Source organism: Brucella anthropi, from assembly GCF_046630315.1.
GTDB classification, from domain to species: domain Bacteria; phylum Pseudomonadota; class Alphaproteobacteria; order Rhizobiales; family Rhizobiaceae; genus Brucella; species Brucella anthropi_A.
The window spans coordinates 230,686-288,356 of record NZ_LQBD01000001.1 but is presented as its reverse complement, the minus strand read 5'-3'; the positions used below and the strand labels follow the sequence as shown (position 1 = coordinate 288,356).

The following is a 57,671-nucleotide window of genomic DNA, read 5'->3' as shown; positions in this document are numbered from 1 at the left end:
TAATAAAAGGGGCATGGAACGGAGGAGCTATGAACAGGTCGGTCGAGAATGAAAAAACGCGGACGGTCGCCATGGACGACGTCCTTGCGGAAATCCGCGCCAGGCGCGACGAGTTCGAGAAGCTCACCTATGTCCCGCGTGACATGGTGGACCGGCTGAAGGCGGTCGGTGCCTATCGCGCCTTCGTCCCGAAGGCGCTGGGCGGAGACGAGTTGGGGCCGGCAGAATTCTGCGCGTTGATCGAGACGCTGTCCGCCGCCGATGCCTCGACGGGTTGGGTCGCCAGTTTCGGCGTTTCCGCCGTCTATCTCGGCGCGTTGCCCCGCGCCACCTACGAGACCATCTTCGGCACGGACCCGGACACAGTCTTCGCCGGCTCCATCTTTCCGCCGCAGGTCGCCAATCAGGTCGAGGGCGGCTTCGAGGTGCAGGGCCGCTGGCCCTATTGCTCGGGCTGCATGGGCGCGCAACTCATCGGCGCGGGCATCCGCGTGGAGGGCGGCTCGACGTCGAGCCTGCCGCGCATGGCCGTCATGCCGCGCGAGAAGATCTCGATCAAGCACACGTGGGACGTGATCGGTCTGACCGGCACCGGCAGCCATGACATCGTGGCCGACTGCGTCGTGGTGCCGGAGGAATGGACTTTCATCCGCGGCGGCGAAGCCCAGCGCGACGAAGCGATCTTCCGCTATCCGTCCATGGCACTGGCCTCGCAGGTTCTGGCCGTGGTGGCGCTCGGCACGGCGCGCGAGGCGCTGGACTGGCTGCACCGCGAGGCGCGCGAGAAGCCAGCCATCACCGGCGCGCCACCCATCGGCGCGCGCCCGCACATCCAGGCCGATCTCGGCAGGGCGGAGGCGCGGCTGCGTAGCGCGCGTTGCTTCTTCTACGACGCCATCCACGAGGCATGGGAGCAGGTAAAGGCCGGCGATCCGGTCGAGCGCGAAGCGCACATCCGCCTGCGGCTCAGCTCCACCGAGGCGGCCCATGCCGGCGCGGAAGTGGCGCGCATGGCCTTCGTCATGACCGGAACGGAAGCGTTGCGGCGCGGCCATCCGGTGTCCCGTTGCATGCTCGACGCTGCGGCCGTGGCACAGCACGCCTTCCTCGGGATCGGCACATGGACCCTTGCCGGGGCCGCGTCGCTGGGCCAGCCTGTCGCCCCCGGATACCCATAAATCATTGTTTCAACGCATTATCCGCGCCAAACCCGCTCCGCAGTTTCGGCTCGGAAATGTTCCAGGGAGAAAATGAAATGAGTGAACAAAAACCCATCCGCGTTCTGTTCTGCATCGCCGTGCTACAGAATTTCTTCGATCTGCCCTTCTCGCAGATCGGCCCGGTCTGGAAAGCCTTCGGCACCATGATGAAGGGCATTTCCGACCTGCCCGGTGTCACCATCCTCGGCATGTTGGACGACGACGAAACAATGGTCGGCACCTCGCCCACCGGCTTCCCGTGGACGGCTTATATCATGGCCGACGTGCCCGACCGCGAAACCGTGCGTCAAGCCTGCAACCTGTTCCGCACCATCCCCGTCGGCGACACCGACGACAGGCTGTGGAAATATTGCCGCGTCGAGGCGCGCATGGGGCGGGCTCTCGAAGTCCCGGCCAATCTATGAACACGGTCATAGTCACCGGCGCCGGCGCGGGCTTCGGCGCTGTAGTCGCCAAGACCTTCCACACCGCTGGCTACAATGTCGTGATCTCCGACGTGGACGACGATGCGGCGGGGCGGCTTGCGGCGGAACTCGACCCGGCGGGCGAGCGGGTGCTGGCGGCGAGGCTCGATATACGCGCCGAAGCGGATTACCGGCGCGTGCTCGACGAGGCGGTGGCGCGCTGGGGTTCGGTCGAGGCGCTGGTCAACAACGCAGCCGTCACCAAGGCGCGTCCGCTGCTCGACATCGAACCGGCGGAATTCAACGAAGTGATGGCCACCAATGCCGGCGGCGTCTTCACCGGCTGCCTTGTCCTTGGGCGCTATTTCAAGGAGCGCGGCTACGGACGCATCGTCAACATGGTCTCGCTCGCCGGACAGAATGGCGGCACGGCGACCGGTGCGCATTACGCTGCCTCGAAAGGCGCCATTATCACGCTCACCAAGGTCTTTGCGCGTGATCTGGCTCCGTTCGGCGTGACGGTCAACGCCGTCGCCCCCGGCCCGATGGACACGCCGCTGGTGCATGCGCTGGTGCCACCGGAAAAGATGCCCGGCATGCTGACCAATATTCCGGTCGGCCAGCTCATCGATCCCGCCTATGTGGCCTCGGTGGTGCTGCTGCTCGCCGCACCCGAGGCAGCCACGGCCACCGGCGCGTGCTGGGACGTGAACGGCGGCCTTTTCATGCGTTAACACGAAACCGGACCGCCATGCGGCGGTTCGCGATCCCCCAGAGAGGAACCGGAAGGCGAGCTTATGGAAGTCAATGCAGAAACATTCCGGCAAGGCATGAGCCGTCTCGGCGCGGCGGTCAATCTCATCACCTCCGACGGGCCCGAAGGCCGCCACGGCATGACGGCTTCCGCCGTGTGCTCGATCACCGACATGCCGCCGACACTGCTCGTCTGTGTGAACCAGAAGAACCGTTCGCACGACGTGTTCAACGGCAACGGCAATCTGTGCGTCAACGTGCTGGCTGGCCGTCATGTCGACCTGTCGAACAGCTTCGCCGGGCGCGGCGGGGCGGAGCGCTTTCAGGCGGGCAACTGGACCAAGCTCGTCACCGGCGCGCCGGTGCTGCAGGACGCGGTGGTCGCCTTCGATTGCCGCATCATCGAGCGGCGCGCCATCGGCAGTCATTCGGTTTTCTATGCGCGCGTGGTCGATATGCTGGCGTCCAGCGAACAGACCGAAACGCTGATCTGGTTCGACCGGCGCTATCATCCGCTCAAGGCCGAAAGCTGAGCCTTACGCGCCGGACAGGTTGCGCATCATCGCTTTCAGCGTGGCGATGCAGATATCGATATCCTTCTTCGGAATATCGGCCACCATGCGCCGGTGATTGCGCACCATGGCCGGCCACAGCCGTTTCAGAAGCGCCTCGCCCTTCCCGGTCAGCATGATGTCACGCCGGCGCAGGTCGCTTTCCGAGATATGGCGTTCGACCAGCCCGGCCGAAACCATGCTGTCGATGGTCCGGCTGGCATTGGACTGCTCGGCCATCGCATAGGCAGCGATCTCGTTGACCGTGAGGCGCTTGAAGATGTAGAGCGCCGAAAGCGCGCGCAGGATCGTGGCATTGATACCGTGCTCGCTCAACTCCCTGTTCTGATCGAGATTCCAGCGATTGGTCAGCCAGTTCAACAGATAGGGAATATAGGCGTGCAGATCGTCCGGCTCGCACAGCAGGGCGACGCCGGCGGCTTCTTCCTCACCCGCCTGCTCGGGACCCGCCTGATCAGGATTTGCCATCGGTCTGCCTCTGCACATGGGTGGCAAGACCGCGCAGCCGCGCCAGCAGGCTTTCCAGATCGCCGAGCGGCAGCCCGGCGAAGCACTCGCCCAGCGTCGCCGCGTGCAACGCATTGGCCTTGTCGAAGGTCTCGCGGCCGAGCGGCGTGAAGCGCACGATGAAGGAGCGCCGGTCCGCCGCCGACATGGTCTTGGTGATCAGCCGGTCGGCCAGAAGGCGGCGCACCAGACCGGAGACATTGCCGCTTGTCACCTTGAGGTTCCGTGAAATCTCGCCCAGCGTCACACCGTCGGGATAGCGGTCCACCTGCGCCAGAAACTCGAATTTCGCGATGGAAAGCCCGGCCTCGGCCAGAAGCACATTGTTCAGCTTCGTGAAGATCACGTTTTCAAGGGTCAGAATCTGAAGCCAGATGCGCGTTTCGGCCTTGCGGCGTCCGTCTTCCGTTTCCGTCTTGCCGTCAGCCATGCTTCGATGCTCCCCATTCCGTCAGCGTGTTTTTCCTTCCATATAAGCAAGCAGCGCCTCACGCAAATCCCGCGGGATGGGGATGGGCCTGTGCCTGTCCAGATCGGTGGTCACGACAGTCATCCGGCCGCGCAACGCCTCCCGCCCGTCCTGAAAGGCGTGCAGCACGAGCACGAAGGACGAGGTGCCGATACGCTCCACCTTTATGGCGACGGAAAGCGTCTTGCCCATCGTACTGGGCACGAAGAAGTCCGCATGCGCGCTGACATAGCCGACGCCGATGCGCCGGTCTCGAATGAAGGCGTAATAATCGAGACCGAGCGCGCCCTCATACCAGCGCTCCACCGCCACGTTGAAGATGTGGAAGAATTGCGGTGTGTAGACGATGCCCGCCGGGTCGCAGTCGCCAAACTGAATCCGTATATCCGTGGACCACAGCTCCGCATCCATCTGCTCGCGAGCAAGCGGCACCGGCCGTTCGGATGTGTTGTTCTGGACAAGCTCGTTCATGCTACAGACTTGAAATCCCCGTTGAAATCCATCCCCGCACGATAAAGCACATCCCCATACACATGCAACAACATAATTTTATATATGAACTAATTTGCCGAGATCCTGTCCAACGGGCCGCGATGCGGCCTGCCCTTTGAAGGGTGATGTCAATGAAGCGAAAGCGTTTTGCCGGAGAAGACCGAACGGCGCGGTTCAGGCGGCGGAGCCGGCGATATCTTCCGCCGTGCGGCGGTAATGCACCTGAAGCAGGCGCACCGCCGTGTCGGCCTGGCGCGCGAGGGCGGCTTCCATGATCTGGCTGTGCTCTGCGGAGAGGTCGCGCCCCGGCGCGGTCGGGCCTTCGCCGCGGAAGATCGGCAGGCGGTAGCGTTGCGTTTCGGCATAGAGCTGCTCGAACAGCGCCAGCAGGCGCGGCGAGCCGCAGGCGGTCAGGAGCGCGCGGTGGAACTCATGATGGCGCGTCTCGAACTGCATCAGCGCCTCGTCGTCGGCCGCGTGCTCCGCTGCCCGGATGCGGCGCGACTGCAGGTCGAGCTTGTGGAAGGCGGCCACCAGCTCCGTCTCCCAGTCGTCGCCGCCCTTTTCGACCGACAGGCGCAGCGCCTCGCTTTCGATGAGGATGCGCACGCCCATCACGTCGTGCATCTCGGCCGGGGAAACCGGCGCGACGGTGAAGCCGCGCGGCGGATCGTTGACCACCAGCCGCTCGGCATGAAGCCGGTTCAGCGCCTCGCGCAGAGGCGAGAAGCTGAGGCCGTATTGCGTCTTGAGGAATTCCAGCCGCAACGGCTGACCGGGAATAAGCCGCCCATGCAAGATGTCGTTACGCAGATTGAAATAGGCGGATTCCGCTCGTGTCATTGCAGCACCGGAACTTGTTCTCATTTTCAGACGGGCGACAGGCTGGGCCGTTCCGTCTTGCCTTCCGTATAGTCTTTCCATGTCGGCCGATCGATCTGGAAATAGTCTCCCGACCGCAGATAACCGCCGCTGCCGTGCATGCGGGCGACCAGCCCCAGCCGCGGCGTGTCGATATAGCAGCGCTCCGCATCCAGCACAAACTCATCACGGATATGAACCATCGCCACCTGCCCGATCACGATGGTCTGTAGCGGGCCCGTCACCACCGAACTCAACATCCGGCATTCCATCGAGACCGGCGCGGAGGCGATACGCGGCGGGGCCACCGTCTCGGATGGCGTGACGGCAAGCCCGGCCAGCGCGATCTCGTCAATCTCGGCGGGTGCGTCGATGCAGGTCATGTTCATCGCCTCGACATGCTCCTCGTCCACCAGATTGATGACGAATTCGCCCGTGGCGAGAATGTTGGCCGCCGTGTCCTTGAGGCCACCTTCCTGCGGCATCAGTCCGATGGCGACCGTCGGCGGCGTGTTGCCCATCATGTTGAAGAAGCTGAACGGCGCGGCATTGCGCACGCCGTCGGCGGAGATGCTGGTGATCCACGCGATGGGGCGCGGCACGATGGACGACGCCATGATCTTGTAGCGTTCCTGTCCGGAAAGCCTGTTCATATCGAAGCGCATGGCGTCACTCTTTCCCGGCGCGCGACAGCGTATTGACCGTGCTCTTGGGCCGGTCGTCCACGGTGAGCTGGAACACGTCCGGCCGTCCGTAATGGCCGCTCACGTCGAAATCGAACTTGCCGCGCTCGACCTCGTCGGGATCGATCTCGGCGTAGAGGATCGTCTCGCCGCTGAAATCCGGCCCGGCCAGCACCTTGCCCAGCGGGTTGATGATGGCGCTGCCGCCGCGCATCATGACCGTGTCCGGCTCGTCGCCAAGCGCCGATTCATGATCGGCCGGATAGGCGCCGCGTGTGATGTGCTGACACGCGGTGAGCACGAAGCAGCGGCCTTCCAGCGCGATATGCTGCATGGAAGGCACCCATGTGTCGCGGTCGTCCGCCGTCGGCGCACAATAGATGCTGATGCCCTGTGCATACATATGCATGCGCAGCATGGGCATATAGTTCTCCCAGCAGATCACCGCGCCCACGCGCCCCAGCGGCGTGTCGAAGACTGGCATGGTCGAGCCATCGCCGAAGCCCCAGATCAGGCGCTCCGCCGCCGTCGGCATCAGCTTGCGGTGCTTGCCGATGAGGCCCCGCGCGCCATCGAAGAACAGCGCCGTGCAATAGAGGGTGCCGCCGTCGCGCTCGATGCAGCCGATGACAACAAAGGTCTCGGTTGCCGCCGTCGCCTCGCAGACGATCTCCACTTCCTCGCCGTCGAGGTCGATGGCCGCCTTGTGATAGTTCAGATAGGCGTCGCGCCCTTCCGGCCTGCGCATGCCAATGGGGCAGCCGAAGGACGCCCCCTTCGGATAGCCGCCGAGAAAGGCTTCCGGGAAGACAATCAGCCGCGCACCCTCGCCCGCCGCCTTGCGGATGGCGTCGGCGGCCTTGCGCGCCGAGGCGACGGAATCGTCGGGGACGGAGGCGATCTGCGCGACGGCGGCTTTCCAAGGCTTGCTCATGGGCTGTTTCCTTCTCGATAGCGCATTTCCGGCAAAAGTGGGTAGCGGTCTTGCTTTCGGAAATACATAAAAACAAAGGGTCAGAGCGCTTTCACGTTTCGGGGAAAAACGGATGCGCTCCAGTGGCTGTAGGCTTCCACGACGGCGCGCACCAGTTTTCCATCCGGTTCGCGCAGCGTCAGCGGCAGGTCGAAATGATTGTGTTCGGGCATGTCGATCACGGTGGCAGCATGACCCGCCTGCCGCCATGCACCAGCATAGGCGGCGGTCTGGCGGCGAAACTCGGCCGTTTCCAGCCCGCCCACCGAGGCGACCAAATGGACGGAGCTTTCCGGCGGGATCAGGAATTGCGGGCTATTGCGCGCCACCATGGCCGTATCAAACTGCATCCACGCATTGACATGCGTGTGCGGCAACGGCGTCAGGTCGTGCAGGCCCGACAGGTCCAGGCCCACGGCGACGATGTCGCGCGGAACGCCGAATGCCTCGTGCCAACCGTCGGCCAGAAGCATGGCGGTAAGATGGCCGCCTGCCGAGGTACCGCCGGCCACGAAGGGGCCGTTGCCGAGCTTCAGGACACCACGATGCGCGTGGAGATAGGATAGTGCCGCGCGCACCTGCCGGACTATCTCGTCCAGCGTCACGGCGGGGGCAAGCGTATAATCGAGCACGGCAACGGAAAAGCCGCGCGCGTGCAGGCCCGGCACGGCGAAGGCGTTGTCAGCCGCATTGCCACCGCGCCAGTAGCCGCCGTGAATCCACACGAAAAGCGGCGCGCCTTCGTCAGCCGGATAGAAATCCAACGTCTCGCCGCTCAGCCGGTCGTAGACGATGCCCGTCCGGTTCGGGATTTGCGCCGTCACCTGTCGGCTGACCTCGACCAGCCGCGCATATTCGTCGTGGAAGGAGGCGACGCTGGCGCGTGCGTTGTATTCGATGTCGAGCGCCGCCGCGTCGTACCCCTGATAGGTGAAACCATCCATGGTCATATCCCCAGATAGCGGTGAGAGAGGTCGTGTTCGGCGGCGAGTTCCGCCGGGCTTCCCGTCCACACCACGCGGCCCTTGTCCACGATGTTGTGGCGGTCGACGAGGCTCGCCATTTCGCCCAGATTCTTGTCGATGACGAGGATGGTCTGGCCAATGGTCTTCAATTCGTGCAGGCAGCGCCAGATTTCGGCGCGGATAATGGGTGCAAGCCCTTCCGTCGCCTCGTCGAGGATGAGCAGCTTCGGATTGGTCAGCAGCGCGCGGCCGATGGCGAGCATCTGCTGCTCCCCGCCCGAAAGCGTGCGCGCGGCCTGGCGCTTGCGCTCCTCCAGCCGCGGGAAGAGCGCCACCACCCGCTGTAGCGTCCACGCGCCGGGCCGGGCCGTGGCGATCAGGTTTTCCTCCACGGTGAGCGAGGGGAACACCCGTCGGCCCTCCGGCACCAGCCCGATGCCGAGCCGCGCGATGGCGTTGGGCGGCATGCGGTTGACGACCGTGTCGCCGAAGCGCACCGTCCCGCCGGTCGGTTTGACCATGCCCATGATCGCCTTGACGGTGGTGGTCTTGCCCATACCGTTCCGGCCGATCAGCGAGACGATCTCGCCCGCCTTCGCCTCCAGCGACATGCCGAACAGCACGCGGGCCTGTCCGTAGCCGGCTTCCAGCCGGTCGAGCGTCAGCATCAGGTTTCCTCCCCCAGATAGGCAGCGCGAACTTCCGGATGCGCGCGGATTTCCGCCGCCGTGCCGGTGAAGATGACCTTGCCGTAGACCAGGACGCTGATCCGGTCGGCCAGCGCGAAGACGGCGTCCATATCGTGCTCGATGAGCAGGATCGGATAATCGCGCTTGAGGCTTTGCAGGAGCGCGGTCAGCGAGGCGGATTCTTCCGGCCCCATACCGGCCATCGGCTCATCGAGCAGGATGAGGCGCGGACTGCGCGCCAGTGCCACCGCGATCTCAAGCTGCCGCCGCTGGCCATGAGCGAGGCTGGAGACGATGCGCGCCTCGTGCTCGCCGAGGCCGACCCGGTCGAGCCATGTCCGGGCGATTTCGCGGTTCCGCGCGTTGCGGCGCGGATTGCGGAAGATGTCCGCCGAGCCGCCGTTCTTCGCCTCCAGCGACAGGAGCACATTTTCCATCGCCGTGAAATCGGGGCAGAGTTGGGTGAGCTGGAAGGAGCGGCCCATGCCCATTCGCGCCCTCTGATAGGCCGGCAGGCGGGTGATGTCCTGTCCGTCGAACAGGACGCGCCCGCTGTCCGGCGCGATCTCGCCGCAAATCTGCGCGATCAGCGTGGACTTGCCGGCGCCGTTGGGACCGATCAGCGCGTGGAGTTCGCCCTGCTTCACGTCGAGGCTGACGCCATTGGTGGCGACCAGCGCGCCGAATTTCTTGTGCAGGTTTTCCAGGACCAGAACGGAAGCGTTGGTGTCAAACATGGCGGTTCCCCAGTACCCGGCCGAGCATGCCCTGCTGGCCGAAAAGCGCGATCAGGGTGAGGATCGGTCCCATCACGATCATCCAGTGCTCGGTCCAGCCGGACAGGATCTGTTCGAGGATGATGAAAACGGCGGCGCCGGCGATCGGGCCGATCAGCGTGCCGAGGCCGCCCAGCACCACGATAGCCATGAACTCTCCGGACTTCGACCAGGCCGCCATGTCGGGCGTGACGAAGAGCGCATAATTGGCCCAGAGGATGCCGGCCAGCCCCGCGCCGAAGGCGGAGATGACGAAGGCCGTCAGACGAAAATTCAACGGGCGCACACCGAGATTGACCGCGCGCCGCTCGCTCTGGCGCAGCGCCTGGAAGATGAGGCCGAAGCGCGAATTGACGATCATCGTGCAGAACGCCGTCCATAGAACGAGGAGGACGAGGCACAGATAATAGAACACAGTGCCGTTGCCGATGTCGATCAGCGGCAATGTGTTGCGCGCGTCGATCAGGAGGCCGTCGTCGCCGCCATAGGTCTGTAGCGAAACGAGGATGAAGAATACCATCTGCGCAAAGGCGAGCGTGATCATGATGAACTGCACGCCGGCCGTCTTGAGCGCCAGCCAGCCGACAACGACGGCGAGCACCACGCAGGCGGCGAGCGCCAGCGGCCAGACGACGAGCGCGGCGTTGGACCCGTCCCAGCCGAACAGCGGCTCGCCCATATTTGTGTGATAGGCGACGATGCCGACCATATAGCCGCCCAGCCCGAAGAACATGGCGTGGCCGAAGCTGACCAGCGCGCCATAGCCGATGATGAGGTCGAGGCTGACGGCGGCAATGGCGTAGATGACGATCCGTGTCGCCAGCCCTTCCAGTGCGCCATTGCCCGTCGCGCCAGCCAGCAGCGGCACGAGCGCGAAGGCGACGAGGCCGATGAGAATGATTGCGGTCCTCGCCATGCTCACGTCCTTGCCGGCAGCAGGCCGAGCGGCCGGAACAGCAGCACCACCGCCATCAGCACGTAGATGCTGGCCGAGACGAGGCCGGCGCTCAGCGTATCGGCGGCGGCGGGGGGCAGCAGCAGCAGCATGATCTGCGGAAGATAGGCGCGGCCCATGCTGTCCACCATGCCAACCAGAAGCGCGCCGACCAGCGCGCCCTTGACCGAGCCCACGCCACCGATGACGATGACGACGAAGGTGGTAATGAGAACGCGCTCGCCCATGCCGATCTCGATTGCGAGCAGGGGAGCGGCCATGACGCCGGCCAGCCCGCACAGCGCGCCGCCGAGCGCGAAGAGGATCGTGTAGAGCCGGCGCACATTGACGCCCAGCGCGTCGACCATTTCACGGTCGTCGGCGCCGGCGCGGATCAGCATGCCGATGCGCGTCCGGTTGACCAGAAGCCACAGGCCCACCGCCACCAGCGCACCGACGGCGATGAAGGCGAGCCGCATGACCGAATAATCCAGGCCCGGAAACACCGTCACCGCGCCCTGCAGGGCGGGCGGAATGTCCACGAAGGGCGGCTGGCGGCCGAAAATCATGCTCACCGCCTCGTTGGTGAAGAGGATAAGGCCCAGCGTCGCCAGCACCTGATAGAGATGGTCGCGCCTGTAGAGCCACTGGATCACCGAAAGCTCCACCGCCATGGCATAGAGGCCCGCGCCCAAAATGGCGGCAACCATGCCGAGCAGAAAGCTGCCGGTGCCGAGGATGGTGAAGGCGGCGCAATAGGCGCCCACCATGTAGAACGCACCGTGGGTCAGGTTGATCACGCCCATGATGCCGAAGATCAAGGTCAGGCCCGACGCCAGCATGAAGAGCATCGCACCATATTGCAGGCCGTTCAGTACCTGTTCGATGAATAGCAGCATCCGCCTTCCTCATCATCCATGTTTCAGGCCCACGGTCCCAAACCGAAACCGGCGGCGGCTTCGAATCCGGGATCGTGGATGGAAGAGCGTGCCGTCGCGCGGTCGCTCCCGCCCGCTTCATTTCCAGTCCTGTTACTTCCCAATCATCATTTCATCGCGCATTTCGATGCATAGGCATCGGCATAGTCGGACGCGACCTTCTTGACGATCTTCTGGACGATCTTGCCGTCCGATCCCTTCTCGAACTTCGTCAGGTAGTAGTCCTGAATGGGATGGTGGTTATGGCCCATCTTGAAGTTACCGCGGATCGCCGTGAAGTCGGCCTTGCGCAGCGCGCTGCGGAAATCGTCTTCCCTGGAAAGATCACCACCGACAGCCTTGAGGCCTGCCCCGATCAGATGCGCCGTGTCGTAGGCCTGCGCCGCATAGATGGTCGGGTCTCGCCCGTAATCCTTGCGGAATGCCTCGACGAAGGCCTTGGAGGCCGGGTTGTCGGTTTCCGTGGTCCACAGCGCGGAGGCATAGAGGCCCTCCGCGGCATTGCCGGTGGCCGAGATCATGCGCGCATCCATGGAGAAGCTCGGAATGATCATCGGGACCGATCCCGCCAGACCGGAATTGGCATATTGCTTGGCGAAATTGATGCCCGCCCCGCCCGGATGGAACTGGTAGATGGCGTCCGGCGCCAGCGACTTGATGCGCGCCAGCTCCACGGAGAAATCCGTCTGGTCGAGCTTGGTGTAGATCTCGCCGACGATCTCGCCCTTGTAGGTGCGCTTGAACCCTTCCAGCGCGTCGCGACCGGCCTGATAGTTTGGCGCGAGGATGACCATCTTCTTGAAGCCCAGCTCGTTGGCGCCGAGGCCCGCCGCTTCATGGAAGGAGTCGTTCTGGTAGGAGGCGACGAAATAATTCGGATTGCACTTCTCGCCGGCGAAGGTCGAAGGCCCCGGATTGTTGCTGACATAGAAGGCCTTGGCGTTGAGGACGCTCGGCAGCGCCGCCGCCAGCACATTGGAGAAATTGATGCCCGTATAGAGTTTGATGCCTTCGCCCAGCATCTTGTCGGCGATCTGCTTGCCGTTGGCGGGCTTCAGCGCATCATCCTCGACCTTCAGCGTCACAGGCACGCCGCCGAGCTTGCCGCCGTCTTCCTTGATCGCCAGATTGAAGGCGTCGCGGATATCCTCGCCGATATAGCCGGCCGGCGTCGACAATGTGGTGATGAGGCCGATCGTGACGGGCTTGGCGTCCTCAGCCATGGCGGGCATGGCGGCCAGCATGGCGCCGGCAGCCAGAGCACCCATCAGGCTGCGTCGCGTCAGTTTCCCCGTCAGATTGAATGTCATGTTCATCGTCACGGCAAGCTTCCCCTTTTTGATTGTGCCGGACGAAAGCCGGCTGTTTTTCCGTCTATTTCAACGACGCCTCAGATGGCCACCACCGGGTGCCGGATCGTTCCGATCCCCTGCACCGTCGCCTCGACCACATCGCCCGGCCACAGCCATTCCTGCGGGGTGCGTCCGGCGCCCACACCTGCGGGCGTTCCGGTGGCGATGATGTCACCCGGCTCCAGCGTGATGCCGGAACTGATGTCCGCAATCAGCGTCGGAACATTGAATAGCATGAAGCGCGTGTTCGAACGCTGTTTTTCGACGCCGTTCACCGTCAGCCACAGATCGAGGCCATGCGGGTCGCCGATTTCGTCGGCGGTGACGATGCACGGGCCGAACGGCGCATAGGTGTCCTGTCCCTTGGAGAATATCCACTGCCCGGCGCGGCGGTTGTCACGCGCGCTGACGTCGATCATCACGCTGTAGCCGAAGACGTGGCCGAGCGCATCTTCTGCGGTCACGCGTTTTGCCGTCGTGCCGATGACGACGGCAAGCTCGACCTCCCAGTCGAGCTGCTGCGTCATGCGGCCATTGTGCTCGATGGCGTCGCCGGGGCCGACCACGGTGGTCGGCGGCTTGGAGAAAATGACCGGCTGCGTCGGCAGATCCTTCGACGTGTCGAGCGACTTGGCCGATTCCTCCACATGCTCCACATAGTTGAGGCCCACGCCGAAGATGTTCTTGCGCGGACGCGGGATCGGCGCAAGCAGCTTCACATTGGTGAGCGGATAGGCCGTGCCCGCCGCGAAGCGGCCGTCGCAATCGCCCAGCATCTCGCGCAGCCGCTCCAGCCCGACGCGGCCCAGATCGATCAGCCCCAGCATCGTGTCGGGCATATCCACACCGACGGATTGTCCCAGCCACTCCACATCCACGACGAGATCTTCATGAACGACGCCGAGCCGAGCCGCGGCTTCGACACCGCTTCGGTAGGTTACAAGACGCATGTTTTACCTTTCCATTCCATAATCGGCCTATTCCGTGATCGACTGGTGGCCGCCATTGTCGCCGAAAGCCTGCTCGCGATAGAGACCGAGCGAATGCATCACCGGCATATCGTTGAAGGAGAACAGGCAGGCATCGTCGCTTTCCGAACCGTTGGCATGTTCGTGCCAGGCCCAGGATGGCACGCAGAAGATGTCGCGTTCCTTCCAGTCGAAGCGTCGACCGTTGATGATCGAATGGCCACGGCCCTTCGCACATTGATAGAGCACGCTGCCAGTATGGCGGTGCGCCGTGGTCTTCTCGCCCGGCCGCAGCATCTGCATCGACGCGCCGATGGTCTGCATGACAGGCCCGCCGGTGATCGGATTGACATAGTTCATGAACACGCCGTCAAAGGGCGAGCCGTCCGTCACCTTGGCATAGCGGCTCAGGGCCTCATAGGTCGGCGCCCATTCATATTTGAACAGCGGCGAATAGGCCTGGCTCCACTTGCCTTCCGCCGGGCGCAGGCCGGGATTGCCCCAGGTCGCCGTCATGTCGTCCACAGGGTGGCCGACCGCCTGCTTCAGGTCTTCATGCACCGCGTAGAAATTGGCTTCGAGCGCATTGACCAGCGGAATGTCGAGGCCGTCCTGCCAGATGCAGGGCGTGCCGTCCTCGGCAATGCCGTGCTCGTGCCAGGTGCCATTCGGTGTCAGCACGAAATCGTTGGCGCCGAGCGTCATCTTGTGGCCGTCGACGATTGTATAGGCGCCCGATCCCTCCATGATGAAGCGCAGCGCCGAAGCGGAGTGCGCATGCGCCGAAGCGGCCTCGCCTGGGTGCATCACCTGAAGGCCTGAATAAAGCCAGCCCACCGCGGCGGCGACATCCTGACGGCCGGGATTGTTGAGATAGATCACGCGGCGGCCGGCCTTTTCCGGCGTCACCAGATCGACCGAGCGCAGCACGTGGCCGCGCAGGTCGTCATAGCGCCAGAGAACGGGGACCGAGGAAGATTTCGGCTCCCACGGCTCGATCTTGTTGGCGACGGTCCACAGCGCGCCTGCCTTGTGCCGGTCCAGATCTTCATAATAGGCCAGTAGTTCCGGCGTATCCTCCACATTGGCGCGGCCGGCCACATCCTCGCGATAGTTTTCGCGGGCATTGCTCATGACACTTTCCTCCAGCTTGCTCCCTTTTTCGATAGTATATATTATTTTATAAAATAAAAGGGTGTTTCGATAGCTTTTCGCTGCGTATCACGCATATGGGCAGACACCCCTGCGGGGTTGACGCGCCGGCGCGAGCAATTATATTTTAAACTTAAAATAGATCGCCGGCCAAACCGGCGAGCCAAAGGGAACCACCCGCAGTCCCGCCGCCCGCATCGCGTCTGACCGCGCGAGCCGGGTCACATCGGGGTTTGCGAAAAACAGCAAGGCCGGGTGAACCGTCACCCTGCACCGGGAGTCATCCATGTCCGTCACTGCCCATGCCGATACGTTCGTCATCGACAATTTGCCGCCGGCCGAGGCCCTGCCAATGCTCGTCAATCTGGAGCGGCTCGGCTATCCGGAACGGCTCAATGCCGCGCATGAACTTCTCGATGCCCATGTCGAGGCCGGGCGCGGCGACCGCGTCGCGCTGCGCGCGCCGGGCGTGCAATGGACCTATCGCGAACTGTCGTGGATCGTGAACCGGATCGCCGGCATGCTGGTCACGAAGCTCGGCATGGAGACGGGCAACCGTGTGTTGCTGCGCTCGGCCAACACGCCGACGCAGATCGCGCTTTATCTAGCCGTCATCAAGGCGGGCGGCATCGTCGTCGCCACCATGCCGCTGCTGCGCGCGAAGGAACTGGTCAAGGTCATAGACAAGGCGAAAGTGCGCTTCGCCTTCTGCGACGCCCCGCTGATGGACGAGATGGCGGAGGCCGTGCACCAGACCTCCAGCGTGGAGCGTGTCGTCTCGTGGCAGGGCCATGCGGAGGGCGAGCTGGGCGACCTTATGACCGACATGCCCGAGAGTTTCGCCGCCGTCGACACCCGCGCCGACGATCCCTGCCTGCTGGGCTTCACTTCCGGCACTACCGGCATGCCCAAGGCGACAATCCATTTCCACCGCGATCTTCTCGTCGTGTGCGACTGCTACGCGAAGCACATCCTCGAAGCCAACGAGGACGATGTCTTCATCGGCTCGCCGCCGCTCGCCTTCACCTTCGGACTCGGCGGGCTTGTGCTGTTTCCCTTCCGTATCGGCGCGTCAACGGCGCTCCCCGCCAAAACCGCGCCGGACGATCTCGCCCGCGCCATCGGCGAATATCGTGCCACCATCTGCTTCACCGCACCAACCTCCTACCGCGCCATGCTCGGCCGGATCGGCGAATACGACCTGTCTTCCCTGCGCAAATGCGTCTCGGCCGGCGAGGCTCTGCCCCTGCCGACCTTTGAGGCGTGGAAGGAAGCCACCGGCCTCACTCTGCTTGACGGCATCGGCGCCACCGAAATGCTGCACATCTTCATCGCGGCCAAGGAGGCGGACGTCCGCCCCGGCGCTACCGGCAAGCCGGTCCCAGGCTACGAGGCCTGCGTCCTCGACTGCAACGACGATCCCTGCCCTCCCGGCGTGCCGGGCCGTCTGGCAGTGCGCGGCCCGCTGGGCTGCAAATATCTCGCCGATGAACGTCAGGCCGATTACGTCCAGAGCGGCTGGAATATGACCGGCGACACCTATGTCGTCGATGCGGACGGCTATTTCCGCTATCAGGCCCGCAGCGATGACATGATCATCTCGGCCGGCTACAACATCGCCGGGCCGGAAGTTGAAACCAGCCTTCTGGAACATCCCGCCGTCCGCGAATGCGGCGTGGTCGGCGCGCCCGACAGCGAACGCGGTTTCATCGTCAAGGCCTTCGTGGTCCTGGCCGATGGCATCGCAGGTGACGCAGCGCTGAAGAAGGAACTACAGGACCACGTCAAGCGCAACCTCGCGCCATACAAATATCCGCGCGAAATCGAATGGATCGCCGTCCTGCCGAAAACCGAATCCGGCAAGCTGAAGCGCTCCGCGCTGCGGGAGAGATGCAATTAAGGCAAGCGCCCCCGGAAGCACCTTTTCGCACTGGAAACCCCGTTTTCGGCATAGAAACGCACCAAAACATCATCGACTTTGTGACGAGCGACCGACTATTTGATGGCGGAAATACGGCGAAAGCCCATTTGCGCCGACAAGGACACAATTGCGCGCCGTTTCGGCAATGCCAGGCGGCAAACGAAGGGCAAGACGCAACAGGCGCTTATGCATATTATTGATTTGATCAAATGATCTTTTACTACTAAGAAAAGACGGCAACCGTTTTCGAATCGAAGGCAGGTCACGCGCTTCCTTGTGGGCTATTTTGCAGATGCCCGTGCGGGTGACTGGCGTGGTCATCTGCCGGTCTGCGTAGATGGTGTGGGTTCGTCCGTGCGAGGGGAGGAAAGTTCCGTTCCATCCCGGCCCGCTTGCCTGCTCAGTCAGGCCTTCATACCCGCGTCGCTTGCGCGGCGGAGGCTCGTTTCCGCGACTGGCGTTTGCGCCGATCGCATCCGCAAATAGTAAAGAAAGAGACAGCCATGGTCGCCCTTGCCAGACGTATCACCGAAAGCTCGAAAAAGTCCTTTGGCATGTATGCCAAGGCGGCCGCGCTCGGCGCTGGCGCTGGCGACCTGATCCATATGGAGCTGGGAAGCCCCCATGCTGACACGCCGCTACACATCAAGCAGGCGACCGTTGATGCGATGATGGCGGGCGACGTGCATTATTCGCATTTCCAGGGCCTGCCGAAACTGCGCGAGGCGCTGGCTGCGCGCCTTCGCGACAGGAACGCGATGGACGTCTCCGCCACCGACATCGTCGTCACCAACGGCCTGACCCATGCTTCCTTCGCCGCCTTCATGGCGCTGCTTGATCCGGGCGACGAGGCGATTCTGCTGGAGCCTTACTACCCACAGCATATCGGCAAGATCGAACTGGCCGGCGCGAAACCGGTCTTCGCGCCGCTCGACGCCAGCGACCGCTTTTCCATCAAGGCGGAACTGATCGAGCCCAAGATCACCGCGAAGACCAGAATGATCGTGCTGATCAACCCATGCAACCCGACCGGCCGCGTCTACAGCCGCGACGAACTGGAAGTGCTGGCCGACATCGCCCGCCGCCACGATCTGGTAGTGGTGTCCGACGAAGTCTATGAGGATATTCTGTTCGATGGCGCGCGGCATGTATCCATCGCCGCGCTGCCCGGCATGAAGGAGCGGACGATTTCCATGTTCGCCTTCACCAAGAGCTTCGCCATGGACGGCTGGCGGCTCGGCTACCTGACCGCTCCGGCGCATCTGATCGAGGGCATCCTCAAGATCACCACCAACGACGTGACCCATGTGAACACCTTTATCCAGTCGGGCGCACTGGCCGCCGTAACCGGCCCCAGCGACGCGCTCGCGGAACTGGTGGCCGACGACAAGGCCAAGCGCGACATCGTGGTAACGCGGCTCAACCAGATGTCGGGCGTGACCTGCGACTGGCCGGAAGGTACGATCTACGCCTTTCCGAACATTAAAGCGCTCGGCCACAAGTCGCAGGACATGGCCGAACGCATTATGAAGCAAGCGGGCGTGGTACTGGAGGCTGGCAGCTTCTATGGCCCGGCCGGCGAAGGGTATCTGCGTGTCTGCTTCGGCTCGCAGTCGCTTGACAGCGTCAACGAAGCGATGGACCGGCTACAGCGCTTCTTCGGCTCGCTCTGAGACCAGCCGGGCGGTTCCCAGATGGAAGGTCGTGCCGGCATCAAGCTCATCAGCAACGCGATCCTGCAATGGACAGATCGGACCAAGGTGGCATGGCACTACATTGCGCCGGGCAAGCCGATCCAGAACGCCTTCATCGAAAGCTTCAATGGGCGGCTACGAGACGAGTTCTTGAATGAAACGCTCTTCTCATCACTGACCCCATGCCCGATCAGCGCTTTTAAACTGGCACAGCGATTACAACGATCATCGGCCGCACTCTGAACAACGGCTGGATGACACCTGCCGAGTTCGCTCAGACAATCAACCCGCGACGTGATGCGGTGTGAGTAGCCGGAATGGCTTTGCATCGCAACCCGCCGCTACCGCCCGGAATACAGCAACCCAGAACCGCTGGAGCGAACTCAAAACTGGATAAAAACTTACGGGCAACGTCAGCATTGATGCTGGCTGGAAGAAGGCCAGCATCCAATGACCACACCGATAGCAAAGAATATTCGCGCGCGCGATGTTGCCGCCATGCTGAGCGGCGAACCCACACGGGTAGCGCGGCTGGACGTGCGAATTTGCATTTGCAGCGACTTACAAGTCGCAGCGGTTGTAAAATCCTGCGCTAAAACCGTGACTTGCCTCAAACGGAAACATTACAAAAAATTCAGATATCACTCTTGAACTCGGCCAATGCATACACATTTGAAGAAGTGCAGCGCCGGGCCCCTCTGGTCATGGCTACCGCTATGGCGATGTCGGGGCTGCTCCACTTGTTCAAATGGAGATGGTCCGGCGATGGATTCGCTTATTTTAGCCCTTTCGGGCGATTTTCTCGGCACACCTGTATATTTCTGGGCGGCATTTATCATTGTCGTCGTCGGCTTGCTGGTTTTCGACCTTGGCATCCTGCATCGTGACGAGCACGAGATTGAAGCAAAGGAAAGTCTTCTCCTCTACGGCTTCTATGTCTTGATCGCGTTGGCTTTTGGTGGCTGGGTGTGGTGGCAGCGCGGCGCTGAGGCCGGGCTTGAGTTTTACACCGGCTATCTGATTGAGCAAAGCCTTGCGATGGACAACATGTTTGTTATCGCAACGATTTTCGGCTTCCTTCGCATTCCCCGGCTTTACCAGCATCGCGTATTGTTCTGGGGTATCTTGGGCGTCATAGCTTTTCGCGCAATCCTGATCGGACTCGGCGCCGCGCTCGTGCACGAGTTTAACTGGATATTGTTTCTCTTCGGCGCGTTCCTTGTCTTTACCGGCTTCAAGATGTTCGGCCACCAGGATGAAGCGCCTGACATCGAACACAATGTCATATTCAAGTTTCTGCGTCGGCGGTTCAATATTACCCGCGAATTGCATGGCCGCAATTTCACGGTCAGGCAACCGCACCCAAAGACCGGCAAGATGGTCGTCTGGCTGACCCCGCTGGCTGTCGCTCTTATCATGGTGGAAACTGTGGACCTGATCTTCGCAGTCGATTCTGTTCCTGCGGTTTTCGCCGTCACGCAGGATACCTTCATCGTCTATACATCGAATATCTTTGCAGTTCTGGGTTTGCGCGCGCTTTATTTTGCGCTTGCTGCCGCAATGAACCGGTTTCGTTATCTGCAGATTTCGCTTGCGATCATTCTGGTGTTGATTGGCATCAAGATTTTCCTGGTGCCGCTGGGTGTTCACATCAACACGCTGCTATCTCTTGTCGTAACTCTCGCCATTCTCGCAAGCGGCGTATTTTATTCACTCTATAAAACCCGCAACGAACCGGATATGAGTGTTGAAGACCTGGCCAGGCAGAAATCGATCGAAAACTGATAACAAGGTTTGAGATACGGAAAGGCCGCCCGATGGGGCGGCCTTTCACAAGCACTTTCAACGATCACTGCCTTGGCTTGAGGCGAAGAACATAAATGCTCGCACAGACACCGGTGTGATCTTCACGATTTCCGATAGAGCGAGCCCGTATGCCGGGCTATCCTACTACTGCGCACCTGGACGAAATCCTTACCCTACAACGCCACGAAATGACGGGGTGATACCTCGCGATATTCACGGGAGGGCGCAACGAAATCCGCCGCACGTATGGGACTCCTGAGTTCGCTCGTTTCACTCGAAAGCCGGACCCGTCGCCGATCAGGATCGGGCACCGGAACAGCGGCCATCAGTTTGCGGGTATAATCGTGCTGTGGGTTCTCAAACACTGCTGACCTCGGCCCGATTTCTACAATCTCGCCCAGATACATGACTGCAACGCGATGGCTGACACGCTCGACAACGGCCATATCATGTGAAATGAACAGGAACGCCAGATCAAGGCTCTGTTGAAGATCGAGCATGAGATTGATGACCTGTGCCTTGATCGAAACATCGAGCGCAGAGACGCTTTCATCCGCAATGATAACTTTCGGCTTCAGAGCAAGAGCGCGCGCGATACAGATACGCTGCCTTTGCCCTCCTGAGAATTCATGCGGATAGCGCTTCGCCATATCCGGCGTCAGCCCAACCTTCCCGAGCATATCAGCAACGACATCTTTCGCCTCCCGCGCGCTGCCCAACCGATGTTCGATATAGGGTTCCGCGATAGCAGCCCCCACTGTCATGCGCGGATTCAACGATGCATAAGGGTCCTGAAAGATCATCTGAATCGATCGCCGCATCCCGCGCATAGCCTGTTTGTCCAAGGCCAGAATGTTTCTACCTTCGACAAGAACTTCACCGGAATCCGGTTCGGTAAGTCGCATGATGGCACGCCCGGTCGTCGACTTGCCGCAACCACTTTCACCGACCAGTGAAAGAGTTTCCCCCTTTTGAAGATCAAAGGATACATTTTCAACCGCGTGGACACGCCCCCTCAAGCGAGCCATGAAGCCTGAATAAATCTCGAAGCGCTTGGTGAGGCTTTTGACTTCCAGAACAGGCCCGCCAGCCTTGTCGACTGTATCCGCCGCTTCGACCGGCTTCTCAGAGAGCCCCGTCGCAGTGTCTACGATCGGAAACCGCAAAGGACGTTGATAGCCTTGCATGGAGCCAAGCACGGGAACAGCCGATAGAAGTGCACGTGTATAAGGGTGTTTGCTCTGCCGAAAGATATCGGCAGTCCGTCCGGTTTCGACTTGCTTGCCGTGAAACATGACGACTGTTCGGTCCGATATTTCGGCCACCACGCCCATATCATGCGTGATGAACAAAACCGACGTGCCCTCATCTTCCTGCAATGTCTTGATAAGGTCGAGAATCTCGCCCTGAATGGTCACATCCAGAGCGGTCGTCGGCTCATCGGCAATCAGCAGTTTCGGCCGGGATGCCAAAGCCATTGCAATCATGACACGCTGACGCATACCGCCCGAAAAGCGATGAGGATATTCATCGAAGCGAGACCCTGCGGATGGAATGCGCACTTTTTCCAGCAGACGGATCGTTTCAGCGCGTGCATCTGCTTTCGACATTTGCGAATGACACAGCAACGCTTCCGATATCTGATCTCCGATTGTGAAGAGCGGATTGAGGCTGGTCATCGGCTCCTGAAATATCATGGCGATTTCGTTGCCGCGTATCCTACGCATCTCCTCTTCGGGAAGTGTCAGAAGCTCGCGGCCACCCAACCTGATACTACCCGTGATACGGCTTGTATCCTTCTGTAACAGCCGCATGATAGATAGCGACGTGACGCTTTTCCCTGAACCGGATTCTCCCACGATTGCCACGGTTTCTCCGGATCCAACATCGAAAGAAATACCATCGACAACCGGTTTCCACGCACCATCAACCAGAAAGGACGTCGTCAGTCCCTGAACGGATAAGACAGGAGCACCGTCTCCCATTGTCGTGATGTTTTCTGATGCCATGATGTTCCTCCGCTTTATCCGGGCACCGTCAGTCAATCCGGCCAGCGCAGCAAGCCATCGAAGCGATGTCTGCTCCGATCCTCAAAGGGTGTGGCGATGATCTCGTTGGACGTCCGGGCTTTGTCGAGTTCCTCACCCAGACGTCGAGCAACAACGATTTCCTGACCGGGGTGAAGATTGCAGGGATCAAGATAGAAATAGTTGTGCTCCACCTCATGGTCCCGGGTAATGATTGGCGGGTTTCCCTTCGCAAGAGCCGTTACGAGGTCCCATGCGGTGATGTGGGCATCCGCCGGCGATACGATCACCCGCAGGCGGTCGAGCGGATTGTTTGTCGGATCTGGCTCGATCAGAGCAGTGATGCCTGGGCGGTCGTCCAGCGTCTTCTTCCACAGTTGAAGATAGCTGGTTTCTTTTTCGCGGATTCCGGCATGGTCACGCTTTTCCCAAGCTTCCAGCGCTGCCATAACGCCGTAAATGCTCTCCTTGCCAACTTTCATGCCGCGACCAATGCCGAGATTTTGCAGGAAAGCATTGCGGACAAATTCCTTCCTACCCGCAACTATACCGGATGTCGGGCCACCCAGAAACTTGTGCCCCGAATAGATGACAATGTCGGCACCCTTTTCCAGAAAAAGCTTCAAATCGTATTCAGATGCAGCATCCACAATCACCGGGACGCCCTTCGCATGCGCAATCTCGACAAATTCGCTGAGATGCAAAAGACCATAATCCACCACGTGATGCGACACGACATAGACAGCCGCAGCCGTCCTTTCGGTAATCGCATTTTCCATGTGATAACGGTGGGTCGATGTCGCCTGTCCGATCAGGACCACCTTCCCTCCCGCAAGGCGAATTGCCTGATCGACTGGAGCACCATAGCTGACCACATGCCCGGTCTGCACAAGAATTTCATTCTTTTCCGGTGTCACATCCGGCAGTCTCTCAATTGCGAGCAGGTTATTGCCCGTCATGGCACCGGCCACGGCAAGCGTGATGCCTGACGAGCACGACGCCGTGACAAAACCAGCCTCACCGCCCGTCAATCGTGCAATCACTTCACTCGCCTTGCGCTGCAGATCATTGATCTCGACAAATTGCGGCAGGATCGCCGCCATCGCCTCGATTGCCTCCGGCACGACGATGGACGCGCCAAGCGATGTCATCGTCCCGGAAACATTAATGACCGGTCGAAGCCCGATCCTGGTGCGGATATCATCGGTCATGTCATTTCTCCCACTTCTTTCGCCGGTTCGGCCATCGACAGATATGCCATAATAATGTAACAACTTCTCGAATTTCATATGGAGCACTTGCGTGAGCGCATCATCATCCGCTGTCCCCGCCGAAACCTCCCCCGTGGACGACATCGAAACCAAATCGACACGCCGTTCGCGCGTGAGCGGTATCGATCGCGCATTGCAGGTGATTGACTATCTTTATGAAACCGGTGCTCCGGCTGGCCCTTATGCAATTGCCAAAGCAATCAAGGCGCCCTTGTCGACCGTCTATGTGACCATTGACGATCTGGTTGAAAAGAACATGCTCGCCCGCAACGCGGATGGCGCTATCTGGCTTGGTGCCCGGCTCTATCACTACGGTCTTGCTTATGCGCGCTCGCTTGATTTCATGAGCGTTGCCACACACGAAATGCATAATCTGTGCCGTGAAGCGAACGAAGCTGTTCAGCTGTGCGGTCGGGATGGTGACCACATGCTCGTTCTGGCCATGGCCGACGGACCGAGCCCGTTTCAGGTTGCCTCGCGTGTCGGCACAAGAGTACCTTTGAACTGGACCGCGTCCGGCCGCCTTCTTGTTGGCCATTTGCCCGCGAACGAGCGGGTCGAGCTGTTTAAACGCTGCGCCCGGACGTCTCCGACTGGCCGGGCCGAAATAGACGCCACAAGCCTTTCGGAGGCTGCTGCGAAGGCATTTGACGAGCGGCTCTCGATCCAGATTGCAGAATCCGATTATGCGGTTGCCTGTATTGCTTCCCCCATCTGCGACCGCGATGGACAATGCGTTGCGACGATCTCCATCGTGCTCCCGGAACAGAAAGTGCTTTCCGACGAAGGCCGCTACACCAGTCAGGTGCGCGCTTCGGCAGCGAAGATCGAAAAGCTGATGGGTTGGCGCAATCATTGACGCTGTCCTAGTCGTTCAGGGCGACGATCGCTTCGATTTCAACCGTGATATTGCCCGGCAAGGAACCGAAGCCCACGGCTGAACGCGCGTGCTGTCCGGCAGCACCGAACACTTCGATAAAAAGATCGGAACAGCCGTTGATGACATTGGGATGCAGTTCGAACTCCGGCACGGCATTGACCATGCCCAAGAGCTTTACCACACGCTTCACGCGGGAAAGGTCGCCAAGCGCCTCATGCATGACGGCCAGCAGATTGATGCCAGTCAGACGAGCATCCTGATAGGCCTGATCCACGCCGACATCGCCACCGACTTTACCCGCACGCAAATGTCCACTCTCTTCCCGCGGCCCCTGCCCGGAAAGATAAAGAATATTGCCTTCCCGAACATGCGTGACAAAATTTGCGATCGGCGGAGGCGGCGGCGGCAAAGTTATGCCGAGCGAGGCTAGTCGGGTATAGGGGGACTGCTGTAGTTCGGTCGTTTGGGGAGAATGAGACACGAATTTTCCTCATCATTTCGTCACGGGACATTCCCGCAAATTCAATGCTGCGCCGACAGTGTCAGCGCCACGAATAGCCATGGCTATGACGAACAAGTTTGCGCGCACGCGGTACATAGCGGCTGGCCGCAATGGCCTCGGCACCGATGACTGCGTAGCGGGGTTCAAAAAGCCTGTTCAGGCGAGACACATCGCCATTGGAATCCGTCGCTTCCAGGTCGGCGTCGACCAGATCAAAGATCGTGAAATCTGCGCGCTGGCCTATCGAAAGCCGGTTTTCCATCGAGAGCTTGATCACCGACGCCGGATTGTGCGTGACAGCTTCGATGACATTTTCGAACGGCATGTTGACCGACAGCAGCTTGGACATGGTTGTCGCCAGATCCCAGACAGGGAAGTTCATCGAATGGCCATGCAGGTCCGTCGAGATTGAGAACGGAAGCAGGCCACGTTCAATTGCCGCTTCAGCAACCTTGAACGAGAAGGAGGCCCCGCCATGGCCGATATCAAGCCGGATACCTTCGCCGGCGCAGCGTTCCGCGAGGTTGAACAGGTCTTCGTCTTCCATGATGCTGGAGCCGGACTTGCCGTTGAAGCAATGCGTGACCACATCGCCAGGGCCGAGAATTTCAAGAACCTCGTCATAGAGCGCGGGCGGCTCGCCTACATGCACCATCATAGGCACTTTGAGTATCTTGGCGATCTTCTTGCCAAGCTTGACCGGCGTAACGCCCCATGACCCGGTTATGACATGGCTGGCCCGGACCTTGATCCCGACAATATGCTCACTGTTGGCTGCGTAACATTCAAGAATGCGGTCGAGATCGATATCCTTGATATCGCGTAGTTCCGGGACCCGATTACAGGCGACAAGGCCAATGGAGCCAAGATTGAGGAACGCCTTGATCCGCTCCTTTGCCGGTTCGATGATAAACTCCCGGAAGCCGTGGAAATTGGCCTCACCCGCCGAACCGGCATCAACAAGCGTCGTCACACCTCGTTCAGCGCCGCACTCGGAAGGGCGTATCGAAATGTCCGTACCGCCATGCCAGATATGGACATGCAGATCAACCCAACCAGGCGAGATCCATGCTCCTTGGCCGTCGATGCGCTCAGCATCAACCGGCGCATTCAACGACTTGCCGATGGCGCTGATTTTGCCGTCTTTCCCCACCAGGATATCGGTCGTCGTATCGGAATGCTCTGCACCGAAAGCCACCGGCTTGACATTGGTGACGAGAAGCGGCTTCGCCTGTTCACCGGAAATCATATTACAAATCCCTTCGCAGTCTTGGATCGAGCATGTCACGTAGTCTGTCCCCCACCATCTGGAGAGAGAGGACGGAAAGAATGATGGCGAAGCCTGGGAAATAGGTCATCCAGTCGGCCTGACCGATATATTGACGCCCAGCGGCGATCATCGTTCCCCAGGTTGGAATTTCCGGGCTTACGCCGAGACCGAGAAAGGAAAGCCCTGCTTCGGCTAGCATTGCGCTCGCAAACAGGAAGGTACATTGCACGATGATGGGCGAGACCAGATTCCTCAGCACGTGCCGCGTCATGATGTGGAATGTTGAAATTCCAAGCGATTGAGCCGCCTCGACATAAGGCAATTCGCGGATCACCAGCGTTGAGGCGCGCACGATGCGCGCCAGCCTCGGTGAATAAACAACAGACAACGCAACAATAACCGTCGCCAGCGATGGGCCGAGTGCGGCAACCAGCGCAATGGCCAGCAGAATGTCTGGGAATGCCATCATCGCGTCGATAAGGCGAGCGATGGGCGTGTCCAGACGCTGAAAGAAGCCTGCAAGCAATCCGAGAGTCACCCCTATCATCGCAGACAGGACGACGACCGCCGCTCCCACCATGAGCGACAGCCTCCCGGCATAGATCGTGCGCGAAAACACATCACGTCCGAATTCATCTGTACCAAACCAGAACATCTCGCTCGGCGGCTTGAGGCGGTTGACGATGGATAGCTTCGAAGGTGAGTAAGGTGCGATCCAAGGCGCCAGTAACGCAAGAATAGCAAAGGCCGCAAGCACAATAATACCAGCCGCCACTGTCTTGCGTTTAAACAGCCGACAGATGAACAATGCACTCTCCGAAGTGGTTTTTTGTGTGGTCGTAACAAGATCGGCCATCAGTAACGAACCCTGGGATCTACGAACAGATAAAGCATGTCGATGATGAAATTGATCAGGACATAGAGCCCTGCTATGACTAATAGGGCACCCTGAATAACCGGATAATCTCGCCGCAAGACAGCAGATACGACAAGATTCCCAACCCCTGGCAATCCGAACACCGTTTCCGTCACCACTGCTCCGGAAATCAGAACAGCTGCGGTCAGGCCGATGACCGTCAGGATCGGGATGAGAGCATTTTTCAAGGCGTGTTTCATAATCACACGGCGCTCGATCAATCCTTTTGCCCGTGCCGTGCGGATGTAATCATCGCCCAGAACATCAAGCATCGAAGCTCGGGTAAAACGCAGGATCAGAGCGGATGAAACCAGCCCCAGCGCAAAGGCCGGCAGGATCAGATGATACATCCGATCGATAAAGCTCGAACCCGGACCGCCATAGCCGGACACCGGAAACAGATTCAGCCGAACCGCGAAAAACTGTATCAGGATGAGACCCAGCCAGAAGCTCGGAATACTTGCCGCAAGCATAGCGACCATTGTTGCCGCCTGATCGACAAAGGAACCGCGCCGGTAGGCCGCATAAATGCCGACCGGCAGCGCGATAACGCAGGCGATAAGAAGAGAAAGAACCGTCAGAAAGAATGTCGGTTCGGCCCGGTCGAACAACGCTGTGCCAACCGGCATGTTGAGAAAGATCGACTGTCCGAGATCGCCTTTCAGCAGCTGGCCAATGTAGTAAAAGTATTGAATGACCAGCGACTGATCGAGACCGAGCCGGGCGCGCAGATCGGCTATATCCTGTGCAGATGCGTCCGGCCCAAGCATGACGGCGGCAGGATCACCGGGCGTGACCCGGACGATAACGAACACGATCGTCACAACCAGAAACATGACGACAGCCATGCCGACAAACCGCTGAAGGATATAGCGCAACATGCGATCGGATTCTCCAGATTGAACCATTCAGCGAATGCCGTCCCTCCGGCCGGCATTCGCATTGCCGGGAATTACTTCTTCAGCGAAGCATTCCAGAAATAGGGCCACGGTGCTGGCTCGACGCCCTCCAGCTTGGTCGAAATGGCCGCAACAGCGTTGAAATCACCGATCTTGATGAGGGGCAGTTCGTCGTAGATCGTTTTCTGAACATCTGCCCATAGCGCAACGCGCTTCTCCAGATTGGATTCGGATGTGAAGGCATCGACCACCGCTTTACGCGCAGGTGTCTCCCACCAGCCTGGCGAACTGGTTGACAACGAGCCGATCAATGCAGGCTCCGGCAGGAAGGGGCTGTGCGTTATGTAGATGTCCCAGAGCTTGGGATCAGCACGGCGCTGTGTCAGTGTCGCCCAATCGACGACCTGCAAGTCCACATTGAAACCGGCAAGCTTCAAATATTCGGCGGCAACCTGCGCCATCTTGTAATGGAACTCATATTGGCGACTGGTCAGGATACGCAGCGGTTCACCATTATAACCGGCAGCCTTCAATGCTTCCGCCGCGGCTTCCGGCTGAGCGACATTGTAATTCCCTTCGACCCCCGCTTCCGTATTCCAGACAAAATTGGACGGGTAGAAAGCGCCGTCCAATGCGTAGAATTCCGTGCTGCCAAATGCGGCTGCAAGCATGTCTTCCATACTCAATGCCTGTGTTACAGCCTTCCGGACGGGCAGTTTCGATGCCACGCCTTCCTTGGTGTTGAACACGAAGACAGGATAGCCGAAGGGCTTCAGAAGCAATGGCTGAGAAGCCGTCGAAGCCTTGATCTTGTCAAACGATTCAACCGGAATGGAGTCGACATAATCATATTGTCCGGAAACCGCCGCCTCGACACGGGTGTTGGCGTCCGGGACCGATACGAAGCGGATTTCATCAAGATATTGATGACGCGCACCGCCGTAACCGTCACTCTCGCCGTCGCGCGGCTTATAACCATCGAAACGCACGAGCTGAATATACTGATCCGCCTTGCGCTCCTTAAGCATATAGGGGCCGGTGCCGATAAATTCATTCATCGGCTCTGCCTGCTTTTCGGATGGGATGATAATCGCCGCAGAGTTGTTGAAAGCGAGCAGGGAGGTCAATGGCGCATAAGGCTGCTTGAGCGTTATGGTCACTGTTGCGGGATCGGTCGCGGCAATGTCTTCGATGAAGACCGAGGCCTGCTTCCCACGTGATGCCAGTTTTGTCCAGCGCTGCAATGATGCAACCACATCTTCCGACGTCATGTCGCTGCCATCATGGAACTTGATGCCGGAGCGCAGCTTGATGGTGTATGTTTTTCCGTCTGGGCTGATTTCAGGCAGGCTTTCGGCCAGCAATGGCGTCGGCTTCCATTCCTTATCGAACGTATAGAGCGTTTCGAAAATATGCTGCGTGACGATACCCACAAGATCGGCAGTGGATACCATCGGATCGAGCGTCGGCGGCTCGCCGATGGTGGCGACATTGATGATGCCGCCCTTGTCCTGTGCCAGCGAAACGCCGGGGCTAAAGATCATGGCAGAAGCCAGAAGGAATGCTAGTTTGATCCGCAAGGCAAAACCCCCATTTTCAACTTGTTCCACAATTATGTTATATAGACTTTTATAAAAGAATAGCTGAGAACGTAAAGGTGTCAATCCATCGGGATGGCGTGGACTTAAAAATAACGGGTCGGGGCAACCAGAAAAACAAAAGGCGCAACGAAAATCGCTGCGCCTTTCTGTTGGTTAAGAGCCTGTGGCGGATTATTTTCGCGGCGGCAAAACCGGAAGCGGTTCGGCGCGGCCAACAATGAAGGCGTAGGAAAACGCACCGACCAGCGCCATACACGCAGCCATCATGAATGAAGGCGTGTAGCTGCCATTGAACATATCGAGCAAAAAGCCGAACAGGAACGGGCTGATGATGCCCGCAATGTTGGAGGCAAAGTTCTGGATGCCGCCAATGGAGGCCACATGACGCGAACTTGGTGCAACGTCAGCCGGCAGTGACCAGATCGCAGTCGCTGCGATGGCGAGGCTGCTATAGGAGATCGCAAGGAAGAACAGCGCCAGATAAAGCGATTCCACCATTGCGGCAGGCAAAATTGCAGCGCCGCCAAGCATGCCGCCCACCATGATAACCTTACGAACGGTGGTTACATTTGCACCGTTGCGGATTGCACGATCTGCGGCCGCACCTGCTATCCATGCCGTAACGACAGCCGACAGTCCCGGCAACATTCCATAGAGACCGAGCTCGGCGAGATTCAGGCCGCGTGCAGTCTTGAGATAGGTCGGGAACCAGGTCAGGAAGAAGTAGATCACGAAGTTGAGGCAGAAAAAGCCGATCATCATCCCCCAAACCGTGCGGTAGCGGAATAGATCGATCCAACGAATTTTTACGGCTTCCGGGTCGTCGGTTGCTGCGGTACGGCCGCCATTTTCGATGATGTATTGACGCTCAAGTTCATTGGCGCGGGGATGCTCGGCCGGGTCACGGTAATTAACGTACCAGAAGAATGCCCACAGGATACCGACAGCACCCAGAATCACGAATGAATAATGCCAGGTAGCGAAGGCAATAATGGCCGTGACGATTGGCAGCGCCAGTACGGTGCCGACGCGAGAGCCGGAATCGATCACAGCCGTTGCCAAGGCACGCTCGCTCTTGGGAAACCAGCGCGACGCGGCCTTGGTTGCCGCAGGATAGGCCGGTGCCTCACCTGCACCGAGCGCGAAGCGAACGGCAAAGAAGCTCCAGAAACTGTTTGCCAGCGGGGTCAATGCGGTAAATGCCGACCACCAGATCGCAGCAAGCGAGAAAGTCTTGCGTGCACCCATCTTGTCGGTGATCCAGCCCGCGAACAGCATCATGCCGTCATAGGCCCAGAAAAAGGCACCGAGGATCAAGCCCTTTTCGGTATTCGTAAGGTTCAGATTCAATTCGGAATCGATGAATGGCAGCGCCACACTCATGTTCGCACGGTCGAGGTAATTGATCGTAATACCCACGAAACACATGAACAGGATGAAATAGCGTACCTTGGTCGCGCCAACCGGAGCGCTCTTAGGACCTTCCATTTATACAAACCTCCCAAGGTTGTTTGTCGTCAAACCCGGTAATCGGGCGCACTCCTGACAGTTGATCCTTCCGACGGCATCGGTCGCGGAAGACGATCCACAAACGGCGGACGAGCCGCTCAATCTTTCAAGAACCCAAGGAACTTCGCCGTATCGCGATCAATGGGGATGCCCTCACCCTCGCGGCGGCTTCGCTCCGCCCATTCGCGGTCGCCGGGCGCCATGACCTTTCCGCCCCCTTCGCGCGAAGGGGCGCTGCGTAATGCGGCGAGATATGTCTTGATGCCGGAAGCGAAGATTTCCGCCCCGGCAAATTTTGCCGGATCGATGACGAGCACGAAATGCCCCATATTGCGCGGTGTCGATATATCGTCACTGCCATACATCGGGATGAAATCGGTATCGAGCGTCGAGCCGGTCAGGACCGCCGAAAGCAGCGTAGCGAGGCCCGCAAGCGCCGCCCCCTTGAAACCGAAATCCGTCCCGCCAAGCGGAAGCAGCATCTCCGCCTCGTTCGGATCGATCGTCGGGCGACCGCTATTATCGGCCGCGACGCCATCGGGCAAAGTCTTGTTCAGCGAACGATAAAGCATAACGCGGTTCATCGGGATCGATGACGTTGCCATATCGAGAAGCCACGGGTCTTCGCCGGGTACAGGAGCACCGATGGCAAACGGGTTCGTGCCGTGAAACCGGGTCGAGCCGTCGAACAGCGAAACGATCGAATCCGTATTGGTCGTCGCAAGCGTGATGAAACCGCGTTGCGCCCCCTCCAGCGCATAGGCGCCGGCGGCCCCGATATGCGAGGAATGCGTGATCCCCACGCCGGCCACCCCCGCCTGGCTTGCCAGATCGGCCCCAATTTCAACCGCACGATACATGGCATAATGACCGAGCCCATCTCCACCATGGATGAGAGCACTTGCAGCCCCCTTTTGCTCGACGACGAGTTGCGGGTCCTTGGCAAGACGTCCGCCTGCCAGCACCCGACAATAATGTTCGACAAGGCGCACGCCGTGGCTGTCCACCCCAACGAGCGACGCATGCATCATGGCGCGGGTCGCCGCCTCCGCCGACGGCGCGCTGGCTCCTGCATCGAGAAGCGCGCGCAATACACGTATTTCCAGTTCCGAACTATCGACTGCGATTGAACCGTCGTTCTGCATCTATCCTCCGTATACCCAACCTCTCTCGGGTCATGACACTCGGCAGGCTTGCCTGCGAGACTCCCTCCATTCACATATCAAGAGTTTAAGCATTAGCGAATATACGCCAGATTGGATAAATGTCAGCCTTTGTTTTGTCGGACAATCTTTTGGGTTTCGATCCCGCTGGTGCTCACGTAGATAGAAAATAGAAATGGAAAGAGCATGTAAGTCAAATAATGTTAAAGCGCTTTCCGTCAGTTTATTTCACCTCGCGGTTTATGATCTTTATGCCTTTTCATTCGGGGACCTGAACGTTTAATGAAAGGTTTTTATCATGAAAAATGCAGGAATATGCACCTTTATGCTGGCTGTTTTGACTAGCAGCGGCGCAATGGCCCAAGCTGCACAGCAAATGTCACCAGAAGATCTATATAAAGCCGCAACAAACCAGCTTGGTATTGTCGAATACTGCAAGGACAAAGGCTTCGCCACTCAGGAAGACATAGATGGCCAGAAGTCGATCATGAAACTGATGCAGGCACCGGCCGACAAAGCAGGGCCCGATGCGGCCCTCGAAGCAGGAAAGAAAGGTGTCGTCCAGTCGATGGGACAAGAAACCGATGTCGAGGAATTTGCCAAGACATCAGGCAAAAGCATCGAGCCGTTCTGCCGGCAGATCACCACTGCAATCAAGCAATCAGCTACACAGATTCAAAAATAGCGTGCGGACGCAATCTTTGCATGCCCGACACCCAAAACCCCGGCCCAGCCAGGCCGGGGTTTGGAGACGACCCGCCTTCTTTCGACCGGCCCCCACGCATTGATCTTCGCGGCGTCCACTCCCTTGACAAATAAAACATGATAAATTAAGTCATATTTTGACCTACCGGTCGCGTAGACCTCCAGCCGGCGCTTGACCTGTCGAGAGCGCCGGTCTTTTTATGTCTGGCACCCAACACAAATACGGTCGAGTGGATAGTCATGACGCAACCGATCACATCGAATATCAGTCACATGAATACTGATTGCGCGATAGCGGGCGGTGGACCGGCAGGATTGATGCTGGGACTTCTGCTCGCACGTGCGGGCGTGAACGTCACCATTGTCGAAAAGCATGCTGATTTTTTGCGTGATTTTCGTGGCGATACCATTCACCCGTCCACGCTTCAAATCATGCATGAGCTTGGCTTGCTGGAGAACCTTCTTGCCCTCCCCCATACGAAGGCGCACCGGTTACATGCGGAAATCGGCGGCAAGGACATTACGATAGCTGATTTTTCAAAAATCCCCGCCCGGTGTCGGTTTATCGCCTTCATGCCGCAATGGGAGTTTCTCGATTACATAGCGCGCGAAGCTGCAAAATATCCAAACTTCCGCCTCATCATGTCGGCCCGTATGATCGATTTGACCGAACAGGACGGAACAGTCACCGGGTTCTCCGCGACAACAGCAAATGAAACCATCCGCATCAATGCCAGGCTCGTCATCGGTGCCGACGGCAGAAACTCGGTGGTGCGGACGAAAGCCGGTCTCGAGGTCGAAAATTTTGGATCACCAAGCGAAATCCTCTGGATGAAACTGTCGCACGCGCCCAATGATCCGCCCTACACAATGGGCCATGGCGGCCCCCGGCAAGGTTTTGTCATGATCGATCGCGGCGACTACTGGCAATGCGGTTATGTATTGCGCAAGCAGACTTTCGCCGATGTCCGGCAAAGCGGCCTCAATGCCTTTCGGCAGGCGGTTGCAAACATATCGCCATTACCTGCTGACCGGATGGATGAAATACGCACATGGGATGATGTCCATCTGCTGAGCGTGCGCATCGACCGACTGAAGACATGGTGGAAACCGGGGCTTCTTTGCATCGGCGACGCAGCTCACGCCATGTCGCCCATTGGTGGTTTCGGGGTCAATCTTGCTATCCAGGATGCCGTTGCGGCAGCAAATATTCTGACGGTACCGCTCAAGGAAAACAAAGACCTATCCCCCTATCTCGCGGCTGTAGAGGCCCGGCGTCGTTTTCCGACCAGAGCAACCCAGAAGTTGCAGCTGATGATGCGGAGCGATCGCCGCAAGCGGGAAACGAATGATATCAAACGCGAGGGACCGCCCGCCTTCATGCGCCATCTTGCGCGCTGGCCTCTTCTTGCGCATCTGGCGGGCAGATTGATCGGCGTAGGCTTTCGCCCGGAGCATGTCCGCAATCTCTGAAAACCCCGTTTGAACGGGATAATCCAGTCGCCGCGCCGACCGAAACGCTTTCGCCAGATCTGCCGGTCAAACTGGTTACATGCCGATCACGAGTTTCAGCGCAATCGACCACATCGTTATCGCAATGATGCCTTCAAGAACACGCCACGAAGACGGGCGGGCAAAGATCGGCCGCAACCAACGCGCGCCGAAGCCAAGCGAAAAGAAAAACACGAAAGATGCGGTGATGGCGCCCGCAGCGAAGGATGCCTGAAAACCGGAAAACTGGGTGGAGATTGTCCCGAGCAAGACCACCGTGTCCAGATAAACATGGGGATTGAGCCAGGTCAGCGCCAGACAGGTTGCGATCGTCGTTGTGAGGCTCACGGATGCCCCATTCGCGGTCGCAAGGACGGCAGACGAAGTGAACGCTGAATAGAGGCTGCGCGCTCCATACCAGATCAGAAAGGCTGCGCCGCCATAGCGCATGATCGGATCAAGCGTCGGCATGACGGCGGCGATTTTCTGGAAGCTGGTCACGCCCACAAGAATAAGAATGGCGTCCGATATGGCGCAAACGAGACTGACCGCAAAAACATGCTCGCCACGCAAACCCTGCCGTAAAACAAAAGCGTTCTGCGCGCCAATGGCGACAATGAGGCTGAGGCCCATGGTAAGGCCGGTTACGTAAACGGAAGGGTTCATATGCAGTCACCGCCAGGGAGTAGGTCGACGCTTGGATATCGGAAGCCGGCGGATTAGAATAGTTAAATCTGGTAATTCTGGTTTAGGAAAACTAATGATCGACTATTCCGCCCTGAAAGCCGTGGCGATGGTGGTCCAGACAGGCAGTTTTGAGAAGGCCGCGCGGGCACTGAATGTAACCCCATCGGCCGTTTCCCAACGCGTCAAGCATCTGGAGGAGAGGCTGGGCGCTGTTCTGATCGAACGCGGCTCGCCCTGCACGGCGACCGAAAAAGGCGACTGGTTATGCCGGCATATCGAGCAGGTCGGCATGCTGGAACGCGAACTTCTGGCAGAATTGCCCGGCCTGTCGAGCCGCGAAAACACCGCACAGCGCGTCACACTTCATATAGCAACCAATGCCGACAGTCTGGGCACATGGTTCCTGAAAGCGATCTCACAATTCGGTGCTGCATCCGACTATCTTTTCAACATAGCCGTCGACGATCAGGATCATACGGCTGAATGGTTGCGCCGGGGGCGGGTTATAGCCGCCGTCACCTCCTTGTCCAAACCCGTTCAGGGCTGCCGTCTCACCCCGCTCGGCGTCCTCCAGTACCGTGCCACAGCTTCACCGGAGTTCATCGCGCGCTACCTTGCCGACGGTGCGACATACGACGCCATCGCCCGCGCGCCGGCGCTGACCTTCAACCAGAAGGACAGATTGCAGGATCAATGGGTACGCACTGTCCTCGGCACCGACATAGCGTGCCCGACCCATTGGCTGCCGTCGACACAGGCTTTTGTCGATGCAAGCCTGTCGGGCATGGGATGGGGGATGAACCCGATACAACTGGTTGGCCAATATTTGAAATCCGGGCAACTGGTCGAACTGATCCCGGACACGCCCCTGGATATTCCCCTGTTCTGGCAGGTCAATCGTCTGGCAGCCGACAGGCTTGCGGGCCTCACGCAAACCGTTTTGACGATAGCGCGATCAGAATTGGGGCCTCTTCCATAAGAAAGAAAAAAGATAATCAACGAGAAAATCTATGAAAACAAGGAGGTAGGACAAGATTGCCCTTGTGCTCACGGTCAATCACCATGTGTTTTCTTGAATGTGAACGGTAATTGAGCGATCCATGAACAATGAAGCTCCTGTTCCTCATCGCAGCACTTATCGCCCTTGTCGTCCTCGGCTGCTATTTGCAGATGTTTTTTGCCGTGCCGTGAAGGCGAGACTGTTTTATCCATGTCTTGCCAGCCTGCCGGGCTTGCAGGCGGAAAAATGCTGGAAGGTCGGGGCATTCCAGAAAAAAGGCAGGATCAATGATCCTGCCCAGTTTGTGCAACACCTGCCGCCTCCTCACAGACCCTGACATGCTCTGCCAGTGCCTCAAGCTGCAAGAAAGCGCTTATGGTACAGATATCCCGCTTCTGAAACTTTGGAAGCTCCTGAAGCTCCTTCAATCTGGTGAGAAGTGCACCGCGGTTCATGGTTTTTCCCTCCATCTTTCTGGCTATCCGCAAGATTGGTGTTAATCAGGCTGCCCGCACCTTCGCTTTCGTCTTCAACGGAAGTTCGATATCGACTTCGAGCGTCGACATCTGATCGCCCCGATCCATTTTCACGCTGACCTTGTCGCGATCGATCTGGATATGTTTGGCAATAACGGCGAGGATTTCCTCCCGCAGCACCGCAACAAGATCGGAATGCTCGTGTGACGCCCTTTCATGGGCAAGCAGCACCTGCAACCGTTCGCGCGCTTGTGGCGCGGAAGCAGGTTTGCTGAAGAAACGAAACAGGCTCATGCCGCTCTCCTTCCGAAAAGTTTACCCAGAAGGCCGCGCTTTTCGGATGGAACAGTCATCGGCACTTCTTCGCCGGCAAGGCGGCGGGCTGCGTCGAGATAAGCCAATGCAGGCGCACTGCGCTGATCGGCAAGCGTTACGGGCGAACCGATATTGGATGCCCGCAGAACGTCCTGGCTTTCCGGGATGATGCCGAGAAGCGGAATGGACAGGATTTCAAGAACGTCATCCACCTTGAGCATGTCGCCACGCTCCGCCCGAACCGGATCATAACGGGTCAACAGAAGATGCTTTTCCACGCGTTCGCCGCGTTCGGCCTTGAGCGTCTTGGCATCCAGCAGGCCGATAATGCGGTCGGAATCTCGAACGGACGAAACCTCCGGATTTGTCACGACCACCGCCATATCGGCATGGCGCATGGCAAGCGTGGCACCGCGCTCGATCCCGGCAGGACTATCGCAAATGATCCAGTCGAACTCTTTCTTGAGGTCTTCCATGACGCGGTCGACGCCATCGGTGGTCAGATTGTCCTTGTCGCGCGTTTGGGAGGCCGGCAGCAGATACAGCGTTTCAAGGCGCTTGTCGCGGATCAAAGCCTGCGGAAGCTTTGCATCGCCCTGGATGACATTGACCAGGTCGAACACCACGCGCCGCTCTGCGCCCATAACGAGATCGAGGTTACGAAGGCCGACATCGAAATCGATAACGACAGTCTTTTCGCCGCGCTGCGCCAAGGCAGCGCCGATTGCAGCGGTCGATGTCGTCTTGCCAACGCCACCCTTGCCGGAAGTTACAACAATCACTTTTGCCATATTTGTCTCCTGTATCTCCCGCGCGCCTCCAGAGCATCCGTTACCCGGGATATGAAATGCCCTGTTTTTCCCATGCAGCACTCAAAAGTGCTCCAAATCCGGTTGAGTATCTGTTTTCCCAAAGCGATCCATGGCTCTGGGCTGCATGCTAGAGCGGCTCCTGTTTTAACGGAATCGCGGAAACCGCTCCGACTATTTGTTTTGTCGCATTTGCCTCACGCAAAACCGTTTCAGACCTTTGGCTCGAAAATGCTCTAATTCAGCGTTTCGGCCATCATGTAGTCGCCGTCGAGCCAAAGCTGGACTGCCTGACCGCGAAGCCTGCCTTCCATGTCTTCGGCCGTCTTGTAGAGGCCATCGATGGCGACAAGTTCAGCTTCCATCTTGCGACAGAATATGCGGGCATCGGCATTTCCGGCTGTTCCAGCCATTGCGCGACCGCGCAGCGCGCCATAAACGTGGATCGAGCCGCCAGCCACGACTTCGGCGCCGGATGCGACCGAACCGACGATCGTTACATCGCCGTCGGGAAAATAGATCGACTGCCCCGACCGGACCGGCTCGGTGACAACCATGGAAGGAACCGCCTTGACGAGTTGCACCGCTGCGGGCGCGGCCGGTGCGCGCTCCTTCGGTTTTGGTTCTGCTATCTCCGGGTCGAAATCTGCCGCCGGCTGCCCACCCCGCATTGCGGGCGGCATACCTGGCCCCAGAAGAGAAGGCCGCGCATTTTCGAAACCCGTAATCCAGACACCACGGCTAACCAGATCCTCAAGCAGTTGGACCAGTTGCGGGCGCTCGATCGAAACATTCTCCAGATCGAGAACGATCGGACGATTGAGAAAGAATCCCACTGAACGTGCTGCAAGATCATCCAGCTTGTCGAGCCAGCCATCGAGCGGCAATTCAGGCGAGAGCACCAGCGCAAGAAAGGACCTCCCTTTCAAGCGGATTGGACGAGACTGTGTTAGCACTTGATTCATCTTGGTTAAAAAACGGTTTATCCGGTCTATATGCGCAATGGTTAACAGATGGTTAATTTCTGGAGCCTGAATGTTCCGACAGTGGGCGCTGTCGGTCTTTTTGACGGCCAGAGCATAACAATCAAGCCTGTGAACAGCCTTCGGGCGCAGAACGCAAACTGCACCCGCACAAATTACTGAAGGCATTTCCGCGTTGGAAACGACTCAACTCGCTTTTGATTATAAACGGATATTTTGACCGACAATCATCGTTTCTTCGCCCTTCCACAGAAGACGCCACAGAAAATATAAATTTAAATTACGATCAAATATGACGCTACGTAATGTATTATAAATTTATAATACATTTTTATTTCACTGAAAGGCAGATTGCTTTGATTGCCATCAAGAAAAACGAGAATCATCCGATTCTTTTTAGAGCATAATTTCTGTATTTCCTGAATTCTGCTGCGTTTTTGACGCGCACAATCGGTCATATCGCAGCCTGGACAAAAAGCTTATCGACCAAGCGCAGCACAGCAAGGCCGTCAAACAAACATCGCCCGTGCAGATGATGGATATATCCCGATAGAACAATCGTTCTTTTCTGATTGCTTTCTTGCTTCATCAAGCACAGCCAAACCCACTCCGAAAGGTCTGGGCCAAACACGGAAGAAGGAAATCTTTTGGGAGGTTCCGCTTAAAGGAACCGCCTCGCGTTTGGGCGGGGGGCTTAGGGGCGCGAGGCGGGCGAGCTCTCAGGAGTGCACGCACAAGGAAAATGGAACGTTAGCGCCGATTCTGGAACTAACAATGCGTTCCAGCCTGAAAGATTACGTGACCATGATATAGAAAAGCCCGCAATGCTCGGGAGGAGGAGAGCATTGCGGGCTTAATCTGTAAGCGCGATTGGGAGGAGGAGTATCGCGCTTGAGGTCCGGTTCTTTGGGAGGAGGAGTGAACCGAACGCATTTTTAATAACCAGTTCGCCCCGCGCGCTCAATCAACAAGGTTGCATTGCTGATATGCAGTTTCGACAAGGCAAATAAAAACCGCCCCGCAGCGTGTGAACGCGCTGAGGCGGTGAATCTCCCTCGAAAGCCCCCAATCGAAGAAGACGGCGGAGCTTACTCACAGCGCAGGCCAAAAATAAACAGGCAATCATGATGAACGACCAAAGATTCAGGGAGCAATATCGCCGTATGGTTGTGAAGCCCTTGTTTCGGAAAACTTTTCCGCGGCCTTAGTCTTTCGTATAAGATCTTATAAGGATCGGCCCCATATCCAGCTTGCAATGTCATCCCGAACATCTTGCGGGAGACGGAAATCGACCGGGCATCGCATCATAGCCGTACATTAATTTCAGTATTTTCTGAAATTTATAGAGTTTTAACAGGGGGTTGCTTTCTGCAAGGGCGCGGTTATTGTTCCTCCACTTGGAGGAGGGAGCACCGCCCCAGCGCGCTAGATCGCTGCGGGGCGGTTTCTTTTTCAGCTACCCGAAAATGCATATCTGCCTTGCAGCATTGCCCCTTGTAAGTGGCGAGCCGTATTCCTATCTTCGCGTTGTCCGGTTTACTCCTCCTCCCAAAAACCGGACCCAAAGCGCGATACTCCTCCTCCCAATCGCGCTTTACAGATCAGCCCACTGCACACTCCTCCTCCCAGTGCAGTGGGCGTTCTCTTTTCTGGAACGCTTCATCGTCTTCGTGAAAGCCCGAGCCGACAAACCCCTCCTGATTATTCTGGTAGTTTTAAGCTTTGCGGCGTAGTTTCGGCGCATGGCGCAACAGGGGGCGGGGTTCCATGTTCTTCAGCACGATGTTCAAACCGGCCAGGCCGTCGCCGGCCGGTGCGCCCTTGTTCTGGCTGATCAGCACTCTGGCCCTGCTGGCCCTCCTTTTGTCCGTCAGGCTCAACGCGCCCATCGGGCCGATGTATTGGGACAGCTACATCTATTTCGACGCAGCCCAGCGCATAAAAATGGGCCAGATTCCCGATGTGGACTTCTCCGCCCCGGTCGGGCCGCTTGGCTATTACCTGTTCGCCTGGGGACATTCCCTGTTTCCCAAAGCACAACCGCTATTCCTCGTTCAATGGTCGATATTGGCTGTTGCAGCCCCCCTGATGGCTTGGGTGCTGACATCACTTCAGCCCCGCAATCGAACGACCGGTTTTCTCATCCTCGTTCCATTTCTGGTCTTCGCGATCTTTCCGGCCAATACACAGAGCTTTTACCCCTATCCAGGACTGGACGGATTCGGAATTTATAACCGCCATACCGCGCTTTTGCTCTATGTGCTGACATGCGGCCTGATGTTCATGCGAAACGGTGCAAGGCTCGCGCTCTTTTGCGCGGCAACCATGCTTGCACTCTTCCTCATGAAGATTACGGGCTTTCTTGCGGGCGGATTGCTCGGTCTTGCGGCCCTTCTAGCGGGGCGAATCTCATTTCGCAACGTGGTGCTGGCTGCGATCCTCACCATCGCGTTTCTATGCGTCCTCGAATTGCAGAACGGGATTATCGGCGCATATATTCGCGATATAACGACATTGATCGGGTTGAATGAAGAGGCGCTGCTGCCGCGCTTCCTCACCGTCTTGTCGCTGAAACTTGACGTCATTCTTCCGGCAGCGATCCTTGTTCCGGCTCTTTTCTGGAATGAACGGCGCCAATCCGCTGTAAAAGACCGCTTCTTCGATCGGAGTTCCGTCTGGCTTGCCACCGGGCTTCTGGGCGGCATATTCCTCGAAACGCAGAATACCGGCAGCCAGGAATTCATATTCCTTTGGCCCATCCTGCTCATGATCTTTCAACGTGTGAAAACAGGCGACGAGACGTTCAAGGTCGTCTTTGTCGTGCTTGCCGCCTTCTGTGTCATCCCGACATTCACCAAGGTTGCGCATAAAACCTTGCGCGCCCTTGCCGTCGCGCCGACCTATGTTCAACCATCTTTGCCGGCATTGCAGAATTTGGGACAGGTGCTGACCCGGCCCGATTTCTTAAAACGGGCCCAGCTTTTCCAATCCCATTATCCTGAGAACAATAAGGCCTATGACGCATTGGCCGCGAAGGGACAGCTTCCAAGCTGGCAACTTTATTCGGAAATCGATTTCCAGGTGTACTGGCTCGTCTCCGCGGAACAGATGGTGAAGGATTTGCGGATGTATGAAACACGACACAACATCCGCCTGCAAAGCATCATGTCGCTCGACTTCGTCAATCCGTTTGCATGGGTGCTGGATCGTGATGCCACGCGCCACATCCAGATCGGCGCCGATCCCTTCCGCACCGTTCCGGCGCTATCCGAGGAAACGAAAGCCGCCGTGGAAGCAACCGACGGCATATTGCGTCCGAAATGTCCGACAACCACGAACCGTCTTGCCTTGCAGGCAATATATGCCGGGGCGCTGCAAGGTCGTGCCGTCGTCGCCCTGAACCCCTGCTGGGATTTGCTGCTTCGCCCCGGCTTGGTTCGGTAGCCGGAAACGGTTCATTTGAGTTGGGCTTTGACGAAATCCCGCACAATCCGCACGATGCCGCGGGAAAGCACCTCATCCAGCGCCTTTATGAACGCATCCACATGCTCGCGGCCGCAAATCAGCGGCGGCTCAAGGCGAATGACATTGCGATTATATTCGGTAAAGGCAACCAGAACCCCATGGTCGCGCAGCAGGTGACTGCCGATGAAGCCGGGAAGCGAGCCTTTCAGCTTTTCATCGAGCATCGCCAGGACAGGTCGGAGTACCACCGGCATGGTCTGCGAAAAATCATGGAACTCCAGCCCGACCATCATCCCCTTCCCGCGCACCTCTTTGACAAGCGCGGGATAGCGGCGGTGCAGTTCATGCAGCCGATCGAGAAGATAATCGCCCACCTCGGCGGCATTATCGATCAGATGCTCGTCGTAAAGCACATTCAGCGCTTCGATTGCTGTGATGCAGGCCTCGCCGATCCCGCCAAAAGTCGCCATGGCATGGATCATCGCCGTCTTGGGCGTACCATAGGCCTTCATGTAGATATCACGGCGCGCGATCATCGCGGCCATTGCGGTCTTTCCGCCGCCAAGCGACTTCGCCAGGGCGGTAACATCCGGAATGACACCATAATGTTCGAATGCATAGAACTTCCCGGTTCGCCCCAGCCCGCACTGCACTTCATCGGCAACCCAGATCACGCCGTGCCGGTCGCAGAGGCTCCGCAGCTTTTGCCAGAACAGCGCATCAGCCTGAATGATGCCGCCGCCGCCCTGCACCGTTTCAAGCACGATCACCCCAATTTCAGGGTCCGCGCGAAACGCATTTTCAATGGCTGCGATATCGCCGAAAGGCACACGCACAGTATTGTCGACGAGCTTGAACTCCCCACGATATAGCCCGCCATCCGTGATCGACAGCACGCCCTTGGTCTTGCCGTGAAACGAGTTTTCCGCATAGACAATCTTCGGCTTTTTCGGACCGGCGGCGCGTTCGGCGAGCTTGATCGCGGCTTCCATCGCTTCCGAGCCGGAAGACCCGAGGAACACCATGTCGAGATCGCCCGGCGAACAGGCCGCAATGTCATAAGCGAGAGCGGTTGCATATTGGGACATGAAGGCGATTGCGATCTCGTGGCGCATCTCTTCCTGAAATTGGCGCCGTGCTTCCAGAATACGCGGGTGATTGTGACCGAAAGCCAATGAGCCGAACCCGCCGAAGAAATCGAGAATCGGGCGTCCGTTCTGGTCGTAATAATACATGCCTTCCGCACGCTCTATCTTCACCTTGTGAAAACCGAGCAGCTTCATGAAGTGAAGCTGGCCGGGATTGAGATGAGCCGTGAACAGCTCCGTCATCTGCGGCAGATCGAGCGCTTTCGCCTCAGCGACAGTCAGCAGTTTCGGCTTTGGCGTTGTGTTGGGCTGGTTCATGTCTGTCCCTATACCGCTTCGGGTGTCCGCGCATCCGGCGATGCGGCTTCGAGCTTTTTGCGATACTCGCTATAGGCTGCAATCAGCATGTCCTCATCGCGATATTGCGGCACCCAGCCAAGCTCGCGCTCGCCTTTCGAAACATCGAGAACACACATTTCATCGGCAATCAGATATTGCTCCGGGTCCATGAGGGGCATGTTCATCCGATCAAGCAGATCAAGCGTGCGTTTCACAGCCCAGGCGGGCGTCGGCAACAAAACGGATTTTGATCCTGCATGGCTGATGAGATCGCCGAGCAGCTTGCGAACCGGGGGCGGATTGAGCGAACCGAGATTATAGACCTCGTTGGGAAGGCCAGCCTTGAACGCAGCCCGTGCCGCCTCTGCACAGTCGAACACCGAAATAAACTGGTAGGGATTTTTGCCCGAGCCGATCATCGGCACCGGCAGATTGCAGTCAATCAGTTTGAACAGCTTTTCCAGAATACCGAGACGGCCGGGACCAATGATAAGACGCGGACGAAACAGGGAAATATTCATCCCCCGCCCACGCCATTCAATGGCGAGTTCTTCCGTCTTCAGCTTGGAAAGACCGTATTCTCCAAGCGGCTTGCAGGGATGGTCTTCCTTCTGCGGCCAGACATAGGTGTGCCCATACACCATGTCCGTGGTAAAATGAACAAGCTTGTGCGCACCCGCCGCATCCATTGCCTTGATGATGTTTTCCGTCCCGTAATAGTTGACGGGAAAAAAGAAATCATGCCGCTTTGCCCGAACCTGAATGGGCGACAGCATCTTGGCGGACAGGTTGTAGACCACATCGTCCGCGCGGATACCGAGCCTGTGGATCGCTCCCGGATCGGTTACATCGGTCGCAACAAAGGCGGCATCGGCATAATGCGGCAGATCGCTTTTCACAATATCCGCGACAATGACCTCATGGCCATCGCCAAGGAGTTTGGGAGCGAGATATCGCCCCACAAAACCATCGCCGCCGAAGATGATATGTCTCATCGCATGCCCTCACTCACCCCAGCGTCCGCTGGTTTACAGTCGTCTCCGCCTGCGGTTCGGCTGACTTGCCGCTTTGAGCGATCAAGACCGTTCCGATGCAGATGAATGCGATGCCTGCGACCTTGTAGGCGCCCAGCTCCTCCCTGAACAAAAGCCATGCGAACAGAGCCACAGCCACATAGGCAAGACTGAGAAACGGATAGGCAAAGGAAAGATCGACCTTCGACAACACATAAAGATGCGACGCCATAGAGATCACGAAGGTCAGCAATCCGGCAAAGACCCAGGGATTGAAAACAATCTGGAACATGCGCTGGATCAGGGTTTCGGCTGAAAAGCTGATCGGTCCGAGCGTCAGCATGCCATATTTCAGCATCAACTGCGCGGCAGCGTTTGTCATGACCGTGAACAGGATGAACGGAATATATTTCATCGCATTTCCTAACCCGCCGTACTGAGCGTCAACGCCGTGCGGCGCCAGAAATTGGAGTTGAAAGCCGTGTCGCGAAAAGGTTCGAAATCGCGCCAGCGCGGATAGCTTGCGGCGAAAGTTCGGGCGCTCATCCTTTGATCCTTATAGGGGTTGACCCGGCCACCGGCCTCCACGGTCATCCGGTCCAGACGGTCCAGCAATGCCAGCGTCTTGTGGCCGCGATTGGGGAAATCCATGGTCAGCGTATATCCCGGCACCGGAAATGACATGAGGCCCGGAGACTGTATTGCGCCGAAACGCTTGAGCACGGTCAGACACGATGCCTGCCCCGCCTCCCGGCTTGCCGCAAGCATTGCCGGAATGACGGTCCTGGCAGCGCCAAACGGGATCACGCTTTGGTGCTGGTATAGCCCCGCCGGGCCATAAAGCCGGTTCCAGTTTCGAATAGTATCGAGAGGGTAAAAGAAGTTCTGATACGGCACCCTGTGCGCCGCCGTCATCCGTCTCTTGCGGTGAAAATAGGCCGTATTGAAAAGCGACAGGCTTGCTTTGTTCAACACGGGAAACGGCAGGTCGAAAGGCACGCCAAGGCGCGCAGATGCCGCAACAGGCGCGCCGCCGGGCGCGGCGACATGATTGCCGACCATCAGCAGGCCCCGGCCATTGGAAAGCTGATCGATCCATGCCACGGCATATTCATTCTCACTGTCGGCAATCTCGGCCATATCGAAATATGCATCCAGATTGGCGAAGGGCAGAATCTTCTCGTCAACGTCGAGACCGCCCACCCGCATAAGCCGGACGGTGGCGCCAAGGATCACCCCCGTCAGTCCCATTCCACCGATTGTTGCGCGGAACAGATCGATGTTTTCCTTATCGGAACATCTGTAATGAACACCGTCCGAGCGGAGCAGGTCCAGCGCGTCGACATGGCGGCCGAAAGTTCCTCGCCGATGATGGTTCTTACCGTGCACATCGTTGGCAATGGCGCCTCCGAGCGTCACAAATTGCGTGCCCGGCGTGACGGGAAGGAAATAGCCGTGCGGCGCCACATGGGCGATGATTTCGCTCAGGAGAACGCCGCTTTCAGCCGTCAGCACCCCATTGTCGGGATCGAAATGCACTCTTCTTTTTCGCGCCTGCATGGGCACGAGAAAACCCGCATCATTATGACAGCTATCGCCATAGGAGCGACCATTCCCGAACGGCAACAGGCTGGCATCTTCGGGCAGGGCATGCGTGAAATCGGTCTCCAGCCTCTCCAGCGGAAGATATCGCCGTTTTCGCCGGTCAATACGCCCGAAACTGTCGAACACCTGTTCCATCAGCGCATTCCAGCCACAAGCAGCAGCACCGCGCCAAGCGCGATGACGACCTGGCTGCGCCAGTCCCTGGCGATGAAGAGGACCGGATCGTCATCCATGTCGCCCCGATGCGCCAATATCCAAACACGAACGTTGATATAGAGCACGATCGGACCGAGCGGCCATATCGCCCAAGGATATGTGTAGAGCGTCTTGACGGCATCGCTATTGATATAGAGCGCCAGAACCAGCGCGGCTGTAAAGGCTGCCGCGACCCCGCATTGCCCGACGATGTCGCGATCTTCCGGCCGGTAGCCGCGACCGGCTATGCGGTCTTTTTCCGTTACCGTCGCGCCCTGCAATTCGACGTAGCGCTTCACCAGCGCCAGCGACAGAAAGAAGAACATGGCGAAGGCCATCAGCCAGAAGGACGGCGGAATATAGGAAGCTGCCGAGCCTCCCAACAGGCGCAGGCTGTACAGTCCTGCGAGGCAAATCACATCCCCCAGCAACATGCGCTTCAAGGCAAATGTATAGGCGGTTGTGACAACCAGGTAAGTGATGATCGCCAGCGTGAAGGCGGGCGGAAGAAAGAGGCAGATCAGCCCGGTCAGCACCAGCAGCAGCGCCACGACGACAAGACCGAAGGGGATGGCTATCTGGCCGCTTGCAAAGGGACGCTGATTTTTTCGCGCATGTCTTCGGTCGACCGGAAGGTCGACAATGTCATTGACGATATAGATCGCCGATGCCGTTGCACAAAAGGCCACAAAGGCGAGGACGGTCGCAATGAATACATCCGGCTTCAAAATATCATGCGCCAGGATGGCCGGAACGAAGACGAGCAGGTTCTTCAGCCACTGATGAACGCGCAGCATCCGGACATAGGTTCGAATGGTGGGCTTGTCCGCACTGAAAACTTCGCAGCCCGTCCGCTTCTGGAACTGTGCCGCCGCCCGATCCGGGGCGACCACGATCGCCTGTCGGGCTGCATCGAAAACCGGAAGATCGTCACGATCGTTTCCGGCATAGTCGAACCCCTGTGGCCCATAACGCCCGACAAGCAGGTCAGCCTTGCGTTTTGCCGAAAGATTGGTCGCGCCGGATGTCGCATGGACGGCGCTGAAAATACCAAGCTCGGACGCGACGGCCATCGCCATCGGTTCGGCGGCGGCTGTTGCCAGCACCAAGGTTCGTCCCGACAGATGTTCGCTGCGCAGAAACGCCAGAAACTCCGTCCGATAAGGAAGCCGCGCCGTATCCAGCGTCACGCGATCTGCCACTTGTTGCTTCAAATGGGCTTTGCCGGACAGAAGCCACACCGGCAGCATGAAGATGAACAGGATATTCTTTTTCAGAAGAAGAAAAATGCCTTCCCACAGCAGATCGGTCGAAACCAGTGTTCCGTCCAGATCGACTGCCAGCGGCACATTCTTGCTGTCCTGCCCCCGCATATCCATTTTGCCCTTTTCCGCCCGAGCCCCTCTCGTACAGGGATAGATGCAGAAACCAAATGAAAAATGAATTTTCCTGTTACAATCAATAATTGATTTACTGAATAGAATTTCCGCTTAAAATTTCCTCAACAGCTAAAATACAGCATATTGCTTGCCGTTTGCATAGTTTCATGCGCGCCGAAGACAGCCTCCGGCGAACATGAATTATTTTAGATTAATCTAAACTACTATTATCTTGAGCCCGGAAACAGCAGATCGACAAATCTGGCGGCAGTCGGTTGGGGCTCGTGATTGGCAAGCCCCGGACGCTCATTGGCTTCAACGAATATATAATCCGGCTTTTCAGGTTGCTTGACCATAAAGTCAATGCCGACGACCGGGATATTGATTGCGCGTGCGGCCTCGCATGCCGCGGCAACCAGATCCGGGTGAACGGTGCCCGTCACATCGTGGATCGTACCGCCGGCATGAAGATTGGCCGCCTTGCGCACCGTGATCTCGCGGCGATCGTCCAGAACGCTATCCAGCGAAAGCCCCTGCTCTTCAAGGCATCTCTTCGTTTCCGCATCGACGGGTATGCGGCTTTCCCCGCCGGTCGCGGCAGCGCGTCGGCGCGATTGTATCTCGATAAGTTTGCGGATCGTTGCCTTGCCATCCCCGATCACCCGCGGCGGACGGCGCACAGCGGCAGCCACAAGCTCGAAATCAATGATAACCAGCCGCAGGTCCTCACCTTCGAAACATGCCTCCAGCAACACACGGTCGCACACGGTGCGCGCCTGTTTGATTGCGGTGCGCAAGTCCTTCATAGTCGAAATGCCGACGGAAATTCCCCTTCCCTGTTCGCCCCGAGCCGGTTTCACCACCAGCTTGCCGTGGCGTTTCAGAAAGGCTTCAAGCGCATCGTCATCCGCTTCCGCCGCGATCTGTTCCGGCACTGCCAGCCCGGCCTTCTCGACGATGCGCCGCGTCACGGCCTTGTCGTCGCAGATCGACATTGCAACGCCCGAGGTCATTTCAGACAGGCTTTCGCGGCAATGGACGGAACGCCCACCATAGGAAAGGCGGAAAAATCCACCTTCCGCATCGGTTACATCAACCTGAATACCACGACGCACCGCTTCATCCACGATGATGCGGGCATAGGGGTTGAGCGCATCGAAGGTCTCCAGATGGGATGCGAAAAACTTCTCGTTGATTGCATTCTTGCGCTTGATCGCGAAGAGCGGAACGCGGCGAAACTTCAGCTTTTCATAGAGCCTTATGGCATTCTCATTGTCGTGCAGAACCGAGAGATCGATATGGCTCAAGCCGCGCACCTGAAAATGTTCTGCCAGTTTACGCACCAGTTTTTCGCCGATGCCGGGCTGCCGCGCCTGCGGGTGGACCGCGAGACACCAGAGCGAAGCACCACGATCAGGATCATCGAAAAGACGCTGATGATCGATGCCGGTTACGGTGCCAACAATTTCGCCGCTGGCATCGTCCTGGGCCACGAAATAGGTCACGGCCCGATTGTCCCGCTCGGAGGAGAAAAAGTCGGGACGCAGTTGAACCATTCCGCAAGCCGCATAAACAGCGTTGATGCCTTCCGCGTCCACTTCGGAAACCGCGCGACGGATGGTTATGCCGCGTGTCCGTCGCCCGCCCGGGCGATAGGTTGCAAGCTCGATCCGGTATGTATGCGACGGATCGAGAAATATCTCATGGGGCGCAAGCGACAGCAGCACATGAGGATCGCTCACATAAAAGACAATGTCGCGGCTCGCAGGCGCTTCCGCCCGCAAGGCTTCCACAATGGCTTCGTTGGTTTCAAAGGTCTGCGCGAAGAGCAATCGCCCCCAGCCGCAGTCCACGACCACATCCTGCTTGCGGTCCTCGCCTCCCGCCCTGTCATGGCCATGCGCATGTTCCTGATAAAAGCCAGCGCTTTCAGGGGTGCGCAAGCGCGTCAGACGGTGCGAAAAGGCCTTGCGGCCCCTCGCTTTCTGCCGGGTCATATCCACCTCACCAGTTTTCCGCATTTCATGCCTCCTGGGCCTGAAGCCACATTTCAAGGAGGCCGGCCTGCCATAGTTCCGAACCGCGCAAGGGCGTGATGTGTCCGGACGGATTTGCAAACAGGCGTTCGAGATAATCGCGCTGGAAAAGCCCGCGCTCCCTTGCCTTCCGCGAAGAAAGAGCGTCGCGCAGCATGTCGAGATAGGGCCCGGCGATATATTTGAGCTGCGGCACCGGAAAATATCCCTTCTTGCGGTCGATGACTTCGCTCGGGACGACTTTCCTCGCTACGTCCTTGAGGATGCCCTTGCCGCCGTCCCGCAGTTTTTCCTCCGGCGGAATGCGGGCGGCAAGCTCGACCAGTTCATGATCCAGAAACGGCACCCGCGCCTCAAGTCCCCAGGCCATCGTCATGTTGTCCACGCGCTTGACCGGGTCATCCACAAGCATCACATTCGTGTCGAGCCGCAAGGCGCGGTCGACAGGTGTGTCCGCCCCCTCCTGCAACAGACATTCCTCCAGAAATTCATGACTGTGATCACGCTCCGGCATCCATTCCGGCGATAGCTGCGTCGCCAGCACGTCATGCGCGCGATCCCGAAACCCTTTTGCATAATCGCCGACGACATCGTTGGAATCGACCAGTGGCGGATACCAGTGATAACCGCCGAAAACTTCGTCCGCGCCCTGTCCCGACTGGACGACCTTGATATGTTTCGAAACTTCCTTGGAAAGAAGATAGAAGCCGACATTGTCGTAGGACACCATCGGCTCGGACATTGCCGCGATCGTTCCCGGCAAGGCATCCATGAGATCAGCGGAGGGCACGAATATCTTGTGATGTTCGGTGCCGAAATGTTTTGCGATCAGGTCGGAATAGACAAATTCGTCGCCTTTCTCCCCGTTCGCTTCCTCAAAACCGACTGAAAAGCTCATGAGGCCCGATTGACCGGCTTCAGCAAGCAGTCCGACGATCAGGCTCGAATCCACCCCACCGGACAAAAGCACACCGACCGGCACATCGGAAATCATCCGGCGTTTGACAGCGACACGCATCCTATCGAACAATTGTTCCTGCCATTCCTCCCGGCTCAAGGCCCCGTCACCGGGCAGTCGACGGTAGGGCGCCTGCCAATATATGCGGTCGGCAAAATGTCCGTTCGGTTCGTAGATGCGGATTGTCGCGGGGGGAAGCTTTCGTACACCATTATAAATCGTGCGCGGTGGCGGCACGACAGCATGAAAGCTCATGTAATTGTGCAGGGCTGCCCGGTCGATCGACGTATCGATGCCACCAGCCTTGACCAGGGCAGGCAGCGAAGAGGCAAAGCGTAAGGCGCCATCCACCTCGGCAAGATAGAGCGGCTTGATGCCAAAACGGTCACGCGCGAGGATGACCCTGCCCGTATCCCGCTCATGAATGGCAAAGGCAAACATGCCGAGAAAGCGCGTTACACAGCTTTCACCCCATGCATGCCAAGCCTTAAGAATGACTTCCGTATCGCCATCGGAAAAGAACTTGTAGCCCTTCTGTTCCAATTCTGCGCGCAATTCGCGGAAATTGTAGATGCAGCCATTGAACACCAGCGTCAGGCCAAGATCGGCGTCGATCATCGGCTGCTGCGATTTTTCGGAGAGATCGAGAATTCTCAGTCTTCGATGCCCGAAACCGATATTGCCCCGGACTACAATTCCGGATGAATCCGGTCCGCGAGGACTGAGCACATCCGCCATTTTCGAGACTGCCGAAACCGACGGCGAACCGCCGTCAAACCTGACTTCTCCGCAAATACCACACATAAAAAGGGTCGAAACCTCCATTGTCATTCATAAACAAATGAGGCCGTCGCATCTGTTATGACGGCGGCCTGCACAATTGCAAATGCGGGAGCGTCGGGATTGTTCCCAACTTTTTGGTTTTCGCTACGCGGTCTTCCCGATCGTTTCCGCCTTGGAAAGCATATAGTTTTCAGCCGAAACCATATGTTCATGCGCAATGCGGCGCGCATCTTCGCTGCGATTTTCGACAAGCGCCGCCAGCAGACGATGCTGAAAGATGAGCCCCTCTTCCCGCGAGGCCGGCGTCGGATCGGCATAGATCGCGCGCGCAATCGGCAGATTTCGCAACAGATTATGGGTCAGCCCGCAGATGAAGCCCAGCAAACGGTTCGGACAAAGCTGCGCCAGCAGGGAGTGGAAATCCAGTTCAGCGACACGCTGGCGATACTGATCACCAAGATCGACCGGCGGGCGGTCATAGACGCGCATTGTATTTTCCAGCCGGGCAATATCGTCGCCGGTCAATCGTCCAGACAGAATGGCCGCGATCTCCGGTTCGAGGAGCCTGCGGATGGCATAGATTTCGGCGAGGCTTGGCTGGTCGAAGAAGAAATAGCTTCCGAGCATTTCCATTGCATGCCGGGCGGAAGGTTCGGCCACGAAAGCCCCGCCGCCGGGGCCGCTGCGCGTAAATATCAGCCCCTGCGTCTCCAGCGCCTTCATCGCTTCGCGAATGGTGCCCTTGGCGGCCTTGAACTGGTCGATGAGCTCCTTTTCCTGCGGCAATCGATCGCCGGGTTTCAATGCGTCCGAGCGGATAAAATCCTTGATACGGTCGGCGATCTCCTCCGGCCGCCGGCGGGCCTTTGCCGCCTGCGCGCGCGGCTGCGGTTCGTGATCGAAATTCCGGCCCGTTCTGACCATATCCTGCTACTTTCTCCTGATGCGCGGCGCGCTTTCCACGAGCTGTCGTGTATAGGCATGTTCCGGCCTGGCAAAAAGATCGCTTGCGGTCGCTTCCTCAACGATTTCCCCGAAATACATCACCGCGACCCTGTCGGAGATGGCTTCCACTACAGCAAGGTCGTGACTGATAAAAAGATAGGAGAGGCCGAACTCTTTCTTCAGCTGATCCAGAAGCAAAAGAACCTGCGCCTGAACGGAGACATCCAGCGCACTGACCGGTTCGTCGAGCACCACGATTTCCGCTTCGGCCGCCAGCGTGCGAGCAATAGCGATACGTTGCGCCTGCCCGCCGGAAAATTCGTGCGGATAGCGTTCCAGCGTATCCTTGGGCATCTGAACGGCATCGAGCAATTGCATCATGCGTTGCTGGCGCTGAGCTGAATTCAGCCCGCCCAGTAGACTAAGCGGCGTTTCCAATGTCTGCCGGATCGTCTTTCTCGGATTGAGCGAAGCAACAGGGTCCTGAAACACATATTGTATAACCTTGCCGAATGCCCGCGCGCCGGATTTTCGCAGTTCGCTTGCATCCCGGCCAGCAATCGTCATCGTTCCGCCTGTCGGCGTGGTCAACCCGACAAGCATCCGGGCGAGCGTGCTTTTGCCCGACCCGCTCTCGCCGACAATTGCCAGCGTTTCACCGCGCCCAAGATCCAGCGAAACGTTTTTCACTGCCTCGATTTTGTGGCATACTCTCCCCAGAAGCGTTCGTCCGCCACCGAATGTTTTGGTGAGATCGCGCACGCTGATCGCATTTTCACTCATCCTGCCGCCTTTCCGTGTTCACGCTTGAAGAGCCCCGCCACACGGTCCAGAAAGCTGCCGCCCTGCCCCAGTTCAGGCACGCAGGCTATCAAGCGCTTCGTATAGTTGTGCTGCGGATTGGAAAGAACTTCCGACGTCGTGCCTGTTTCGACAATCTCGCCATCTTTCATCACGGCCACGCGATCGCAAATTTCCGAAACCACACCGAAATCGTGAGTGATGAACAGGAGTGCCATGCCGCGCTCGTGCTGGAGATCGTGCAGCAATTCGAGAATCCGCGCCTGTACGGTGACATCGAGCGCCGTGGTCGGCTCATCCGCAATGATGATATCGGGATCATTGGCCAGCGCCATGGCAATGCCGACACGCTGGCGCTGACCGCCCGACAACTGGTGCGGATAGTGATCGGCCCGCTCCGCTGCATCCGGTATGCCAACCTTTTCAAGAAGAGCAATCGCCTGCCCGCGCCGCTCGCTCATCCCGACCCGCCGATGCGCCGATATCGCTTCCTCCACCTGCCGTCCGACCGGATACATCGGATGCAAGGTCGTCAGCGGGTCCTGAAACACATAGGCAACCCTTGCGCCCCGTGCCGCGGTCAACTCGGTTTCAGACATTGAAAGAACGTCCCGATCGCCCAGATAGATCGCCCCGTTGCGGATAAGGCCGGGTGGAGATGCCACCAGCCCCATGACCGACAAGGCAGTCACGCTTTTGCCCGATCCGCTCTCCCCGATCAGGCCGAGACATTCGCCGCGTTTCAGTTCCAGTGAAACATTGCGGACAGCGGGGGCGAAATACCCGCCATTGACAAAGCCCGTTTCGAGACCTGCAATCGAAAGGGCTTTCTCCCTGTCATTGATGACAGGCGACGACCGATCCTTGGCGATATCTGTTACCGCACCCGGTCGCGCCAGCGCGCCGGACCGCAATCGCGGATCAAGAACATCGCGCACGCCATCTCCCAACACGTTGAGGCTGATGACCAGCAGGAAGATCATCAAGCCGGGCACGATAGAGACGTGCGGGGCATTGAACAATTGCGCCCTTCCCTCACCGAGCATGGAGCCGAGATCGGCCTGCGGCGGCTGTGCGCCAAGGCCGAGAAAGCTCAAGCCTGCCGTTTCAAGGATCATCCAGCCCGCCGTCGTCGACATGGTAATGACGATAACCGGCAGCACATTGGGTAACACTTCGCTCAACAGGATCGAGATCGGGCTTTTTCCTGAAAGCCGGGCAGCATCGATGAACTCTCGATGTGCAAGACCCAGCGTCACCCCGCGAACGTTGCGGGCGAAGAAGGGAATATTGACCACTGCAATCGCATAGAGCGCGTTCATCAGGCCTGGCCCCAGCACTGCCACGATAGCCAGCGCCAGCAGGATATAGGGAAACGCCATCAGCATATCGATGCCGCGCATCATCAGACTGTCGGTTCGCCCGCCCGCATAGCCAGCCACGAGACCGATGGCCGATCCGACGATTGCCGCGATCAGCGTCGCCGCAAAGCCGACGGCAACAGACACCCGCGTGCCCCATATGACGCGGCTCAATATATCGCGGCCGAGCTGATCGGTTCCCAGAAGATGCCCTTCGCTGAAGGCCGGCTGCAATCGCATTGCGGGAGACGTGGCATCGGGGTCGGTAAGCGGCAGAACCGGCGCCAGCAGAATGACGAGGCAGATCAGGACCAGCAGAAAAAAGCCGAAAGCCGCCAGGCGATTGCTCATAAGGAGACGCCAGGAGGACAGGCGGCTAGCCACCGGCGCGACAGAAATTTCCGGAAGCGCGCTCATGAGCGTATCCTTGGATCGAGCATGGTCTGGATGACATCAGCCAGCAGATTGAAGAGGACATAGCTCGCGGCGACCACAAGCACGCCGCCCTGCACCAGCAGGATATCGCGGGTGGAAATGGCTTTCACCAGCATGGCGCCGATACCGGGCCACTGGAACACGGTCTCGATGTAGACAGCGCCGCCCAGAACGAACCCAGCCTGAATACCGATGACGGGAATGACGCTGACAAGTGCGGCGCGAAATGCATGGGCGTAAATCACGCGGCGCTCATTGAGGCCCTTGGCCCGGGCAGTCCGGATATAATCCTGGCGAAGCACTTCCAGCATCGCACTGCGGGTCAGGCGTGCGATGACGCCCGCCGCCACCACGGCCAGCGTCGCGGCGGGCAGGATCAGATGCCAAAGCAGATCCTTCCAATCACCGCCGCCATAGACGGCATACATGCCGGAGGCCGGCAGGATGCGCCAATGGACCGCGAACAGATAGATCAGGAGCAGCCCGAGCCAGAATGAGGGAATGGAAATTCCCGCCAGCACGATGAACGTAATCGTCCTGTCCACCCAGTCGAACTGACGTACCGCCGAAACAATGCCTGCAAGCAGCCCGAAGATGGAACAAAGCACCAGCGCGACACCAGCAAGGACAAGCGTGGCCTGAAAACGTTCGAGAACCTCGTCCAGCACCGGGCGATTGAGCACGAAGGAGCGCCCGAAATCGCCGTGCAGGAGATTGCCGATCCAGATGAAATATTGTTGCACCAACGGCTTATCGAGGCCGAGATCGCGATTGATCCGCTCAACATTTTCCGGTGTTGCATATGATCCGAGCAACGCGGTTGCCGTATCGCCCGGGATCATCGCCATGACCAGAAAAACGATGATCGAGAGCCCGAGCAAAACGGGAATAACCGCGACAAGCCGCTTGAGGATATAGGCTGGCATGAACGCCCTCCCCGTTTATTCCTTGGTGACGTCTTTCAAATGCAGCAGAAAGGACGGTTGCAGCTTGAAACCCTTGACGGCTACCGTCGTGACTGCGTTCTGTTTCCAGTTCGCCACGAAAAGCCATGGCGCATCGTCGTGAACGATGGTCTGCACTTCACCATAAAGCTTGCCGCGTTCAGCCTGATCGGTCGATGAACGTGCCTTTTCCAGAAGCGCGTCCACTTGCGGATTGGAATAGTATCCCGAATTGAAGCCGCCCTTGTCCGGCAGCGCGTCGCTACGCAGCGTCAGATAGGGTACCGTGTCTGGATCATTGGTCATCCACGCCATCTCGGCCATATCGGCCTTGCCCTCCAGCCCCGTATTGACCCTGCCGAGGAACGTGTTCCACTCATAGGTTTCGATCTTGACCTTGAAACCCACGGCCTGAAGATCTGCCTGGATGGCAGCACCCATGGTGATCGGATCAAGCATGCCCGAACCGCCTTCCGTCACATAGAAGGTGATTTCCGGATTGCCGGCTCCAGCTTCGGCAAGAAGCGCCTTGGCCTTTTCCGGATCATAAGGATAGGGCTCGGTCTTATTCTCGACCCAGTTGAAGGCAGGCGGGATAGGCCCTGGCGCAACGGTTGCGGAACCCTGCAAAACATTGTCGACAAGCCCCTGCTTATTGACCGCATAGTTTGCTGCCTGACGCACCTTCTTATCCGCGAACGGACCGCTTTTCGTGTTCAGGATGGTGAACCAGACATGAGGCCCTGCCTGTTCGGCAACCGCAAAATTCGCGTCCTGCCTGAAGGTGGCCAGATTATCCGGCGGCACTTCCACCATGACATCCAGCCCGCCAGCCATCATCTCCGCGACGCGGGTGTTGGCATCGGTGATCGGGCGGAACACGATTGCCTCCAATGTCGGCGCCTTATCCCAATAAGCGGGATTGCGCTCAACCACCACACGCTGGCCCGATTGCCATTCGGCGAACTTGAACGGGCCTGTCCCCGATGGATGGCGGCCAAATTCCTTGCCGTATTTCTTGACAGCCTCCGGTGAAACAATCAGGCCGGTCGGATAGGCCAGATTGGAGAGGAACGGAGCAAAGGGCTCCTTCAGCTTGAACTCGACAGTGTGCTCATCGAGCACATTGACTGCGTCGATGGACGAGAAATTGAACGAGAGCGGAAATGGCCCGGTATTGTAGAAGGGATGGTCTTCCTTCAGCATTCTGTCAAAGTTGAACTTGACCGCTTCGGCATTGAAATCCGACCCGTCATGAAACTTCACGCCCTGACGCAGCTTGAACCTATAGGTCTTGCCGTCGTCCGAAATCGTCCAGCTTTCAGCCAGTGCGGGTTCCACTTCCAGCGTTCCGTCCCTGTAGCGCACAAGGCCATCGTAAATGTTGACGAGAATGCGGAAATCATTGGTGGCCGTGACTGTATGCGGGTCGAGCGATTGCGGCTCTGCGATCTGCCCGACAATCAGCACATTGGGCGGTGTCTGCGCCAATGCGACTGCGCCCGCCCCGGCAACCGTAAATACCATGGCAGTCAGGATGGCACGGAATAACCTTCTCATGGGGTTCCCCTTCGCTTGTCAAATCCGTCTCACCCTAATTTATAGGCATAAATCAACAATCATCAATGAATTATCATAATTAATTTTCAAGAGATGAAAAAAGCGGACCCTTGGGTCAGGACCTATTTATT

52 protein-coding genes and 1 pseudogene are annotated in these 57,671 nt (G+C 58.3%); 13 read left to right on the top strand and 40 right to left on the bottom strand.

Annotated features, from left to right (window positions below):
- The first annotated feature begins 29 nt into the window (after window positions 1-29).
- From AVM02_RS01280 to AVM02_RS01265, 4 genes are all read left to right on the top strand, one after another.
- Window positions 30-1,178 (top strand): acyl-CoA dehydrogenase family protein, encoded by a 1,149-nt coding sequence (locus AVM02_RS01280; protein ID WP_411505206.1) that lies wholly within the window; start codon window positions 30-32, stop codon window positions 1,176-1,178.
- Window positions 1,179-1,255: 77 nt separating this feature from the next.
- Window positions 1,256-1,624: a hypothetical protein gene (locus AVM02_RS01275; protein ID WP_411505205.1), complete on the top strand. Its 369-nt coding sequence runs from the start codon at window positions 1,256-1,258 to the stop codon at window positions 1,622-1,624.
- The gene (locus AVM02_RS01270) at window positions 1,621-2,358 is read left to right on the top strand and encodes an SDR family NAD(P)-dependent oxidoreductase (RefSeq protein WP_411505204.1); all 738 of its coding nucleotides are present in this window, start codon (window positions 1,621-1,623) and stop codon (window positions 2,356-2,358) included. Before AVM02_RS01275 ends, AVM02_RS01270 begins: the two co-directional genes overlap by 4 nt.
- A gap of 63 nt (window positions 2,359-2,421) precedes the next feature.
- The gene (locus AVM02_RS01265; protein ID WP_411505203.1) at window positions 2,422-2,910 is read left to right on the top strand and encodes a flavin reductase; all 489 of its coding nucleotides are present in this window, start codon (window positions 2,422-2,424) and stop codon (window positions 2,908-2,910) included.
- 3 nt (window positions 2,911-2,913) lie between these two features.
- Here AVM02_RS01265 and AVM02_RS01260 read toward each other — a convergent pair whose 3' ends face one another.
- From AVM02_RS01260 to AVM02_RS01195, 14 genes are all read right to left on the bottom strand, one after another.
- A complete protein-coding gene (locus AVM02_RS01260) occupies window positions 2,914-3,417 on the bottom strand; it encodes a MarR family winged helix-turn-helix transcriptional regulator (protein WP_411505202.1) in 504 nt (167 codons plus the stop codon).
- Entirely contained in the window at window positions 3,404-3,886 is a 483-nt protein-coding gene (locus tag AVM02_RS01255; protein WP_411505201.1) for a MarR family winged helix-turn-helix transcriptional regulator, read from the bottom strand. Before AVM02_RS01255 ends, AVM02_RS01260 begins: the two co-directional genes overlap by 14 nt.
- A gap of 21 nt (window positions 3,887-3,907) precedes the next feature.
- On the bottom strand, window positions 3,908-4,396 hold the full coding sequence (locus AVM02_RS01250) for an acyl-CoA thioesterase (RefSeq protein ID WP_411505200.1): 489 nt from the start codon (window positions 4,394-4,396) through the stop codon (window positions 3,908-3,910).
- 195 nt (window positions 4,397-4,591) lie between these two features.
- Window positions 4,592-5,284: a GntR family transcriptional regulator gene (locus tag AVM02_RS01245; RefSeq protein WP_411505199.1), complete on the bottom strand. Its 693-nt coding sequence runs from the start codon at window positions 5,282-5,284 to the stop codon at window positions 4,592-4,594.
- A gap of 2 nt (window positions 5,285-5,286) precedes the next feature.
- Window positions 5,287-5,943, bottom strand: a complete 657-nt coding sequence (locus tag AVM02_RS01240; protein WP_411505198.1) for a flavin reductase family protein — start codon at window positions 5,941-5,943, stop codon at window positions 5,287-5,289.
- Window positions 5,944-5,947: 4 nt separating this feature from the next.
- Window positions 5,948-6,895, bottom strand: coding sequence for a carbon-nitrogen hydrolase family protein (locus AVM02_RS01235; RefSeq protein WP_411505197.1), 948 nt, complete (start codon window positions 6,893-6,895; stop codon window positions 5,948-5,950).
- An 80-nt stretch (window positions 6,896-6,975) separates the two neighbouring features.
- Window positions 6,976-7,878, bottom strand: coding sequence for an alpha/beta hydrolase (locus AVM02_RS01230; protein ID WP_411505196.1), 903 nt, complete (start codon window positions 7,876-7,878; stop codon window positions 6,976-6,978).
- 2 nt (window positions 7,879-7,880) lie between these two features.
- Window positions 7,881-8,567: an ABC transporter ATP-binding protein gene (locus tag AVM02_RS01225; RefSeq protein WP_411505195.1), complete on the bottom strand. Its 687-nt coding sequence runs from the start codon at window positions 8,565-8,567 to the stop codon at window positions 7,881-7,883.
- Complete coding sequence (locus AVM02_RS01220) at window positions 8,567-9,325, bottom strand: ABC transporter ATP-binding protein (RefSeq protein ID WP_411505194.1); 759 nt, start codon at window positions 9,323-9,325, stop codon at window positions 8,567-8,569. The genes AVM02_RS01225 and AVM02_RS01220 overlap by 1 nt, the downstream gene beginning before the upstream one ends.
- Entirely contained in the window at window positions 9,318-10,280 is a 963-nt protein-coding gene (locus tag AVM02_RS01215) for a branched-chain amino acid ABC transporter permease (protein ID WP_411505193.1), read from the bottom strand. Before AVM02_RS01215 ends, AVM02_RS01220 begins: the two co-directional genes overlap by 8 nt.
- Window positions 10,281-10,282: 2 nt before the next feature.
- Entirely contained in the window at window positions 10,283-11,197 is a 915-nt protein-coding gene (locus AVM02_RS01210; protein WP_411505192.1) for a branched-chain amino acid ABC transporter permease, read from the bottom strand.
- 146 nt (window positions 11,198-11,343) lie between these two features.
- A complete protein-coding gene (locus AVM02_RS01205) occupies window positions 11,344-12,552 on the bottom strand; it encodes an ABC transporter substrate-binding protein (protein ID WP_411505298.1) in 1,209 nt (402 codons plus the stop codon).
- Between the two features lie 74 nt (window positions 12,553-12,626).
- Window positions 12,627-13,538 carry a fumarylacetoacetate hydrolase family protein gene (locus AVM02_RS01200; RefSeq protein WP_411505191.1) on the bottom strand — a complete coding sequence of 304 codons (912 nt, stop codon included), beginning with the start codon at window positions 13,536-13,538 and terminating at the stop codon, window positions 12,627-12,629.
- Window positions 13,539-13,565: 27 nt separating this feature from the next.
- Window positions 13,566-14,690, bottom strand: coding sequence for a cupin domain-containing protein (locus AVM02_RS01195; RefSeq protein ID WP_411505190.1), 1,125 nt, complete (start codon window positions 14,688-14,690; stop codon window positions 13,566-13,568).
- Between the two features lie 304 nt (window positions 14,691-14,994).
- On the opposite strand from AVM02_RS01195, the gene AVM02_RS01190 reads away from it, so the two are divergent.
- Window positions 14,995-16,608 carry an AMP-binding protein gene (locus AVM02_RS01190; protein WP_411505189.1) on the top strand — a complete coding sequence of 538 codons (1,614 nt, stop codon included), beginning with the start codon at window positions 14,995-14,997 and terminating at the stop codon, window positions 16,606-16,608.
- 69 nt (window positions 16,609-16,677) lie between these two features.
- On the opposite strand, the gene AVM02_RS01185 is transcribed toward AVM02_RS01190, so the two are convergent.
- Window positions 16,678-16,950, bottom strand: a complete 273-nt coding sequence (locus AVM02_RS01185) for a hypothetical protein (protein ID WP_411505188.1) — start codon at window positions 16,948-16,950, stop codon at window positions 16,678-16,680.
- A 182-nt stretch (window positions 16,951-17,132) separates the two neighbouring features.
- Here AVM02_RS01185 and AVM02_RS01180 point away from each other — a divergent pair, with 182 nt between their 5' ends.
- The 3 genes and pseudogenes from AVM02_RS01180 to AVM02_RS01170 all read left to right on the top strand — a co-directional run bounded on the left by AVM02_RS01180 (window position 17,133) and on the right by AVM02_RS01170 (window position 20,108).
- On the top strand, window positions 17,133-18,302 hold the full coding sequence (locus tag AVM02_RS01180) for a pyridoxal phosphate-dependent aminotransferase (RefSeq protein WP_411505187.1): 1,170 nt from the start codon (window positions 17,133-17,135) through the stop codon (window positions 18,300-18,302).
- A gap of 36 nt (window positions 18,303-18,338) precedes the next feature.
- Window positions 18,339-18,720: pseudogene (locus AVM02_RS01175) on the top strand (integrase core domain-containing protein); the annotation flags it as partial.
- Window positions 18,721-19,088: 368 nt separating this feature from the next.
- Window positions 19,089-20,108, top strand: a complete 1,020-nt coding sequence (locus AVM02_RS01170) for a TerC family protein (RefSeq protein ID WP_411505297.1) — start codon at window positions 19,089-19,091, stop codon at window positions 20,106-20,108.
- Window positions 20,109-20,302: 194 nt separating this feature from the next.
- Here AVM02_RS01170 and AVM02_RS01165 read toward each other — a convergent pair whose 3' ends face one another.
- Entirely contained in the window at window positions 20,303-22,138 is a 1,836-nt protein-coding gene (locus tag AVM02_RS01165; protein ID WP_411505186.1) for a dipeptide ABC transporter ATP-binding protein, read from the bottom strand.
- A gap of 32 nt (window positions 22,139-22,170) precedes the next feature.
- Window positions 22,171-23,367, bottom strand: a complete 1,197-nt coding sequence (locus AVM02_RS01160) for an aminotransferase class V-fold PLP-dependent enzyme (RefSeq protein ID WP_411505185.1) — start codon at window positions 23,365-23,367, stop codon at window positions 22,171-22,173.
- A gap of 133 nt (window positions 23,368-23,500) precedes the next feature.
- Between AVM02_RS01160 and AVM02_RS01155 the strand changes: the two genes are divergently transcribed.
- On the top strand, window positions 23,501-24,286 hold the full coding sequence (locus AVM02_RS01155) for an IclR family transcriptional regulator (RefSeq protein ID WP_411505296.1): 786 nt from the start codon (window positions 23,501-23,503) through the stop codon (window positions 24,284-24,286).
- Between the two features lie 7 nt (window positions 24,287-24,293).
- Here the strand turns inward: AVM02_RS01155 and AVM02_RS01150 are convergent, their stop codons facing one another.
- The 7 genes from AVM02_RS01150 to AVM02_RS01120 all read right to left on the bottom strand — a co-directional run bounded on the left by AVM02_RS01150 (window position 24,294) and on the right by AVM02_RS01120 (window position 32,149).
- Window positions 24,294-24,788 (bottom strand): RidA family protein, encoded by a 495-nt coding sequence (locus AVM02_RS01150; RefSeq protein ID WP_411505184.1) that lies wholly within the window; start codon window positions 24,786-24,788, stop codon window positions 24,294-24,296.
- Window positions 24,789-24,849: 61 nt separating this feature from the next.
- A complete protein-coding gene (locus AVM02_RS01145; protein ID WP_411505183.1) occupies window positions 24,850-26,058 on the bottom strand; it encodes an amidohydrolase/deacetylase family metallohydrolase in 1,209 nt (402 codons plus the stop codon).
- A gap of 1 nt (window position 26,059) precedes the next feature.
- Window positions 26,060-26,935, bottom strand: coding sequence for an ABC transporter permease (locus AVM02_RS01140; RefSeq protein ID WP_411505182.1), 876 nt, complete (start codon window positions 26,933-26,935; stop codon window positions 26,060-26,062).
- Window positions 26,935-27,876, bottom strand: a complete 942-nt coding sequence (locus AVM02_RS01135; protein WP_411505181.1) for an ABC transporter permease — start codon at window positions 27,874-27,876, stop codon at window positions 26,935-26,937. The genes AVM02_RS01140 and AVM02_RS01135 overlap by 1 nt, the downstream gene beginning before the upstream one ends.
- Window positions 27,877-27,947: 71 nt before the next feature.
- Window positions 27,948-29,474, bottom strand: a complete 1,527-nt coding sequence (locus AVM02_RS01130; RefSeq protein WP_411505180.1) for an ABC transporter substrate-binding protein — start codon at window positions 29,472-29,474, stop codon at window positions 27,948-27,950.
- Between the two features lie 192 nt (window positions 29,475-29,666).
- Window positions 29,667-30,983, bottom strand: a complete 1,317-nt coding sequence (locus AVM02_RS01125) for an MFS transporter (RefSeq protein ID WP_411505179.1) — start codon at window positions 30,981-30,983, stop codon at window positions 29,667-29,669.
- Window positions 30,984-31,102: 119 nt separating this feature from the next.
- Window positions 31,103-32,149, bottom strand: coding sequence for an Ldh family oxidoreductase (locus AVM02_RS01120; protein WP_411505178.1), 1,047 nt, complete (start codon window positions 32,147-32,149; stop codon window positions 31,103-31,105).
- Window positions 32,150-32,465: 316 nt separating this feature from the next.
- Here AVM02_RS01120 and AVM02_RS01115 point away from each other — a divergent pair, with 316 nt between their 5' ends.
- Window positions 32,466-32,852 (top strand): hypothetical protein, encoded by a 387-nt coding sequence (locus tag AVM02_RS01115; RefSeq protein ID WP_411505177.1) that lies wholly within the window; start codon window positions 32,466-32,468, stop codon window positions 32,850-32,852.
- Between the two features lie 260 nt (window positions 32,853-33,112).
- Window positions 33,113-34,345: an FAD-dependent oxidoreductase gene (locus tag AVM02_RS01110; protein ID WP_411505176.1), complete on the top strand. Its 1,233-nt coding sequence runs from the start codon at window positions 33,113-33,115 to the stop codon at window positions 34,343-34,345.
- Window positions 34,346-34,420: 75 nt separating this feature from the next.
- Here the strand turns inward: AVM02_RS01110 and AVM02_RS01105 are convergent, their stop codons facing one another.
- Window positions 34,421-35,029, bottom strand: coding sequence for a LysE/ArgO family amino acid transporter (locus AVM02_RS01105; protein WP_411505175.1), 609 nt, complete (start codon window positions 35,027-35,029; stop codon window positions 34,421-34,423).
- Window positions 35,030-35,123: 94 nt separating this feature from the next.
- Here AVM02_RS01105 and AVM02_RS01100 point away from each other — a divergent pair, with 94 nt between their 5' ends.
- Window positions 35,124-36,029 (top strand): LysR family transcriptional regulator ArgP, encoded by a 906-nt coding sequence (locus tag AVM02_RS01100; RefSeq protein ID WP_411505174.1) that lies wholly within the window; start codon window positions 35,124-35,126, stop codon window positions 36,027-36,029.
- Window positions 36,030-36,550: 521 nt separating this feature from the next.
- Here the strand turns inward: AVM02_RS01100 and minE are convergent.
- The 3 genes from minE to minC form a co-directional block, all read right to left on the bottom strand.
- Window positions 36,551-36,820, bottom strand: a complete 270-nt coding sequence (gene minE, locus AVM02_RS01095; protein ID WP_006468449.1) for a cell division topological specificity factor MinE — start codon at window positions 36,818-36,820, stop codon at window positions 36,551-36,553.
- Window positions 36,817-37,632 carry a septum site-determining protein MinD gene (gene minD, locus AVM02_RS01090; protein WP_010660936.1) on the bottom strand — a complete coding sequence of 272 codons (816 nt, stop codon included), beginning with the start codon at window positions 37,630-37,632 and terminating at the stop codon, window positions 36,817-36,819. The genes minE and minD overlap by 4 nt, the downstream gene beginning before the upstream one ends.
- 254 nt (window positions 37,633-37,886) lie before the next feature.
- The gene (minC, locus tag AVM02_RS01085; RefSeq protein ID WP_411505173.1) at window positions 37,887-38,615 is read right to left on the bottom strand and encodes a septum site-determining protein MinC; all 729 of its coding nucleotides are present in this window, start codon (window positions 38,613-38,615) and stop codon (window positions 37,887-37,889) included.
- 1,785 nt (window positions 38,616-40,400) lie between these two features.
- Between minC and AVM02_RS01080 the strand changes: the two genes are divergently transcribed.
- Window positions 40,401-42,077: a hypothetical protein gene (locus tag AVM02_RS01080; RefSeq protein ID WP_411505172.1), complete on the top strand. Its 1,677-nt coding sequence runs from the start codon at window positions 40,401-40,403 to the stop codon at window positions 42,075-42,077.
- 11 nt (window positions 42,078-42,088) lie between these two features.
- Here AVM02_RS01080 and AVM02_RS01075 read toward each other — a convergent pair whose 3' ends face one another.
- From AVM02_RS01075 to AVM02_RS01020, 12 genes are all read right to left on the bottom strand, one after another.
- On the bottom strand, window positions 42,089-43,504 hold the full coding sequence (locus AVM02_RS01075) for an aspartate aminotransferase family protein (protein ID WP_411505171.1): 1,416 nt from the start codon (window positions 43,502-43,504) through the stop codon (window positions 42,089-42,091).
- Between the two features lie 8 nt (window positions 43,505-43,512).
- Entirely contained in the window at window positions 43,513-44,520 is a 1,008-nt protein-coding gene (locus AVM02_RS01070) for an NAD-dependent epimerase/dehydratase family protein (protein ID WP_411505170.1), read from the bottom strand.
- 13 nt (window positions 44,521-44,533) lie between these two features.
- Window positions 44,534-44,953 (bottom strand): EamA family transporter, encoded by a 420-nt coding sequence (locus AVM02_RS01065; protein ID WP_411505169.1) that lies wholly within the window; start codon window positions 44,951-44,953, stop codon window positions 44,534-44,536.
- Between the two features lie 8 nt (window positions 44,954-44,961).
- Window positions 44,962-46,278 (bottom strand): FAD-dependent oxidoreductase, encoded by a 1,317-nt coding sequence (locus AVM02_RS01060; protein WP_411505168.1) that lies wholly within the window; start codon window positions 46,276-46,278, stop codon window positions 44,962-44,964.
- Window positions 46,278-47,717, bottom strand: a complete 1,440-nt coding sequence (locus tag AVM02_RS01055) for a UbiA family prenyltransferase (RefSeq protein WP_411505167.1) — start codon at window positions 47,715-47,717, stop codon at window positions 46,278-46,280. The genes AVM02_RS01060 and AVM02_RS01055 overlap by 1 nt, the downstream gene beginning before the upstream one ends.
- 227 nt (window positions 47,718-47,944) lie before the next feature.
- Complete coding sequence (gene ngg / locus AVM02_RS01050; protein WP_411505166.1) at window positions 47,945-49,738, bottom strand: N-acetylglutaminylglutamine synthetase; 1,794 nt, start codon at window positions 49,736-49,738, stop codon at window positions 47,945-47,947.
- A gap of 1 nt (window position 49,739) precedes the next feature.
- A complete protein-coding gene (locus AVM02_RS01045; protein ID WP_411505165.1) occupies window positions 49,740-51,515 on the bottom strand; it encodes an N-acetylglutaminylglutamine amidotransferase in 1,776 nt (591 codons plus the stop codon).
- A gap of 123 nt (window positions 51,516-51,638) precedes the next feature.
- A complete protein-coding gene (locus AVM02_RS01040) occupies window positions 51,639-52,418 on the bottom strand; it encodes a FadR/GntR family transcriptional regulator (protein ID WP_411505164.1) in 780 nt (259 codons plus the stop codon).
- Window positions 52,419-52,424: 6 nt separating this feature from the next.
- A complete protein-coding gene (locus AVM02_RS01035) occupies window positions 52,425-53,222 on the bottom strand; it encodes an ATP-binding cassette domain-containing protein (protein ID WP_411505163.1) in 798 nt (265 codons plus the stop codon).
- The gene (locus tag AVM02_RS01030; RefSeq protein WP_411505162.1) at window positions 53,219-55,018 is read right to left on the bottom strand and encodes a dipeptide/oligopeptide/nickel ABC transporter permease/ATP-binding protein; all 1,800 of its coding nucleotides are present in this window, start codon (window positions 55,016-55,018) and stop codon (window positions 53,219-53,221) included. Before AVM02_RS01030 ends, AVM02_RS01035 begins: the two co-directional genes overlap by 4 nt.
- Window positions 55,015-55,962, bottom strand: a complete 948-nt coding sequence (locus tag AVM02_RS01025) for an ABC transporter permease (RefSeq protein WP_411505161.1) — start codon at window positions 55,960-55,962, stop codon at window positions 55,015-55,017. The genes AVM02_RS01030 and AVM02_RS01025 overlap by 4 nt, the downstream gene beginning before the upstream one ends.
- Before the next feature lie 15 nt (window positions 55,963-55,977).
- Entirely contained in the window at window positions 55,978-57,540 is a 1,563-nt protein-coding gene (locus tag AVM02_RS01020; RefSeq protein WP_411505160.1) for an ABC transporter substrate-binding protein, read from the bottom strand.
- Between the last annotated feature and the right edge of the window lie 131 nt (window positions 57,541-57,671).

Bases quoted from the DNA above. Each gene is read 5' to 3' on its own strand.
- AVM02_RS01060 (WP_411505168.1), bottom strand. From the start codon at position 46,278: ATGGAACAGGTGTTCGACAGTTTCGGGCGTATTGACCGGCGAAAACGG.
- AVM02_RS01020 (WP_411505160.1), bottom strand. From the start codon at position 57,540: ATGAGAAGGTTATTCCGTGCCATCCTGACTGCCATGGTATTTACGGTT.
- AVM02_RS01080 (WP_411505172.1), top strand. From the start codon at position 40,401: ATGTTCTTCAGCACGATGTTCAAACCGGCCAGGCCGTCGCCGGCCGGT.
- AVM02_RS01250 (WP_411505200.1), bottom strand. From the start codon at position 4,396: ATGAACGAGCTTGTCCAGAACAACACATCCGAACGGCCGGTGCCGCTT.
- AVM02_RS01220 (WP_411505194.1), bottom strand. From the start codon at position 9,325: ATGTTTGACACCAACGCTTCCGTTCTGGTCCTGGAAAACCTGCACAAG.
- AVM02_RS01205 (WP_411505298.1), bottom strand. From the start codon at position 12,552: ATGAACATGACATTCAATCTGACGGGGAAACTGACGCGACGCAGCCTG.
- AVM02_RS01160 (WP_411505185.1), bottom strand. From the start codon at position 23,367: ATGACCGATGATATCCGCACCAGGATCGGGCTTCGACCGGTCATTAAT.
- AVM02_RS01040 (WP_411505164.1), bottom strand. From the start codon at position 52,418: ATGGTCAGAACGGGCCGGAATTTCGATCACGAACCGCAGCCGCGCGCG.
- AVM02_RS01215 (WP_411505193.1), bottom strand. From the start codon at position 10,280: ATGGCGAGGACCGCAATCATTCTCATCGGCCTCGTCGCCTTCGCGCTC.
- AVM02_RS01125 (WP_411505179.1), bottom strand. From the start codon at position 30,983: ATGGAAGGTCCTAAGAGCGCTCCGGTTGGCGCGACCAAGGTACGCTAT.
- AVM02_RS01100 (WP_411505174.1), top strand. From the start codon at position 35,124: ATGATCGACTATTCCGCCCTGAAAGCCGTGGCGATGGTGGTCCAGACA.
- AVM02_RS01200 (WP_411505191.1), bottom strand. From the start codon at position 13,538: ATGCGTCTTGTAACCTACCGAAGCGGTGTCGAAGCCGCGGCTCGGCTC.
- AVM02_RS01170 (WP_411505297.1), top strand. From the start codon at position 19,089: ATGGATTCGCTTATTTTAGCCCTTTCGGGCGATTTTCTCGGCACACCT.
- AVM02_RS01120 (WP_411505178.1), bottom strand. From the start codon at position 32,149: ATGCAGAACGACGGTTCAATCGCAGTCGATAGTTCGGAACTGGAAATA.
- minE (WP_006468449.1), bottom strand. From the start codon at position 36,820: ATGAGCCTGTTTCGTTTCTTCAGCAAACCTGCTTCCGCGCCACAAGCG.
- AVM02_RS01035 (WP_411505163.1), bottom strand. From the start codon at position 53,222: ATGAGTGAAAATGCGATCAGCGTGCGCGATCTCACCAAAACATTCGGT.
- AVM02_RS01135 (WP_411505181.1), bottom strand. From the start codon at position 27,876: ATGTTGCGCTATATCCTTCAGCGGTTTGTCGGCATGGCTGTCGTCATG.
- AVM02_RS01210 (WP_411505192.1), bottom strand. From the start codon at position 11,197: ATGCTGCTATTCATCGAACAGGTACTGAACGGCCTGCAATATGGTGCG.
- AVM02_RS01180 (WP_411505187.1), top strand. From the start codon at position 17,133: ATGGTCGCCCTTGCCAGACGTATCACCGAAAGCTCGAAAAAGTCCTTT.
- AVM02_RS01110 (WP_411505176.1), top strand. From the start codon at position 33,113: ATGACGCAACCGATCACATCGAATATCAGTCACATGAATACTGATTGC.
- AVM02_RS01190 (WP_411505189.1), top strand. From the start codon at position 14,995: ATGTCCGTCACTGCCCATGCCGATACGTTCGTCATCGACAATTTGCCG.
- AVM02_RS01225 (WP_411505195.1), bottom strand. From the start codon at position 8,567: ATGCTGACGCTCGACCGGCTGGAAGCCGGCTACGGACAGGCCCGCGTG.
- AVM02_RS01270 (WP_411505204.1), top strand. From the start codon at position 1,621: ATGAACACGGTCATAGTCACCGGCGCCGGCGCGGGCTTCGGCGCTGTA.
- AVM02_RS01055 (WP_411505167.1), bottom strand. From the start codon at position 47,717: ATGGATATGCGGGGGCAGGACAGCAAGAATGTGCCGCTGGCAGTCGAT.
- AVM02_RS01265 (WP_411505203.1), top strand. From the start codon at position 2,422: ATGGAAGTCAATGCAGAAACATTCCGGCAAGGCATGAGCCGTCTCGGC.
- AVM02_RS01105 (WP_411505175.1), bottom strand. From the start codon at position 35,029: ATGAACCCTTCCGTTTACGTAACCGGCCTTACCATGGGCCTCAGCCTC.
- AVM02_RS01245 (WP_411505199.1), bottom strand. From the start codon at position 5,284: ATGAGAACAAGTTCCGGTGCTGCAATGACACGAGCGGAATCCGCCTAT.
- AVM02_RS01260 (WP_411505202.1), bottom strand. From the start codon at position 3,417: ATGGCAAATCCTGATCAGGCGGGTCCCGAGCAGGCGGGTGAGGAAGAA.
- AVM02_RS01075 (WP_411505171.1), bottom strand. From the start codon at position 43,504: ATGAACCAGCCCAACACAACGCCAAAGCCGAAACTGCTGACTGTCGCT.
- AVM02_RS01140 (WP_411505182.1), bottom strand. From the start codon at position 26,935: ATGGCCGATCTTGTTACGACCACACAAAAAACCACTTCGGAGAGTGCA.
- AVM02_RS01230 (WP_411505196.1), bottom strand. From the start codon at position 7,878: ATGGATGGTTTCACCTATCAGGGGTACGACGCGGCGGCGCTCGACATC.
- AVM02_RS01235 (WP_411505197.1), bottom strand. From the start codon at position 6,895: ATGAGCAAGCCTTGGAAAGCCGCCGTCGCGCAGATCGCCTCCGTCCCC.
- AVM02_RS01115 (WP_411505177.1), top strand. From the start codon at position 32,466: ATGAAAAATGCAGGAATATGCACCTTTATGCTGGCTGTTTTGACTAGC.
- minD (WP_010660936.1), bottom strand. From the start codon at position 37,632: ATGGCAAAAGTGATTGTTGTAACTTCCGGCAAGGGTGGCGTTGGCAAG.
- AVM02_RS01070 (WP_411505170.1), bottom strand. From the start codon at position 44,520: ATGAGACATATCATCTTCGGCGGCGATGGTTTTGTGGGGCGATATCTC.
- minC (WP_411505173.1), bottom strand. From the start codon at position 38,615: ATGAATCAAGTGCTAACACAGTCTCGTCCAATCCGCTTGAAAGGGAGG.
- AVM02_RS01025 (WP_411505161.1), bottom strand. From the start codon at position 55,962: ATGCCAGCCTATATCCTCAAGCGGCTTGTCGCGGTTATTCCCGTTTTG.
- AVM02_RS01255 (WP_411505201.1), bottom strand. From the start codon at position 3,886: ATGGCTGACGGCAAGACGGAAACGGAAGACGGACGCCGCAAGGCCGAA.
- AVM02_RS01065 (WP_411505169.1), bottom strand. From the start codon at position 44,953: ATGAAATATATTCCGTTCATCCTGTTCACGGTCATGACAAACGCTGCC.
- AVM02_RS01165 (WP_411505186.1), bottom strand. From the start codon at position 22,138: ATGGCATCAGAAAACATCACGACAATGGGAGACGGTGCTCCTGTCTTA.
- AVM02_RS01195 (WP_411505190.1), bottom strand. From the start codon at position 14,690: ATGAGCAATGCCCGCGAAAACTATCGCGAGGATGTGGCCGGCCGCGCC.
- AVM02_RS01045 (WP_411505165.1), bottom strand. From the start codon at position 51,515: ATGTGTGGTATTTGCGGAGAAGTCAGGTTTGACGGCGGTTCGCCGTCG.
- AVM02_RS01145 (WP_411505183.1), bottom strand. From the start codon at position 26,058: ATGATTTCCGGTGAACAGGCGAAGCCGCTTCTCGTCACCAATGTCAAG.
- AVM02_RS01280 (WP_411505206.1), top strand. From the start codon at position 30: ATGAACAGGTCGGTCGAGAATGAAAAAACGCGGACGGTCGCCATGGAC.
- AVM02_RS01030 (WP_411505162.1), bottom strand. From the start codon at position 55,018: ATGAGCGCGCTTCCGGAAATTTCTGTCGCGCCGGTGGCTAGCCGCCTG.
- AVM02_RS01185 (WP_411505188.1), bottom strand. From the start codon at position 16,950: ATGACCACGCCAGTCACCCGCACGGGCATCTGCAAAATAGCCCACAAG.
- AVM02_RS01275 (WP_411505205.1), top strand. From the start codon at position 1,256: ATGAGTGAACAAAAACCCATCCGCGTTCTGTTCTGCATCGCCGTGCTA.
- ngg (WP_411505166.1), bottom strand. From the start codon at position 49,738: ATGCGGAAAACTGGTGAGGTGGATATGACCCGGCAGAAAGCGAGGGGC.
- AVM02_RS01240 (WP_411505198.1), bottom strand. From the start codon at position 5,943: ATGCGCTTCGATATGAACAGGCTTTCCGGACAGGAACGCTACAAGATC.